Here is a 50,980-nt window from a genome sequence, read left to right on the forward strand (position 1 = left end):
CTCACGGCATCCACTGCCTCGCTGGCACCATCACGAATCTGCAAAATCACCGTCCCCGCCTGATTCGCCAGTTCGACCCCTTGCGCCGCGCGACCCTGGGTGCCTTCCATGCTCTTGATGGCCTGGCGGGTCTCGTTCTGGATCAGCCCGATCATGCTGGAAATCTCCGCAGTCGAGCCGCTGGTGCGAGCCGCCAATTGCCGCACTTCGTCCGCAACCACGGCAAACCCTCGGCCCTGTTCACCGGCGCGTGCGGCTTCAATCGCGGCGTTGAGCGCCAGCAGATTGGTCTGGTCGGCAATCGCGCGGATCGTGTTGACGATGGCGGTGATCTGCTCGGAGCGCTCGCCCAGTTGGGCAATCAGCGTCGAAGACTCGGCAATGTCTTCGGCGATTTCGCGCATTTCGCTGGCCGCTTGCTGAATCACCTGCGTACCTTGCTCGGCGACTTTTCGCGTCGCCACGGAGATGTGATACGCCGCACTGGCACTGCGCGCGTCCTGCTCGTGTCGCTCGACCCGGGCGGTGACGTCGGAGGCGAATTTCACCACTTTGCACAAGCGCCCGGCAGCGTCATAAACCGGGTTGTAATTGGCTTCGAGCCAGACGATTTGCCCGCGTTTATCCACGCGTTCGAACTGCCCCTGGAACAGCTCGCCTTGGTTCAAGCGTCGCCAGAAATCCTCATAGGCGCTGCTGTTGACCAGTGCCGGCGTGCAGAACAACCGGTGATGTTTGCCTTTCAGCTCCGCGAGGGTGTAACCCATGCGCGTCAGAAAATTCTGATTGGCTGTGAGAATACTGCCGTCGAGGTTGAACTCGATAATTGCCATTGCGCGGTCGATTGCCTGCAATTTGGCGTTGGCTTCGCTCTCCTGCTGCACCTTGGCGGTCACGTCCATGGCGTACTTGACCACTTTCACCACGCGTCCCGAAGCATCCTTGATCGGGTTGTAACTGGCCTCAAGCCAGATCGGCAGGCCCCTGCCGTCAACCCGTTCGAACGTACCGGACTGAAACTGGCCGTTTTTCAGGCGTGACCACAAATCGGTGTATTGAGCACTGCGCCCGAACTCCGGCGTGCAAAAGCGCCGATGGGGCTGGCCGACCACTTGTTCGGCGGTGTAACCCATGGTCTTGAGAAAGTTGTCATTGGCGCGGAGGACGACGCCATCGAGGTCGAACTCGATCACCGCCATCGAGCGATTGATCGCCTCAAGCAGGCCGGCTTGTTCGGTGAGGGTGCGTTGAAGATCGTCGACGACGGATTTGTGGCGATTGAAGAACATGTTCGCAGTACTCAGGAAGTGGGGAAGATCGAGGATTCAGTCCCTATTTCCGCGCCGGCAGACCGAATGCGCGGACGGCATTCGGCAATGACTGCTCAATGCCAGCATTCCGTAGCTGGCAGATGGCTACTTATACAAAACTTCATAAAGTTGTACAAGAAAGTATTTTTTTATAATTTTGTATAACTTTTTAGGCGTTGGCGTTGTCCGTCGCGGTCTTGCTCAAGGCCACGCTGATGGTGTTACGGCCCGTGTGTTTCGCGGTGTAGAGCGCTTTATCGGCATCGTCCAGCCAGTCGAGGGCATCCTTGTACAAAGGCTGATACCGCGCCAAACCGATACTCAGGCTCACTCGCAACGCTGTCACGTGCGGATGACGATAGTGCTGCAACGCCTCGCGCAATTGCTCCATCAGCGCTTCGGCCTTGTGCAGGGGCATTGTCGGCAGGATTACGCAGAACTCGTCACCGCCGTAGCGCCCGGCCAATTCGTATTGATCGAGCAGGCGTTTGAGCTCCTGACTCAAATGCCGCAGCACCTCATCGCCGACGATGTGCCCGAAGCTGTCGTTGATCTCCTTGAAATGGTCGATGTCGATCAACGCCAGCGTGGCTTGGGTGTTGTGTCGGCGGCACTGCTGGAATCTCAGGTGCAGCAGGTCCTTCCAGGCCCCGTGGTTGAGCAGGCCGGTGAGGCTGTCGGTACGGCTGAGGGCGCTCAGTGCGCGTTTGTGTTGGGACAGTTTGATCGCCAGGCGATAACAGACCATGCCCAGCGCCAACGGATACAGGGTGAGCATCGGCAGGCAGGCCCAGACTTGCACCTGCGTCATCGTCAGGCTGAATTTGACACCAAAAATCGCCCAGCCCAGCAGCATGCCAGCGAGTTGGGCGAGGGCGCCAAACACGAACAGACGTTGGCCGCCGGCGGCGACGTTGTTCATCGTCATCATCGACAGAATGGTCACGGTAGTCAGCGGGTTGAACTGAAAGCACGCCGTCCAGAAACCGCCGAACATCGAGTCGTACAACAAATTGCGGCGTTCAGCCTGATACGGGAACGTCGAGCGCGTGGAGATCCGGTAAGCCAAGTGTGGCCAGGCGAAGCCGTTGAACAACAACAGCGCCCACAGCCAGTCGGGCATGTTCAGCGGATACAACGCCGCAGCGACGCTGAAGAATCCCACGCCCAGACCAATGGCTCTGGGCAGATAAATACGTCTGGCGAATGACAAGCCTTTGCCGCGTTGGTTTTCCATGATGCCCTGCGCGAAATTCATCCTGAAATACTTTGCAGTATTTTCTCAGGCTAACCGTTCGTCGGTCGATTGTCGGACATTGTCATTTATTCCAACGGGAATAATCAGTGTCCTTCCGAGCCATTTAATCGTTGGTTCGCGCGGGAGAAGGGCGATTTAGAGCTGATAGCGGGACAGAAACATCTCCAGTGCCGATTCGGCGACGTTTTTCTGCATATCGACATCGAGGGCGGCACGGCCCATCGACATCTGCGGCCAGAAAGCAAAGGTCTTGAGCAAGCCTTGTACTTGATGTGCGGCGAATTCCGGATCGACCGGTTTCAGCCGACCGTCCGCCTGTGCGGCGCGTATCCACACGGTCAGACCTTCCTCGCGCTCGCCCATGCGCTCGATCATGTTCTGCGCACGCTCCGGCGAGTGAATGGTGGCGGCAATCGCCACGCGCGCCAGGGTCAGGAAATTCTCGTCAGCCATCAACTGCACCTTGGCCTGAAGCATCTGCCGTAATTGCTCACGCAGCGGCTGATCGCGGCTATAAACGACGGAAGGCTCGGCACTGATGCGTGCCCACAACTGGTTGAGAATTTCGGCGAACAACTCTTCTTTGCTGGGGAAATGGTTGTACACCGTACGTTTCGACACACCGGCGGTGGCGGCAATCTTGTCCATGCTGGTGATCTCGAAACCGTGGGCACGGAACTCGGCAATCGCCGCCTGGATAATGGCTTCGCGTTTACGGTCGGTGAGGCGCTGTGGAGCTGTCATAAGTACGCTTCGGCAGAGAAAGGGTGAAATTACACTTGGCAGTTTACTTGTCATCCGCTTTGATGCAACCTAGAAACTACACCGAGCAGTGTAATGTTGCGTTAATCCTCGCAACCTAAAAAACAGAAGTTCGGCCTATGCGTGCAGCTTTGGCCATTTATCGTCCCACCGTGGAAAAACCGCGAATTGCGCGGTTTTTCTGGAGTCATTCAGTCATGGCCAATCCAGTTTCGATCCCGGATAACACATCCACGCCTGAGGCCTCGCGGCAGCATCAGGGGCTGTTTCGCAATCATGCACCCGTGCAACGTGAAGGCGTACGCAAAATGCTGCGGATCATGTGGAACATGATTTTCCACAAGCCGCGCAACACCCGGCCCGCCGCGCCGATCCCGGTGCAGGCGTTGACTCGGGAAGAACTCTTGGCGGCGCCCAACCACAGCGTCTATCGATTCGGTCACTCGACCCTGTTGCTGAAGCTGCGCGACAAATTCTTCATCACCGACCCGGTCTTTGCCGAGCGCGCATCGCCGGTGCAGTGGGCCGGGCCGAAACGCTTCCACCAGCCACCGATCAGCATCGACCAGTTGCCGCCGATCGAAGCGGTGATCCTGTCGCACAACCATTACGACCACCTCGATTACCAGGCCGTGCTCAGACTGGCCGCCAAGACCAATCTGTTCCTGACCCCGCTGGGCGTCGGCGACACCCTGATCAAATGGGGCATCGAAGCCAGCAAGGTCCGCCAGTACGATTGGTGGCAGGGCGCCGAGATTGCCGACATCCAGTTCGTCGCTACACCGTCGCAGCACTTTTCCGGCCGTGGCTTGTTCGATGGCAACAGCTCCCTGTGGGCATCCTGGGTGATGATCGACGGTGACAAGCGGATCTTCTTCAGCGGCGACAGCGGCTACTTCGACGGCTTCAAACGCATCGGCGAACAGTACGGCCCGTTCGACCTGACCCTGATGGAAACCGGCGCCTACAACGTCGAATGGCCACACGTACACATGCAGCCTGAAGAAACTCTGCAAGCGCACATCGACCTCAAAGGCCGCTGGCTCTTCCCGATCCACAACGGCACCTTCGACCTGGCGATGCACGCCTGGCACGAACCGTTTGACCGGATTCTGGCACTGGCGTGGGAACGCAGTATTTCCATTACCACGCCGCAAATGGGTGAGGCGTTTAACATCGCTCAACCGCAACGCGGGGAGGCGTGGTGGTTGGCGGTTGAAGGGGGGAGTGAGGGTGTGGTGCAGAACGCCTGATCAGATGAAGACGGTTCGCGCCTAAGGGGGCGAACCGGTTGCTCCAGAAACAAGCCCTGAAATCTTACGGCTGTAATCAGCCATAGTAGTAACCGACACTTCTCGAAATTTTCCACGAAGTAATTGCTGCAGGTTCTCCAGAGGTATTCCCAGTCTTTGTGCGGCTTCAGATTCGCTTATGTCGGTGGACTCGATGAGCGAGATCAATTTGGTCGCGTACTCGGACTTGAGCAGCATCTCGCCTGCATGCTCAAGCTCTAAATCTTGATAAACATTGCCTGTGCTTTCTTCGATCTCGCTCATGTTTTTATCCTTACTCAGCCATCGCAAAATCCCCACGCCCCATCGCTTCCGACGACACGCCCTGAACACTCGCACTACGCCCCGGTGCAAACCCGGGAAAGAACACCAGCCCCTGCGCCTCAAACCGGTAAGCCAGCGCCAGTCGCACCGCATCCGCTACGTCCTGCTGCGCTTCAAAGCGTTGAATGTCTTCAACCGAAACCTCAGCCTCCCGCGAGAGCTGTTCCACGCTCCAGCCCAGCATCGCTCGGGCCTGGACGCAGTGCGTCGGGGTGAACTGGAAAAGGGCAATGCGTTCGAGGATGTGATTCATCGCAAGAGAGGCCATGGTGTGCTCCGGGCTCAAGAGTGCTGATTGAAAATGTACTGTGTTTTTGTACAGTTGTTTTCGGCCGGGATCAAACGCATTTTTTGATTTGCGCTAGTTAACCGCCTCCAACCAGACGGACGGTGCCTGCCCGAGAATGCGCCGGAACATCGTCGAGAACGCCGCCGGGCTCTCATAACCAAAATCCAGCGCGATGCGCGTCACCGCTTCACCCGAGGCCAGTCGTGACAGCGCCAGAACCACGCAGGCCTGCTGCCGCCATTGCCTGAAGCTCAATCCGGTCTGTTGCCGAAACAGTCTGTTGAAGGTGCGCAAGCTTATGTGTAACTGCTCGGCCCACTGCTGTGGAGATTGATGGGCGTACGGCTGATGCAGAAAGGTCTGACACAGGGAAAGTAGTTTTCCGTCAGTCGGCAGCGGAATGTGCAACGGCAGCGGCGCACTGCGCGTCAGTTCATGCAGCAACAGGTCGATCAACACGCCATCGCGTCCGCCCAAGTCATAGGCCAGTGGCAGTTCCACCGCCTCCATCAGCAACTGCCGCATCAACGGCGACACACTGATTACCTGGCAACGCTCGCCCAAATCCACTGCGCCCGGCTCGATGTACACGCTGCGAGTGCTGACCCCAAGCATCAACACCTCATGCGCCACCCCCGGCGGGATCCACACCGCGCGCTGCGGCGGCACCACCCAATTGCCGTCATGGGTACTGACCTGCATCACACCGGTCGCGCCGTACAACAACTGCGCCCGTCGATGCGTGTGAAAGGGCAGCAGGTGACCGTGGGAATAATCCGTACCGATCGCCACCACGTCACGCGGCGTGTCATCCAGCAGATTGATCGAAACATTGCGCATCAGGCGTTTCCCAGCGATTGGCGTAAACGCAAACATTATTGGCTGAGTTGCTGAAGCAGGCCAGGCGAAGCCGCATTATCGTCGATCGCTCTCCCTTCACGGACGCCCGCCATGTTCTATTTACTGCTGACCCTCTTCGGCTGCCTGACCGGCATCACCGCCGTGCTGTTCGGCTTCGGCGGCGGTTTTGTCGTAGTGCCGCTGCTGTATCGCATGCTCACCGCCAGCCACGGCACCGACGACCCGATCGGCGAATCGGCGATGCACATCGCTGTCGCCACTTCGACCTGCGTGATGATCGTCAACGCCCTGATCGCCACCGACAAACACCGCCGCGCCGGCAACCTGATCCGCCATTACCTGTGGCCGTTGGGCGGGTTTATCGCAATGGGAGCGATCGTGGGGGCAATAGCGGCGGTGTGGGTCAGTGGCGAGGTGATTCGCTATGCGTTCATCGGCTACCTCGGCGTGACCATTGTCGACTGCCTGCTCAGACGAGGATTTCTCACGCAAAACTCTGACGTCATCCCACGCCGACTTGGCGTTATGGAAAATTCCGCAGGTGGCGTAGGCATTGGCGTCATTGCGACGTTTCTTGGTGTAGGAGGAAGCGTCATGACCGTGCCGTTGCTGCGCCGTTGTGGGTTGAGCATGTCGCAAGCGACGTCCATGGCCAATCCGTTGAGCGTGCCGGTGGCAGTGGCGGGGACGCTGACGTACATGGCGTTGGCCGGGTTCAGTCAGGCTGACCTGGGCGCGTGGTTTGTCGGGTATGTGGATTTGCTGGCGTTTGCGCTGCTGACAGTGGGCTCGCTCATCGGGATTCGCTTGGCCGCGCCATGGATTGGGCGGATCCCGGATCGGGTGCATGCCTGGGTCTATATTGGGTTGCTGGTTATTGTGCTGTTGTGCATTTCGGTTAAATGAATCATTGCCAGGCTATAGCGGAAGAAACCAAAATCGATAACTTAACGCTGTGCTCAGCAACGACCAGAGAACCAGGATGTTGATCTTCAATTGCACCGAAGCCGCCAGTAAGTTTTTCAGCCGTGTTCACAAAGGCAAAAAGATCACGCCGGTGGATGCCAAACCGCCGTCCGCAATCATTGAAGATGATGAGCTGAGCGGCGCTGACGAGCAGTGGCTGGTGCACGCGATAACGGTACAACGCAAGCATGTGTTGCTGGTCATTCACGTCAAAACCCGCTATTGCCTGATCTTCGCTGATGCGAAAAAGGCTGACACAGAAGACTTTGTTGATCGATTTGTGGATCGTTGGGTCAAGGGGATAGTGATCAACGCACATCATCATGACCTCGGGCAGTGGCTAAACCCTGAGTTGATGTTGGCGCGGCTAAAACAGACTTGTGAGCATCAACGGTTCTATCGACGTAGCCATCGCAGCGCGCAAAAACACATTGATGAGATTGCATGGATGTTCCAGGACAAGGTCGCCCATACGGGGTCTTTGCCACCGGATGAAATCACCGCGATGGTATTTGACGAGCAAATGAATGACACGCCTAGGAACAGCAAGGGCGCCAAGTCTTACTACTTTCCGGATGAGGAAATGGCCCTTCACTGGCTGCGTCATTACTGCTTCCTTGATGACGTCCAGCTTCATGCTGCCAAGGAACGTCGCCAACAAATGGCCCGGGAAATTGCGGCCCTTGAGCACGAAGCCTGGCTTAAAAAGTACGAGCAAGAAAACTCGAATAGTTAAGCGGCCCCCGCCATAATCCGCAGCGTATTTTTCAGCGTCGGCGCCTATACGCCGACGCGACCTCCGATTCCTTCAAGGATTGATTCATGCTCAAGGGACTGATGCGCCTGGCACCGTGCGCCGCTGTGCTATTCACACTGATTTCCACTGCCCATGCTGAAGATGGCCGGCGCGTATTTACCGGTACGCTGGGTAAGACACCGATTGTCGTGGAGCTAAACACCACGCAGCCGGATGAAGTGACTGGGCGGTATTTCTACGAGAAATATCACCGTGACCTAGCCCTCAGCGGCTCGCTACAAGACAGCACGTTGAACCTTGTTGAAGGTAACAACCGCTACGGTGACGACAAACCGCTACCAACCTTGAAGCTGGAAGAAACCGGCAACGGCTGGCAGGGCGAATGGCAAAGTCCGCAGGGCAAAAAGCTGCCGGTGAAACTCTCCGAGGCCAGACTTCCCGCGCCCACCTCAGCAACTTTACCTTTCATTGCCGCACTGCCATATGGCGAGCCTTACGAGTATTTGCGCCTGCAGGGACTCAAGCTCAAACCGGCGAAGAAAGAAAACTTCATGGGCTACGACCTGCAATGGTGGACGGAGCCTGAGACAAAGATTTCGCTGTTCAGCGTGGAGTCCGGATTGTCGAAAGATGATCAGCAACGGGTTAACCAGCAGTTGCTCGGGCGCCTCTGGAGTGAAGTCATCAGCTATCACGGCTGCCAATTACAAGGCGGGGAGAACGTGGAGTTCATGCAGCAGGCAGAACCGAAAATGATCTCGCCAGCCGTGGTCAGCCTGAATATCTCGACCAGCTATTACTGCGGCGGCGCGCATCCGGACTTCGGTGATTCCCCGCTCAATATCGACGTGAAAACCGGCCACCCGCTGTCCCTCGAAGATGTGCTGTGGGTCGGAGAGGGCAAACCGCTGCTACATGCCGAGCGCGACAGCCTGGGCGACAAACCGCTGAGCGAGGCCGAAAGTAACGCGCGCTATCAGTACGTAAGCAAAGAGTTGGTACCTTGGGTGATCAAGCAATTCACCTCCCTGTACCCCACAGAAATGAAAACACCGACGGGAGATGACGACTGCAACTTCCAGGATGAGAGCATCTGGGGCACTTCACCTTGGTACTTCACCGAGAAGGGCTTGTACCTCGGCGCCTACTTCGCTCGCGTGCAACGCTCCTGCGACAGTCCTGACTGGTCGATCCTGCCGTACTCCCTCGTCAACCAACACCCCGGCGCCGTCAAACTACAACTGCCCCAGAGCTAACCAATCACTCCAGCCCCGGCGCTTCACGAATAATGAAGTGATCCAGGTTCTCGATATTGGCATTGAAGACCTCGAAAGGCTTTTCGGGGTTCTTCTTGCCCGGCACCTGCTTCAACTCCGGAGTCACCCCATAGAAGAAACAGAACAACGCCTTGTCGCTATCCACCGCGTGCTTGATCTCCTCCAGAAACGCCTTGCGCTTGCGGTAGTTGTCGATCAGCTTCTTGTTCAGATAAACACTGACCGGATACGGCTTCTTCTTACTGTCCTCGGACTTCTTGAACCAGACCTTGTCCTCGAAGTCGATGCGAAAACTGGCACTGTGGAAGTCCTCGATCTTCTTGATCCGCCCCCAGTAAATCAGCCCCTTGTTGTCCGTCAGATACTCGATCTTCTTGAAGAACGAACTGTACGGCGCCGTATGCTCGCCGACCTTCAACGGCATGCGCTTAAGCAATTCCTTGTCGGCGAAGTTCGAAACAAAACACTCCACCGGATGCGCAAACACACTGGTCTTGTCCGGGGCCGATTCACGACCCGCCGACTCTTTACCACCGTCCGCCGCCACCCGCACCGGATCATCGCGCAACACATCCGCCGCCCCCGCTGGCGCGACAGGCTTGCACACATACTCACGCCGGGTCAGCAACAACTCTGATGGGAAGTGTTCCTCACGGCCGTCATCTACTTCGCCATCCGCCGTCTCAACGCCAGACGCTGAAGCCTTCAAACTCACATACGGACAACCCGCCACATGCTGCGTCGTGGGCAGATTCTTGAAGTGCGGCGTACGCACATAATTCACGTTCTTGGCGTTGAACGTGCCCAACTCGTTGGAAGCTTCGAACGCCGAACGACAGGCATCGTTGGGGCACTGGAAGTGTTCCTTCGCAGAGTCAAACGCCACCGTCTCATCGAAATTGAGATCGCGAACATTATAGATCGACAACTTGTCGTCGAGGCTGAGGCAGTAGGCGAGATCGAATTTCATGGTGGGGCTCGGATCCTTGAGGAGAAGATGGCGCGTTAAGACGAGTAAACGAGTTAGGGGAGCACGCGGATATTAAAGGTAACGCCTAGAAATAGTGGCTCTTTGCTCTGTCATGTATTGAAACCCTTTTGGAGTTTGGCGACTATAGGAATTTTCCTACAGCCATTGACTACAAAGGGCGGCACTCGTGGTGATCAAAGCGGTCTCGAAGGAACGAATAGGTAGCGCGATGCTGGAGTTTGATCACAAATTTCGGAGTAGGTCTGAGTGGCAAGGCTGGGAAAAAAACCAATCGCATCGTTATGCCATTGACGCGGGCGGGATCTTTTATCCAGCGAAGAAAATTGTCTCTTTGGCGACTGGCATTGCGGTAGGCGATTTTTCGGGTGGGCATCCGACCAACAGTTACCTTAAGAAGCGAGGCTTCACTATTGTGGAGTTACCTCGTGAAGAAGGTGAGCTTGTGTTGCAGTTCACGCCGGGGGCTGTTTACGATCGAAAAACTGAAATCAATGGTGCGTTTGGCGGTAGTCGGCAAAGTGGCATTGCAGCGTCAGCTATCTATCCAGTGATTTTTTTGTTCACTGGCGATAGCGGTGAACAATACGGTTATGCAGATCGTTGGGACGACGGCGCCTACCTTTACACGGGTGAAGGACAGCGAGGTGCGATGACTTTGACTCGTGGCAACCGCGCCATTGCTGAGCATGCCGTGGATGGCCGAGCACTGCATTTGTTTAAGTCACTCGGCAAGGGTAAAGGCTGCGCTTATGTGGGTGAGTTTTCTTGTGCTGATATGTTCACGCGGACTCAACCGGATGTAACTGGCCAGGATCGTGCGGCTATTGTTTTTCGACTAGTCCCGGTCGGTATTTCTGGCGGAACGATTGAAGTTGGTGAAGAGGATGAGCATAAGGCTGACTTTCCCGAGTCTCTGGCTGCTGCACGGCTGGTGGCGCTCGCTGCTTGTAAGCTTGCCAGTGATGGAGTCGGGCAATCCGCCCCGCGTAAGATTTATCAGCGTAGCCAGAAGGTCTCGTACTACGTATTGATGCGTGCTCAGGGAATATGTGAAAGCTGTGAAATGCCAGCTCCGTTCTTGAAGAAGGATGGCACACCCTATTTAGAACCGCATCATGTGAATAGGCTCTCCGATGGCGGTTTAGACCACCCACGGTATGTGGCGGCTGTATGTCCAAGTTGTCACCGGGAAATTCACTCAGGGGTGCATGGCGCATTGGTGAATCAGAGATTGAAGCTTCGGTTGGAAGCAATTGAAGGTTGAGTATTCCAATTACGGTTGTTTTTTTCGCACCCATACGATCGCCGAGGGTGCAACCCTCGGTCGATATTGAATGGCCGTCATGAACTTTGTGAAGAGTCGTGGGGCTCGAAAGTGCTCCTATAAACACGTCACCTAGCCATATAGCGCCTCGAAGATTGGAGTGCCTGAGCAACTCGTCGCCACCAAGGTCGAATCGTAGTTGCTCTCCGCTGCGGCTGATCATTTAACAGGTGAGGCATATCCCGCAGCCGAATCCACCCCTCATCCTGCCAGTGCAGCAAACTCAAAGACATCTCCGGCCAATCCAACAAACTCAGCTTTGGCCGATTTGAATCTCCCGAGTCCGCAGCGTCGCGCAAGGTTGGCACTACCTCACTGGTTAACCACTCACGCAGCAACCGATTTCCCGGTACGTAGTGATACACCAACAGCGCATAAACCCCGGATTCACTGAGCATCAGATGCTGTTCTGGTTCTTGAAAGTACTCGATCCACATAACGCGGCGTTGATCGCTATCTAGCTTATTGACCACCCGATCATTGAGATGGAAACCCATCAAACGGCCAATATCCCGAGCGGAGAACCAAGGCTGGTTTTCTATTAGAAGGGCATGTAAAGAAAGGTTGTGGCGAGAGAAGACTGTTACCGAGCATGGATCAGACATATCTATGACCTCTACGTTTTAGATTTTTGAGGGCCTGACCCCAACGTAGAGCGGACTTAAGAAATCCCAACGAGCAGAGCAGTTGCCACCGACGAATTACACGTCTGTGTCACTGACCAAGCTTTCTACGTTGGGCGTTTCTTAGGCACCTGCGATAGAGCTTAGTAGCGCTCGCAGCACGCTTCAATGGGAAGCGACTGTAAGTGCTGTAGGAGATTGAGCGCTGTGGCGTAGGCGTAAAAAGGTTTACCCATCGCCCATAAAAAAGCCCCGATAAAATCGGGGCTTTTTGCTTTCTCGACTCGCCGACTCAAACCGCAATCGTCAAATCATGCCGAGCGAGACCATTAGTCCCAGCTCAACGCACCACCAGTTTGGTATTCGATCACGCGCGTCTCAAAGAAATTCTTCTCTTTCTTCAAGTCCATAATCTCGCTCATCCAAGGGAACGGGTTAGTCGTGCCTGGATATTCCTCTTTCAAACCAATCTGCGACAAACGACGGTTAGCGATGAACTTCAGGTAGTCCTCCATCATCGCCGCGTTCATGCCCAACACCCCGCGAGGCATGGTGTCACGCGCGTATTCGATCTCCAGCTGCGTACCCTGCAGAATCATCTGGGTCGCTTCTTCTTTCATCTCAGCATCCCACAAATGCGGGTTTTCGATTTTGATCTGGTTGATCACGTCGATGCCGAAGTTCAGGTGCATGGATTCGTCGCGCAGGATGTACTGGAACTGCTCGGCGACGCCGGTCATTTTGTTGCGGCGGCCCATGGAGAGGATTTGGGTGAAGCCGCAGTAGAAGAAGATGCCTTCCAGAACGCAGTAGTAGGCGATCAGGTTGCGCAGCAGTTCTTTGTCGGTTTCAGGGGTGCCGGTTTCGAACTTCGGATCGGAGATCGAGCGGGTGTACTTCAGGCCCCAGGCTGCCTTTTTAGCGACCGATGGGATCTCGTGGTACATGTTGAAGATTTCGCCTTCATCCATGGCCAGCGATTCGATGCAGTACTGGTAGGCGTGGGTGTGGATCGCCTCTTCGAAAGCCTGGCGCAGGATGTACTGGCGGCATTCCGGGTTGGTGATCAGGCGGTACACGGCCAGTACCAGGTTGTTGGCAACCAGGGAGTCGGCGGTGGAGAAGAAGCCGAGGTTGCGCATGACGATGCGGCGCTCGTCGTCGGTCAGGCCTTCCGGGTCTTTCCAGAGGGCGATGTCGGCGGTCATGTTGACTTCTTGCGGCATCCAGTGGTTTGCGCAACCGTCCAGGTACTTCTGCCAGGCCCAGTCGTACTTGAAAGGTACGAGCTGGTTGAGGTCGGCGCGGCAGTTGATCATGCGCTTTTCGTCAACGGCGACACGGGCGGAGGCGCCTTCGAGTTCGGCGAGGCCTTCGGCAACGTCGAGGGAGTTCAGTGCAGCCTTGGCGCGGGCGACAGCGGCGGAGTCGTCGGCGGTCACGGCGCGGGCTTCCAGCGCGGCGGCGCCGCCGGCGTTGTCGAGGCGGTCCATGTTGGCTTCGCTAGCGTGGCCGGCGTTGGCGCCTTTCACTGCTGCTACTTCACTGTCTTCTTTGTCGAATTCGTCCCAGCTCAGCATGACGTGTCGTCTCCTGCGTGAGGGCCTGTGCCCGTGTGAAACCTGATTGGTTGGTTTTTCACACGGTCGTACAGACCGCGTTGGATGTCGTTTTTTGCAGCGATGCACGCAGGCAAATAAACAGAAATTTTGACGGGTTCCGAGAGCCTCTGATGGGCGCAATCAGCGTTGAACGCTGCTGCGGGGCTTCAGAATGGCTTTTGATCCCTGTAAGGGAATATTGCTGACCCGTATGGGCCGGCATTATAGGGAAAAAAACACGGCTGTGCTGAGGCGAATCCGCGCATGGAGCGGTCGGGGAGGGTGGTTTTTCGACGAGAGTGAGGGTTTACAGGGCTTTGCCGGGGATAGATTTTTTTTCGTAAAAATCTCGCCATTGTGAATTTGCTCAAAAAACGAACAAAAAAACCGGTTTTTCACTACATCTAGTGTTTTGCAAGCATTTTTGACGACTTCAAACACAACTGAGCCCGACCGAAGTCGGGCTGGAATCGACCCTCAATGAAGCGCTGAGAGATCCAATTCGGTGCAGTCTCGAATCATCAATTGGTGCAGCCGTTGCCCATGATGCTGTAACGCAGGATGTGACGCTGACCTTTGGAGTCGTCGTATTCCATTTTGGCCGGAACCACTTCACAGACATTCGGAACTTCGCTCATCGACACAACTTTGGCGATGTCCAGGTGAGTCGAGTAAGTGTATTCCTCAACAACCGGTTGTTGCTGCGCGACATCAGTCGGAACCTCATCTGCCATGGCGGTTGCGCACAGACTGCTGAGGGCCAGAACCAATAAAGCTTTCATTCGGATTTACCTTTTTGAGGTCGAGTGGGGTCACGCAACCTTTTTAGGGTTGCGTGTGGAACTTCATCGTTTGCAGTTATTACTTGAGAGCTGGATTAACGGCCTTCGTGGGGGCTGTAACGTTGTTAATCGCGTTTGCCTTGTTGGCGAGGTGAATTTTAGGGAGATGGGGCGGGGGTAAACAGAGCGGGTTTTGATAAACACCTTTGGCGGATTTGGTAACAATCCCCGAAATCCCCCTGTAGGAGCTGCCGAAGGCTGCGATCGTTTGATCTGGATGTTTAGAAGCAAGATCAAAAAGATCGCAGCCTTCGGCAGCTCCTACAGGCGGCGTGGGGCTAGGGGTTGAGGGTTTTGGTTCGGTATCGCTACGACTTGTAGGGGCTTGTTACTACCATCGTCGAATGGTTCTATGGGGCCGGCCCGGATACAACGGGGTCATACAAAAACAACTATTACACCGAGGTAGGAAAGATGAGTGCGGCTTCTCTGTATCCCGTTCGTCCCGAGGTTCTGGCTAACACGCTGACTGACGAGGCGACCTACAAAGCCATGTACCAGCAGTCGGTCGTCAACCCTGACGGCTTCTGGCGCGAGCAAGCCAAGCGTCTCGACTGGATCAAGCCTTTCACCACGGTGAAACAGACGTCGTTCGACGATCACCATGTCGACATCAAGTGGTTTGCCGACGGTACCCTGAACGTTTCCTATAATTGCCTCGACCGTCACCTGGCCGAGCGCGGCGATCAAGTCGCGATCATCTGGGAAGGCGACGATCCTTCCGAGAGCCGCAACATCACCTACCGCGAACTGCACGAGCAAGTGTGCAAACTGGCCAACGCCCTGCGTGGTCAGGACGTGCACCGCGGCGACGTGGTGACCATTTATATGCCGATGATCCCCGAAGCCGTGGTCGCCATGCTGGCCTGCACCCGGATCGGCGCGATTCACTCGGTGGTGTTCGGCGGTTTCTCGCCGGAAGCCCTGGCCGGTCGCATCATCGACTGCAAATCGAAAGTGGTGATCACCGCTGACGAAGGCATTCGCGCTGGCAAGAAGATTTCCCTCAAGGCCAACGTCGACGACGCGCTGACCAATCCGGAAACCAGCAGCATCCAGAAAGTCATCGTGTGCAAGCGCACCGGTGGCGACATCAAGTGGAACCAGCATCGCGACATCTGGTACGAAGACCTGATGAAAGTGGCGGGCACCGTTTGCGCGCCGAAAGAGATGGGCGCCGAAGAAGCGCTGTTCATCCTTTATACCTCCGGCTCGACCGGCAAGCCGAAAGGCGTGCAGCACACCACTGGCGGTTACTTGCTGTATGCGGCGATGACCCACGAGCGCGTGTTCGACTACCGCCCGGGCGAAATCTACTGGTGCACCGCCGACGTCGGCTGGGTCACCGGCCACAGCTACATTGTCTACGGCCCGCTGGCCAATGGCGCGACCACGCTGCTGTTCGAAGGCGTGCCGAACTACCCGGACATCACCCGGGTGGCGAAGATTGTCGACAAGCACAAGGTCAACATCCTCTACACCGCGCCGACCGCGATCCGCGCGATGATGGCGTCGGGCACCGCCGCTGTTGAAGGCGCGGATGGCAGCAGTCTGCGTCTGCTCGGTTCGGTGGGCGAGCCGATCAACCCGGAAGCGTGGGACTGGTACTACAAGAATGTCGGCAAGTCGCGTTGCCCGATCGTCGATACCTGGTGGCAGACCGAAACCGGCGGCAACATGATGAGCCCGCTGCCGGGTGCGCACGCGCTGAAGCCGGGTTCGGCGGCACGTCCGTTCTTTGGTGTGGTGCCGGCGCTGGTCGACAACCTCGGTAACATCATCGAGGGCGAGGCTGAAGGCAACCTGGTGATTCTTGATTCGTGGCCAGGTCAGGCGCGTACGTTGTATGGCGATCACGATCGTTTCGTTGATACCTACTTCAAGACCTTCCGCGGCATGTACTTCACCGGTGACGGTGCGCGTCGTGACGCCGATGGTTACTACTGGATCACCGGGCGCGTGGACGACGTGCTGAACGTCTCCGGTCACCGCATGGGCACGGCAGAGATCGAGAGCGCGATGGTTGCGCATCCGAAGGTTGCCGAGGCGGCGGTGGTTGGGGTTCCGCATGACATCAAGGGGCAGGGTATCTATGTCTATGTCACCTTGAAGAATGGCGAGGAGCCGACCGAGCAGTTGCGCCTGGAGTTGAAGAACTGGGTGCGTAAAGAGATCGGGCCGATTGCTTCGCCGGATGTGATCCAGTGGGCACCGGGGCTGCCGAAGACCCGCTCGGGCAAGATCATGCGCCGGATTCTGCGCAAGATTGCCACGGCGGAATATGACGGGTTGGGGGATATCTCGACCTTGGCGGATCCGGGTGTGGTGCAGCATTTGATTGATACGCACAAGACTATGAATGTTGCTTAAGTAGCAGGTCTGAAAAGAGGAAAGCCCTGTCCGGTGTATGCCGGGCGGGGCTTTTTTGTGTCTGGAGGTTTTGTGCTGGCAGGGCTGACCTCATCGCTGGCAAGCCAGCTCCCACAGGTTTTGTGGTGTGTTGGAGATTTTGGTTCCAGCGCATATTGGGGGTGGCTGCTCTGGCCTAATCGCTGGCAAGCCAGCTCCCACAGAGTTTGTGGTGTGTCGGAAATTTCAGCTTCGCCGCATATCCCTGTGGGAGCTGGCTTGCCAGCGATAGCAATCTGTCAGGCAACTGTGTAGTCCACTGTCGGAACACAAGACCACCCAACCAATAATTATCGATCTCCCCCGTCAGACATTTCCCGCTGTTACCCGCCACTCTCCGCGTAACCGAATGTGTAACCGCCCGCCCCGGAGCGGGGCATAGGGAAACGCATCGCCCCGTTTTAGAGCCTCGAAACCCCCGGTGAAAAATAAGACACAACGCTGCGCTTGCCGGATTAGAAGGGTTTGCGAATAATAGGCCCGCAATTTGCAGCATAGATCGGTTCACTGTCTTTCGCTCTTGCATGAAATTGCAAGGCTGTCAATGCGCTCAAGTCGCTTTCTCTGTGCATCTGTAATTAGTTGTCGCATTGAAGAAATATCGGCTTCGGGCCTGTCGTTAGAATGCCGATCACTCGCTCATCGTGGCTGACGTTGAAACCTCTGACGGTTTCAATGGGAAATTTCCCACCGATGCAGCAACCGATTTCCCGATTCACCCATTCGCATATTGGGCTGTCGCTCACTCTGCCGTTTTTGCCCTTTACCGATGGAGTCCCAAGATGAAGAAACTTGTGCTGCTTGGCGCCCTGGCACTGTCCGTGCTGTCGATGAACGCCTTCGCTGACGAAAAACCTCTGAAGATCGGTATCGAAGCGGCTTACCCTCCGTTCGCTTCGAAAGCACCGGACGGCAGCATCGTCGGTTTCGACTACGACATCGGCAACGCTCTGTGCGAGCAGATGCAGGTCAAGTGTGTGTGGGTCGAGCAAGAGTTCGACGGTCTGATCCCGGCACTGAAAGTGCGCAAGATCGACGCGATCCTGTCGTCGATGTCGATCACTGAAGATCGCAAGAAGTCGGTCGACTTCACCAACAAGTACTACAACACCCCGGCCCGTCTGGTGATGAAGGCCGGTACTCAGGTCAGCGAAGGTCTGGCTGAGCTGAAGGGCAAGAACATCGGCGTACAACGTGGTTCGATCCATGAGCGTTTCGCCCGCGAAGTCCTGGCGCCACTGGGTGCCGAGATCAAGCCGTACGGCTCGCAGAACGAAATCTACCTCGACGTGGCCGCCGGTCGCCTCGACGGTACCGTGGCTGACGCTACTCTGCTGCAAGACGGCTTCCTGAACACCGACGCCGGCAAAGGCTTTGCGTTTGCAGGCCCGGCGTTCACCGACGTCAAATACTTCGGCGACGGCGTAGGCATCGCAGTGCGCAAGGGCGACGCCCTGAAAGACAAGATCAACGCTGCCATCGCGGCCATTCGCGAGAACGGCAAATACAAGGCAATCCAGGACAAGTACTTCGCCTTCGATATCTACGGCAAGTAACACGTCTCTGCGACAAGTCCGAAATGGCGCAAGCAACAGGATCTCTGCGGTTTGCGCCATTTTTTCATCCCAACTTTCGAGGACCTGAATCATGTTGAAAGGCTACGGGGCTGTCATCCTCGATGGCGCATGGCTGACGCTTCAGCTCGCCTTGTCGTCCATGGCTCTGGCCATCGTTCTCGGGCTGATCGGTGTCGCGTTGCGCCTGTCGCCGGTGCGCTGGCTGGCGTGGCTGGGCGATCTGTATTCCACGGTGATCCGCGGGATTCCCGACCTGGTGCTGATCCTGCTGATCTTCTACGGCGGTCAGGACTTGCTCAACCGCGTCGCACCGATGCTGGGCTATGACGACTACATCGATCTGAATCCGCTGGCCGCCGGTATCGGCACCCTCGGTTTCATCTTCGGTGCGTACCTGTCGGAAACCTTTCGGGGCGCGTTCATGGCCATTCCCAAAGGCCAGGCCGAAGCGGGCATGGCGTATGGCATGAGCAGTTTTCAGGTGTTCTTCCGGGTGATGGTGCCGCAGATGATTCGTCTGGCGATCCCGGGCTTCACCAACAACTGGCTGGTACTGACCAAAGCGACCGCGCTGATTTCCGTGGTCGGTCTGCAAGACATGATGTTCAAGGCCAAGCAGGCGGCAGATGCCACTCGCGAGCCTTTCACCTTCTTCCTCGCAGTGGCGGCGATGTACCTGGTGATCACCAGTGTTTCGTTGCTGATCCTGCGTCAACTTGAGAAGCGCTACTCGGTAGGCGTAAGGGCGGCTGATCTATGATCTTCGACTACAACGTCATTTGGGAGGCCATGCCGCTGTACCTCGGCGGCCTGGTGACCACCCTCAAATTGCTCGCGCTGTCGCTGTTTTTCGGTCTGCTCGCGGCCCTGCCGCTAGGGCTGATGCGCGTCTCGAAAAACCCGGTCGTCAACGGCGCCGCGTGGCTTTACACCTACGTGATCCGTGGCACGCCGATGCTGGTGCAACTGTTCCTGATCTACTACGGTCTGGCGCAGTTCGAAGCGGTCCGCGAAAGCTTCTTGTGGCCGTGGCTGTCCAGCGCAACGTTCTGTGCGTGCCTGGCGTTTGCGGTCAACACCAGCGCCTACACCGCGGAAATCATCGCCGGCAGCCTCAAGGCCACGCCGAACGGTGAAATCGAAGCGGCCAAGGCCATGGGCATGTCGCGCTTCAAACTGTACAAGCGCATCCTGCTGCCATCGGCCCTGCGCCGGGCACTGCCGCAGTACAGCAACGAAGTGATCATGATGCTGCAGACCACCAGTCTGGCGTCCATCGTGACCTTGATCGACATCACCGGCGCGGCGCGTACCGTCAATGCGCAGTTCTATCTGCCGTTCGAGGCGTACATCACCGCTGGCGTGTTCTACCTGTGCCTGACCTTCATTCTGGTCAAACTGTTCAAGCTGGCCGAGCGTCGCTGGTTGAGCTACCTGGCCCCGCGGAAGCACTGATATGGAACGCATCGACCACGTATTGCCGTGGAGCCATCTGGGCAGCGAGCGCACGATTTCGGTGTTCCGCTTCGGGCATGGCGAGCGCAAGGCCTACATTCAGGCCAGCCTCCATGCTGACGAATTGCCGGGCATGCGCACCGCCTGGGAGTTGAAAAAGCGTCTTGGTGAACTCGAAGCGAAAGGCTTGCTCAACGGTGTTATCGAACTGGTGCCGGTCGCCAACCCGTTGGGTCTTGGGCAGTTGCTGCAAGGCAATCACCAGGGCCGTTTCGAGGCCGGTAGCGGCAAGAATTTCAACCGCGACTTCGTCGAGCTGAGCGCGCCGGTTGCGGCCGCGCTGGCCGACAGTCTCGGCGATGATCTGCACGCCAATGTGCGCCTGATTCGTCAGGCGATGGCTGATCACCTCGCGGCATTGCCGCAGGCGAGCAGCCAGTTACAAGGCATGCAGCGTGTGTTGCTCAGCCATGCCTGCACCGCCGATATGGTGCTCGATTTGCACTGCGATGCCGAAGCCGCGCTGCACATGTATGCGTTGCCGCAACACTGGCCGCAGTGGCGTTCGCTGGCGGCGCACCTGAATGTGAAGGTCGGATTGCTGGCGGAAGATTCCGGCGGCAGTTCGTTCGATGAAGCCTGCTCGTTGCCGTGGCTGCGTCTGTCGCGGCAGTTCCCCGATGCGCAGATTCCGCTGGCGTGTCTGGCAACCACGATTGAGCTGGGTGGTCAGGCCGATACCGGTCGCGCCGAAGCCTGCGCGTATGCTGAAGGCATTCTGGCGTTCCTCGCTGAACAAGGCCTGATCACTGGCGAGTGGCCCAATCCGGCACACGAAGCGTGTGAAGGCATGCCATTCGAAGGCACCGAGTTGCTGTTCGCGCCGCATCCGGGCGTCGTGAGTTTTCTGCGCAAACCCGGCGAATGGGTCGAGGCGGGCGACGAGATTTTTGAAGTGATTGATCCTCTGTCCGATCGGGCCAGCACGGTGTGTGCTGGTACCTCCGGGGTGCTGTTTGCCATTGAACGGCTGCGTTATGCCCAACCCGGTTTCTGGCTGGCCAAGGTGGCGGGGCGCGAAGCGCTGCGTCACGGGCGCTTGCTCAACGACTGACTGACTGTTTTTGTGAGAACCGACCGCATGTACAAACTTGAAGTCCAAGACCTGCATAAACGCTATGGCAGTCACGAAGTGCTCAAGGGCGTGTCCCTGAAAGCGGCAGCCGGCGATGTGATCAGCATCATCGGCTCCAGTGGCTCCGGCAAAAGTACTTTCCTGCGCTGCATCAACCTGCTCGAGCAGCCGCACGCGGGCAAGATCCTGCTCAACAACGAAGAGCTGAAACTGGTGGCGAACAAGGACGGCGCGCTGAAAGCCGCTGATCCGAAACAGCTGCAGCGCATGCGTTCGCGCCTGTCGATGGTGTTCCAGCATTTCAACCTGTGGTCGCACATGACCGCGCTGGAAAACATCATGGAAGCACCGGTTCACGTCCTTGGCGTGTCCAAGGCCGAAGCGCGCGAAAAAGCCGAGCACTACCTGAACAAGGTTGGCGTGGCCCATCGTAAGGATGCTTTCCCAGGACATATGTCCGGCGGCGAGCAGCAGCGTGTGGCGATCGCCCGTGCGCTGGCAATGGAACCGGAAGTGATGCTGTTCGACGAGCCGACTTCGGCCCTCGACCCAGAGCTGGTGGGCGACGTGCTGAAAGTCATGCAAGCGCTGGCGCAGGAAGGTCGCACCATGGTCGTGGTGACCCACGAAATGGGCTTTGCCCGTGAAGTGTCGAACCAGTTGGTGTTCCTGCACAAAGGCGTGGTTGAAGAAAGCGGTAACCCGCGCGAAGTGCTGGTCAATCCGCAATCGGAACGTTTGCAGCAATTCCTCTCGGGCAGCTTGAAATAAATCAGGGCTGCCGTTGTGCACCGAGATAGTGCATGCTTCGCAGCCTGAAGGCTGGCTCCAATTTCCTGTAGGAGCTGCCGAAGGCTGCGATCTTTTGATCTTCAGCAACAAGATCAAAAGATCGCAGCCTCGTTTCACTCGTCAGCTCCTACAGGTGATCTGCGCCGGACTTATGATTTGTGTTCATTTACGGGCTAGCATTGGCCCTTGCCTTCATCACTGTTCTTCGTTTCGGATTGCCCGCCCATGACTGCCCATCGAATTGGTTTCCTGATTTGGCCCAGCACTAAAGCGTTGACGCTGGCGCTGGCGGAGGAAGCCTTGCGTGTTGCTCAGCGTGTGCACCCGGAGGTGGTTTACGAGTTGTCGTTCCTGCAGGCCGAGCCACCGGCCGAAGGCGCATGGCAATTGCCCGGTGAAGCCTGGACCGGCAAGCTCGAAAATTTCCAGAAACTGTTCCTCCTCGCTGATGAGCCTCCGACTACCCTGGCGCCTGCGCTCAGCAGTGCACTCAAGCAATTGGTGCGGGCCGGTTGCGTCATCGGCGGCCTCTCGGCCGGTGTCTATCCGTTGGCGCAACTCGGTTTGCTCGACGGTTATCGCGCTGCCGTGCACTGGCGCTGGCAGGACGATTTCGCCGAGCGTTTCCCGAAAGTCATTGCCACCAGTCACTTGTTCGACTGGGATCGCGATCGACTGACCGCGTGCGGCGGTATGTCCGTTCTCGATCTGCTGCTGGCGGTACTGGCCCGAGATCACGGTGCGGAACTGGCTGGTGCAGTTTCGGAAGAGCTGGTCGTTGAACGCATCCGCGAAGGTGGCGAGCGTCAGCGCATCCCGTTGCAGAACCGTCTCGGCTCCAGCCATCCGAAGCTCACCCAAGCGGTGTTGCTGATGGAAGCCAACATCGAAGAGCCGTTGACCACCGACGAAATCGCCCAGCATGTGTGCGTGTCCCGTCGGCAGTTGGAGCGGATCTTCAAGCAATACCTCAACCGTGTGCCGAGCCAGTACTACCTGGAACTGCGCCTGAACAAGGCCCGGCAGATGTTGATGCAGACCAGCAAGTCGATCATCCAGATCGGCCTCTCGTGTGGCTTTTCCTCGGGGCCGCATTTCTCCAGCGCCTATCGCAACTTCTTCGGTGCCACGCCGCGGGAAGATCGCAACCAGCGGCGCAGCAGCAGCCCGTTCGAATTGTCGTCAGTGCCGCCGGAACGCGGCTGATCGCGGGTCGACCCTCATTCGACTTCACTGCTGGCGGAGAAATCATGGAAATCCTCAATCGCCGGATACCCAGTGTCGTTGCCCGACCGTTGTTCCGATAGGCGCGTTTGATACGCCGCGTCATAGCGATCGAGGCGCTGCTGGCTTTCGGCAGTCAGTGGGTTGTCGTCGAAGTCGTATTCGATCATCACGTCGCCGGGCTGGGAAGGAAACTCGCCTGGCAACTCGGTAATCGCGTTCCCGGACAAGTCCGCGTACATCAATCGAGGCAGCTCGAACAGGCCGTCAGGCACCTTGGTCAAGGCGCAATTGCCGAAACGCACATCGGTTATCTGCGGGAAATGACTCAGGTCTGGGGCTCTGTTGAGCGGATTGTTGCTCAGGTCTACCGATCTCAGGTTTTTCAAGGCTGCGAAGGCCTCTGCGGTCGGCGCAGTCAGAGTGATTTGACAGTCGGGCAGATACAGGCTGCGCAGCCTGTCCATACCAAGTATCGAGGGAGGAAACTCGCCCAGCGGATAGTGGCGGATGTCGACGTCTTTGAGCTTCGGAAAGAGCGCCAGCAGACGATCAACCCGAGGCGGGGCCGACGCCTTGGTGGTGAGTTTCAATTGTTCGATGTGGTCAAAGCGCGCGGTCAGCGGCGGCAGTTCACCGGTAAACGACAACTCGCAGTTGACCTCTGGACCTGTCAGGTGCGTGGGCGCCCGGCGCAGCTCGTTTTCCAGGTTGTCCCTGAAGTGTTGGCGTTTGAGTTTTTCCCTCGCAGCAGCGTCGTTCCCAAGTGGCATCTGCGTCACAGGATCGCTGGGGATCTCATCGGCCCAGGTGCCCAGGCGTTCGAGCAGGTGGGTGAGGTCGGTTTTTCGGCGCATCAGCTCAAGACGTCCATCGGCCAGCGTCCCCGGAAGGCTGTAGAGCAGATCGTTGGCGTCGAAGCCGGACAGCGATGGATACAGGTTTTGAGCCAGTTCGATGTCGTCCTGTTGGGTCGAGATACCAAAGTTGTCGGCCTTGGCCTGGAAAGCGGCTTTGACTCGTTCTCTGGAAGCCACTGACAACGGGTTGCCGCCCAGTTCAAGACCGCGCCCGGAATAACGCGTCAGTTGCGCCGGTAGTTCGACGATGTTGTTGTCGCTCAGCAATGCAACTTCCAGATGCGGCAGCTGTTCCAGCCCGGCAGGCACACTATCGATCCCGGTGTTGATCAGATCGATGAACGTCAGGTTCTGCAGGGTCGATACATCGGGCGTGGCCTGCAACGTGTTTCTGTACAAGTCCAGCGATTTCAATCGGGTCAGGCTGGACAACGTCGCTTGTCCGCCAGGATCCAGAGTGATCCGGCACTTGCTCAACATCAACGTTTCGAGTGGCAGGTTGTGTAGCGCTTGAGGTATCCGGCCCAGGGAGAAGTCCTGCAGTTCCAGCCCCTGCAATCCGCTGAAGCTGGTGAGAAAGCCTTCGGAAACCTTCAGCCCTGGATTGCCGTGAAGACTCAGATGCGTGATGTGACTGAAGTCGGTGCTCAGCTCGGGTAACTCACCGGTAAACGTCGCACTGGCATCGAAGGTGTTGAACCGTAGTGCTGAATTGTCGTTACGCCTGCCGCGCCACAGTTGTTCGAGCTTGTCGCTGAAATTTTGTCTGTCGGCGAGTTCTGTGGCTCTTTCCTGCGCAGTCCATGGCCGTTCAGTCAACGGATTGTTGACCGGCAGACGCTCACGCCATGCGTTGAGATCGCCAATCATTCGGGTGATTTCCGCCTCCCATCTGAGCAGTTGAGCCGTGCCGGCCTGCAATGTCCCGGGCAGGCGATAAATCATGTTGATGGCAGCACTGTCGCCCAGTCGCGGGAACAGTTTGTGCGCCATGGCAATGTCAGCCGATGCCGGTTTGACCCGGAAGTTGCGGCCCTGTGTGGCGTAGAAGCGTTTGATGCGCTCGCGGGCAGTCAAGGACAGGGGGTTGTCGTTCAGATAGACGCCGTCGGCCTGGTCGGCACTCAAGCCGAAAATCGCGTCCGGTAGCTCTGTGATGTTGTTGTTATTGAGATAAAGGTTTTCCAGTGCCGGATGCTCGGCGATGCCCTCGGGCACGCGGGTGATATCCGTATGGCCGAGTGAAACGCTTGTCAGGCCCGGCAAGGCGTTCAGATCAGGCGCGATTGTGAGCGGGTTGTGGCTCAGATCGAGCAACTGCAGTTTGGGCATGGCACCGAGCAGTTGCTGCCCTTCAGGCGTGAGTGTCAGTGCGCAGTCAGTCAGTTTGAGCGCTTTGAGATCCTTGAGGCGCGCGACGAATGAGGGGATGTCATCGAGCGCAAAGGCTTTCAGTTCCAGTGCCTGAAGATTCGGGAACAACGCCGCAAACGAGTCGATGCCCGTGGTCGTGGCGTTGCCCACCAGCTTGAGGTTTGTGACGTGATCGAAATTCACAGACAGGCGGGGCAGTTCGCCGAAGAACGTCAGGTCTGTCGCAAAAGACGCGGTGCGCGTGCCGGTGCCCATTGACCTTTCGCGCCAGAAATCCTCCATGAACTGCTTGAAGGCGGAACGCTTGGATTGCTGCGCCAGACGCTCGCTTTCGCCCAACACCTGACCGGTAACCGGGTGCGCTGACGGCGTTTCCATGGCCCAGCGGCCCAAGTCCACGCGCATTTGTTGCAGCTCCGCTCTCCAGCGCACGAGTTGGGTCCGGCTGTCGGCCAGGTTGCCAGGCAAGTCGTAGATCATCTCGCTGGCCTCTTGGTCGTTCAGAGCGGGAAACAACTGCCGGGCGAGGGCAACGTCTTGCTCGGCAGCCATTACGTCAAAGTCGTTTCGATGGATGCGGTAGTAGTGCTTGATCTGGTCGCGGGTGGCTGCCGATAGCGGATTGTCGGCAAGGTCGATGCCGTTACTGCGTTCGGCGGGAAGGTCGAACAGCTCGTCAGGCAGGTGCGTGATGCGGTTCCCCGCCAGCACCGCGGTTCGTAACTCCGGATGGCTGGTCAGCCCTTCAGGCACGACGGTCAGCCCGCAGTTGGACAGGTCGAGATCGATCAGTTCGGGCAACAGGTTCAGGTCGGGGAACGTTCCCAGCGGATTGTTGCTCAAGTCCAGCGATTCGAGGGCGTCGAGTGAAAGCAGCGCCGCCTGATTTTCCGCGGTCATGACTACGCCACAATTTTTCAGCTCCAGGTCGGTCAGTCGAGGCAGTTTTACTTCGCCCAGCGCTAGCGGCTCCAGTTCGAAGCCGTTCATTTTCAGCTTGGCAAGGTTGGGGAAGCACTCCACGAAGCGCAGAGCGGAGGTGATGTTGGCGTTGCCGGTGAGGTTCAGCCGGGTAACGCGCTCGAAACCGGCGCTGAGCATCGGCATATCCCCAATGAACGTTGCCGTTGCCCTCAGTTCTTCGGGGCGGGGGTATTTGGGCGGGCTGCGCCAGAACTGCTCGATCTGTTGCGCAAAGGATCGCCGGGCCTCCAGTTCGCGGGTTTGTGCTTCCAGGGTGAGACGTTCGCCCGTTTCAGGGTCAAGGACGGCGGCCTGGTTGCTCCATTGATTGAGTTCGAGGTTCAGAGCGCGGAGCTCATCTTCCCAGCGCGACAACTGTGCACCGCACTCGGCCAATGACCCGGGCAGTCGGTACAGCACCTGTGTAGCGCCTTCAGCATCAAGGGTTGGGAACAAGGCCATCGTGCGCTGCAGGTCCTCCGGCGCAGGCCGGACACCAAAGTGCTTTCCGGTGTGCTCGTAGAACACTTTTACCCGTTCGCGAGAGGCCGCGCTCAACGGGTTGTCAGCAAAGGTGTAGCCGTCGCTGAGGGAGCTGGCCAGGTTGAAAAACCGTTCCGGTATCCGGGTAATGCGGTTGCGATCGAATTGCGCCGAGATCAGACGTGGATGATCCAGCAAGTCCTCGGGCACCGTGTAAATGCCGGTATTCGACAGGTTGACGTAACGCAATGCAGGCATTGTGTGCAGGTCCGGTGGCAAGCCCAGCGGGTTGCCTTGCAGATCGAGCAGAGTGAGTTGCGGCAAAGAGGCGAGCACCGACTCTGTGACCGTTGTCAGGCCGATCTGGCAATCGCGTACTCTCAATTCGCGCAGCGAGCGCATCGAGGTCAGCGCTTGCGGCAGGCTTGGCAGGTTGAGGTTGCGCGCATCCAGTTTCTGCAACTGACTGAAAGACTGCAAAAAGCTGTCGACCGAGGTGGTCATGGGGCTGCCATCAATGGCGAGCAAAGTGATATGACTGAGGTCGACCGACAGGACGGGCAAGTCGCCCATGACCGCGGGCGTCAGGAACATCGCGTACCCGGCAGCAAAGCCCTGCTGATCGTAGTACGTGACGTTCTCCCGGCGCCAGCCTCTGAGCAATTCTTCCCTGAGCAATCTGCGGTTCTGGATTTCGGCGCGCTTCTCCAGCGGCGTCAGCGCCATGCCGGTTTCGGGGTGAGTGGCGGGCGGGTTGTTGGCCCAGACATGCAGTTCGTTCTGCAATTGCAGGTAGTCATTTTGCAAGCGAAGCATCTCTGCGCGCGGGCCTGCGGGACTGCTTTGCATACGTTCGGCGAGAAAGTGCATCTCATTGTTCGACATCCGCGGATAGAGCACCCGGATATCTTCTTCGAGTGTGTGCGGTTGGGAAGCGGGGCGCAGCGGACGTGGAGCACGGAGATAACCATCGGTCCCCAGCAGCCGCAGCGTGTCGGCAGCCGGCGTTGGGGTCGGCGTATCGCCGATCACCTGACGCAACTCGCTGCGTTCAAGCGTACGTTCGCGAATGGCCGCCTTCAGCGCCTGACCCTGGCCGACCCGGATGTCGAGGTTCTGGCGCTCACCGTCGGGTAATGCATACAACAGGCTGGAATAGAAATCGCTGAACGAATGCAGTTGGTTCCCGCGCTCGTCGTAAGGTTGATATTGGCCATCGTCGCTGCGAACCAGCACCTTGTGTGCGGGTGCATCTTCACGGCCGATAGTGTCCAGTAACGGGCCCTCGTAGCGACTGTCACGGATCTCGATGCGGACATCGCCACTCCAGCCCGGCAACAATTTGAGGCTGTGCAGCGCCAGAGAGTCGGTATCGGAATTGCTCACCGAACCCAGCTCCAGGCCTTCATAGGCGCGGGTAACGCGCACCTCCTGACTGGCCATCTGCATGAGTGCCTGTTGGCGTGCGGGCAATTGTCCTTCGCTGATCTGCAACAGTTCGTTGCCGGTCGCGGTGTCGATCAGTTCGCGAGTGATGCTGGCAGGCAGTTCGGGAGGGTGGGACTGGAGTCGTGCCGCCAACGGATCGTCGAGGTGCTGAAGGGCCTGATAACGCGACTCGAACAGCGTGCGTCTGTTGCGTTGCGCGAGGGCCGCCACTTGCTTGCGCAGGTTCTGACTGCGTACTTCGATCGACAGCGTCGGTCCCGCGAAGGGTTCGTTCAACAAGGCTTTGATCTGCGTCTCGTCGAGGGTATAGAGCAGGGTTTTCAGCACGTCGCCACCGACCAGTCTGTCCTGGCGCAGTTCGGTCACGGGCAGGCTTGCGTCCGTAGACGATTGCCACAGCGGCTTCCCTTGTCGATCGAGCAGACGCAGGCACTTGTCGCCCGGCCAGCGCCCGTAGTCGCTGAGTACCTGCAGCTGTGTGACCGGATCGGCGCGCAAAAACTCTTCGGCGACATCGCTGTCGAGCTGATCGATGAAGCGTTGCAACTGCTGATCAATCTTGAAACGCTGGATGCTGTCGGCAAGCAGAGGCGGGACTTTTTCCTGATTGACATGCATTTTGCGCAACGCGTCTTCGCTGGTTCCGCTGATCCGCAAGACGGTTTCGCGCTCGTTCGGCGCCAGGCTCTCGACGGAAGGACCGATACGGCGCAGGACTGTCGCGCCATCCCATTCCAGCGGTTGCTCGAGTTCAGTGTGCCAGGCGCCGTCGCCATTGTGGCGCACCAGCGGTTGGTAGGCGTCGGGGCGGCTCGGGTGTTCGATGCGGAACTGCCCCGGCACCTGGCTTTCTTTTACGGCAAAGTGGGCGTCCTCCAAGGGCAACAAGCGCTTGTCCTGATGCGTGTGCAAACCCAGTGCATCGGGTTGCGAATCGGCAGTGGGGCCCTGCGGGTGCTTGTAGCGTTCGAGATCCGGTTCCCAATAGCGGGTCTCACCACTGGCCAGTTGTACCGGTTTGAAGCGGTCGATGAACGCTACGACTTCCTTGGGCAATACCTTGCGGAACTCGGCTGCGCCAATCGCACCGCCGATCGCGAACATGCCCAACTGGATCATCGATTCCACGGTACCCATCAGGTGTTCCATGGCTTCAGTCGTTCGCCCCTGCGCCCACTCGACGATGCCTTCGAACACCTCATCGAGCATTTGATAAGCCATGTACGCCATCATGGCTTCACCCAGCACCGGCACGAACGGCGCGACGATCAGCGCGGCGGTTTGCACGATGGTGGAGATGAGGTTGCTCACCGAGTCCCAGAAGGCCCAGCGCGCTTTTTGATCGACCACGGCGGTGGGCACGGCGATCACCCGGGCGTCATTGAAGATCTTGTTCAGTTTCGCGTGATAGAGGTGTTGCCACAGATCGTCGTGGAACGGTATCAGCGTGGTTTGCAGGTCCGGCCGTTCGACAGCGGTGTCGCGCCAGGCGGGCAGTGAACTGCCGGGCTCGGGCGGGTGCCACATGATCTGGCTCAAGCGACTGTTGAGGGCGCTGAAGAAAACGCCTCGGTGTTCGTGGTTCACGAATCGGCTGAAAAACTGCTGGTAGTCTTTCGAGCGCAACTGGCGGGTCAGTTCGGCGATCAGTTCATAGGTCGAGGCGTACTCCTTGAAGGGATGCTCGGGATCGTCGGGGACATAAGCCACCACCCGCGCGGGATCTCGCGAGGTGTAAAGATCGGGGGCAAAAACGACGATACCGGTCAGTGGCGCGCACAGCATCCCCATGTCATGGCACAACACTGCTGCCCCGCTGATATACAGGCCCTTCATGCCGTCGAGTACGGCATCGATCAAGCGAAAATAGCTTTCCGACACATCGCGGTTCATCCGCGCCCACTGCAGGGCGGCTTTCATCGCGGCCTTCTGGCTGACGTCGATTTTGCTGCGCAACACGGACGCGACCATCGGATCGGTATAGCCGAGGTTGTCTTCGAGATGGGCTTTGTATCGCGCGCCGATGTCCAGCCTTCGACACAGGTGGGTGAAAGCGGCAATGCTCAGCTTGGTCTTGATCGCCGGCAGTGTCGTGAACTGGCCGGTTTCAGTGGGGCGAGTGACGAAGGTCGAATCAGCTTCGAAGGCGTCGTGACGGGTTTCCGACTCCTCGAAGTTGTGCAGCGCGGCGTCCAGTAACGACACGGTCCAGGCGCGCGTGCCGGTGCGGATCGGAAACCACGGAGTGGTCGCGGGGATGTACAGGCGCACGAAGGTGTTGCGCACATCCAGATCCAGGCCGAAGCAGTTTTTCAGTTCCTGCCGGAGCAAGGGCTCGGCAAAGGCGCTGGCATCCTGCAAGTGTTCCAGGCTTTGGTCCACCGCGCTTTGCGCGGTCAAGTGCGCGGCGTTGAGGGCCATCATCTGTTGATGTTGCTCGGCGGATGCCGACTGGAGGGGGGCTGACAGGCGCGGCAGGGTGTTCGTCAGTGCCAGGCGCCGTGTCGACGAAACGTTACCGAGCCAATCGGGCAAGGCTTTTTTCAGTGGCAGGTAATGATCGTCTGGATGCTGTGTGTCGTCCGTGGTGTTCGAGGCTGTCGGAGGGTGTCGCTGTGTCAGGTGCATGGGCCATTCCTTGGCATTGAAAAGAATGCGCAGCAAATCAGGAACCGGCCACCCTTGTGCGGTACATATTTATATCTTTGTCGCGGGGATGAGTTGGTATTCTCTGCCGCCTGCCGCAAATCGACGGCGCCAGTTAAACTGCGCCTTTGCGACGCTATATGTCGCATTGCCGTAAACCCGGGAAAATCCGGGGTTTGCGCTATAAGAAGTTGTCGCTTGGCGACAAGGCCGGGCTGAAAACTGTCCTTACAATCCTCACCAAGCTCGCCAGTTTCAGGCGAGTGTTTCTCATCAGGAGACTCCGATGTCCGTTGAGCACGCTGCGGTACAACGCGCCGATTTCGACCAGGTAATGGTTCCCAACTACGCGCCTGCCGCTTTCATTCCTGTGCGTGGCGCCGGTTCCCGCGTCTGGGATCAGGCCGGCCGCGAGCTGATCGACTTCGCCGGCGGCATCGCCGTCAACGTATTGGGCCACGCGCACCCGGCGCTGGTCGGTGCACTGACCGAACAGGCGAACAAGCTGTGGCACGTGTCCAACGTGTTCACCAACGAACCAGCCCTGCGCCTGGCGCACAAGCTGATCGATGCCACGTTCGCCGAGCGTGTGTTCTTCTGCAACTCCGGCGCCGAAGCCAACGAGGCCGCGTTCAAGCTGGCCCGTCGCGTTGCGTTCGACCGTTTCGGCACCGAGAAGTATGAAATCATCGCCGCGCTGAACAGCTTCCACGGCCGTACCCTGTTCACCGTCAACGTCGGTGGCCAGTCGAAGTACTCCGACGGTTTCGGCCCGAAAATCACCGGCATCACCCACGTGCCTTATAACGATCTGGCAGCGCTGAAAGCCGCCGTTTCCGACAAGACCTGCGCGGTCGTGCTGGAGCCGATCCAGGGTGAAGGCGGCGTACTGCCGGCCGAACTGGCTTACCTGCAAGGTGCCCGCGAACTGTGCGACGCGAACAACGCGCTGCTGGTGTTCGACGAAGTGCAGACCGGCATGGGCCGCAGCGGCAAGCTGTTCGCCTACCAGCATTACGGCGTGACCCCGGACATCCTGACCAGCGCCAAGAGCCTGGGCGGCGGTTTCCCGATCGCAGCCATGCTGACCACCGAAGCGCTGGCCAAACATCTGGTCGTCGGCACTCACGGCACCACGTACGGCGGCAACCCGCTGGCGTGCGCGGTCGCTGAAGCGGTGATCGACGTGATCAACACCCCTGAAGTGCTGAACGGCGTGAACGCCAAGCACGACAAGTTCAAATCGCGTCTTGAGCAGATCGGCGAGAAGTACGGCCTGTTCACTCAGGTGCGTGGTCTCGGTCTGCTGATCGGTTGCGTGCTGAGCGAGGCCTGGAAAGGCAAGGCCAAAGACATCTTCAACGCCGCTGAAAAAGAAGGCCTGATGATTCTGCAGGCTGGCCCGGACGTGATCCGTTTCGCCCCGAGCCTGGTGGTGGAAGACGCCGATATCGATGCCGGTCTGGACCGCTTCGAACGTGCTGCCGCCGCTCTGACGCAAGCCTGATAGACCCTTCGACGCCTGGAGCTTTTCAGGCGTCGAACCCAATTTTTGATGCCGGTGAGATTCATTGTGGGAGCGAGCTTGCTCGTGAAGAGGGAGTTTCAGTCGCCATCTATGCTGACTGATACACCGCTTTCGCGAGCAAGCTCGCTCCCACAGTGTCCGGTGTTTTTTTCTGTGAATTGATAAGAGAAAGGAGTGACACCATGCTGGTGATGCGCCCCGCGCAAATGGCTGATCTGGGCGAGGTACAGCGTCTGGCTGCGGACAGCCCGATTGGTGTCACTTCCTTGCCGGATGACGTGGAACGTCTGAGCGACAAGATTGCGGCGAGCGAAGCCTCGTTTGCCGCCGAAGTGAGCTTCAACGGTGAGGAAAGCTATTTCTTCGTCCTCGAAGACACCGCCACCGGCAAGCTGGTCGGCTGTTCGGCCATCGTTGCTTCGGCCGGTTACTCGGAGCCGTTCTACAGCTTCCGCAACGAGACCTTCGTCCACGCTTCCCGCGAGCTGAAGATCCACAACAAGATCCACGTGCTTTCGCAGTGCCACGACCTGACCGGCAACAGCTTGCTGACCAGTTTCTACGTGCAGCGCGAGCTGGTCGGTTCGCCGTGGTCCGAGCTCAACTCCCGTGGCCGCCTGCTGTTTGTCGCCAGTCACCCGGAACGTTTCGCCGATTCGGTGGTGACCGAGATCGTCGGTTACAGCGATGAGAACGGTGACTCGCCATTCTGGGATGCCATTGGTCGCAACTTCTTCGACCTCAACTATGCCGAAGCCGAGCGTCTGTGCGGGCTGAAAAGCCGTACGTTCCTCGCCGAGCTGATGCCGCATTACCCGATCTACGTGCCGCTGCTGCCGGATTCCGCCCAAGAGGCGATGGGCCAGGTGCACCCGCGTGCGCAGATCACTTTCGACATCCTGATGCGCGAAGGCTTCGAGACCGATCACTACATCGACATCTTCGACGGTGGCCCGACCCTGCATGCACGTGTGTCGGGGATCCGTTCGATCGCCCAGAGCCGCGTGGTGCCGGTGAAGATCGGCGAGCCGGTCAAAGGTGCCGGGCGTCAATATCTGGTGGCCAACGCGCAGTTGCAGGATTACCGCGCGGTGTTGCTGGAGCTGGATTACGCGCCGGGCAAACCGGTGACTCTGGATCTGGAAGCGGCCGAAGCCCTGGGCGTCGGTGAAGGTGCCAGCGTGCGCCTGGTGGCGGTTTAACGCCTTAGCGAGTTTCACGGGTGGCGAAGGCGGCCCGTTTGAGGAGATAGCATGATTGTTCGTCCCGTACGCAGCAGCGATTTATCCGCGCTGATCGACCTGGCCCGCAGCACCGGCACCGGCCTGACCACATTGCCGGCCAACGAAGAACGTCTGGCCCACCGGGTCGGCTGGGCCGAGAAGACCTTTCGCGGCGAAGCTGGCCGTGGCGACGCGGACTACCTGTTCGTGCTCGAAGACGACGACGGTCGTGTGGTGGGGATTTCCGCCATTGCTGGCGCCGTCGGTCTGCGTGAGCCTTGGTACAACTTCCGTGTCGGACTGACCGTCAGCGCTTCGCAAGAGCTGAACATCTACCGCGAAATCCCGACGCTGTTTCTGGCCAACGACCTGACCGGCAATTCCGAGCTGTGCTCGCTGTTCCTGCACGCCGATTACCGCACCGGCCTCAACGGTCGCATGCTGTCCAAGGCGCGGATGCTGTTCATCGCCGAGTTCCCTGAGCTGTTCGGCAACAAGATCATTGCCGAGATGCGCGGCGTGTCCGATGACGCCGGCCGTTCGCCGTTCTGGGAAAGCCTCGGTCGGCACTTTTTCAAGATGGAATTCAGCCAGGCCGATTACCTGACCGGAGTTGGCAACAAGGCGTTTATCGCGGAGCTGATGCCGAAGTTTCCGCTGTACACCTGTTTCCTGTCGCCCGACGCACGCAGTGTGATCGGCCAGGTGCACCCGGACACCGAGCCGGCATTGGCGATGCTCAAGAGCGAAGGGTTCAGCTATCAGGGTTACGTCGACATCTTCGACGCAGGTCCGGCCATCGAATGCGAAACCGGCAAGATCCGCGCGGTGCGTGACAGTGAAGCGCTGGTGCTCGCCGTTGGCACACCAGGCGACGACGCCACGCCGTTCATCATCCATAACCGCAAGCGCGAAGACTGCCGCATCACCGCTGCGCCGGCGCGTCTCGCAGCCGGCACGCTGGTGGTCGATCCGCTGACCGCCAAACGTCTTCAACTCAACGCTGGCGATCAAGTGCGCGCCGTGGCGTTGTCCGCTGCACGGGAGTCGAAATAATGAATTCGCTATACATTGCAGGTGAGTGGCTGGCCGGTCAGGGCGAAGCCTTTCAATCGCTGAACCCGGTGACCCAGCAAGTGCTGTGGTCGGGGGAGGGCGCTACCACCGCTCAGGTCGAGTCCGCCGTGCAGGCTGCGCGTCAGGCATTCCCGGGTTGGGCACGTCGCACGCTGGAAGAGCGCATCAGCGTCCTCGAAGCCTTTGCTGCCGCCCTGAAAAACCACAGTGACGAACTGGCCCGCACCATCGGTGAGGAAACCGGCAAGCCGCTGTGGGAGGCCGCGACCGAAGTGACCAGTATGGTCAACAAGATCGCGATCTCGGTGCAGAGCTACCGCGAACGTACCGGCGAAAAGAGCGGCCCGTTGGGCGACGCCACTGCAGTGTTGCGCCATAAGCCGCACGGCGTGGTCGCGGTGTTCGGCCCTTACAACTTCCCCGGCCACCTGCCAAACGGCCATATCGTGCCGGCCCTGCTGGCCGGTAACAGCGTGCTGTTCAAACCCAGCGAACTGACCCCGAAAGTCGCCGAGCTGACGGTCAAGTGCTGGATCGAGGCCGGTCTGCCGGAGGGCGTGTTGAACCTGCTGCAAGGTGCGCGCGAAACCGGCATCGCGCTGGCGGCGAACCCGGGCATCGACGGTCTGTTCTTCACCGGTTCGAGCCGCACCGGCAACCATCTGCACCAGCAGTTCGCCGGGCGTCCGGACAAGATCCTCGCGCTGGAAATGGGCGGCAACAACCCGCTGGTGGTGGATCAGGTCGCGGATCTGGATGCGGCGGTTTACACGATCATTCAGTCGGCGTTCATCTCTGCCGGCCAGCGTTGCACTTGTGCTCGCCGTCTGCTGGTGCCGCAAGGCGCCTGGGGCGATAGCCTGCTCAAGCGTCTGGTGGAAGTCAGTGCGAGCATTGAAGTCGGTGCATTCGATCAGCAACCGGCGCCGTTCATGGGCTCGGTGATTTCCCTCGGCGCGGCGAAAGCGCTGATGGACGCTCAAGAACATCTGTTGGCCAACGGCGCTGTGTCGCTGCTGGCAATGACACAACCACAGGCGCAAGCCGCGCTGCTGACCCCGGGCATTGTCGATGTCACCGCGGTGGCTGAACGTCCGGATGAAGAACTGTTCGGCCCGTTGCTGCAAGTGATCCGCTACGCCGATTTCGAAGCGGCGATCGCTGAAGCCAACAACACCGCTTACGGTCTGGCCGCCGGTCTGCTGTCGGATTCCGAAGCGCGTTATCAGCAGTTCTGGCTGGAAAGCCGCGCCGGTATCGTCAACTGGAACAAACAGCTGACCGGCGCTGCGAGCAGCGCACCTTTTGGTGGTGTCGGCGCGTCGGGCAACCACCGCGCCAGCGCTTACTACGCGGCGGATTACTGCGCGTACCCGGTGGCGTCGCTGGAAACCCCAAGCCTGGTGTTGCCTGCTGCCCTGACGCCTGGCGTGAAAATGGCGTGATGCCAATCGCTGGCAAGCCAGCTCCCACAGGGATCGAGTCGTCCACACAATCTGTGAACACCGCCAAACCTGTGGGAGCTGGCTTGCCAGCGATGGCCGCGACGCGGTCGCACTGAACAGTTAGTTACTGAAGCCTATAACAACAGATTCTCGTGGAGCCTCGCTGATGAAATCCTATGAAGTCAATTTTGACGGTCTAGTGGGGCCGACCCATAACTACGGTGGTCTGTCCTACGGCAACGTTGCCTCCCAGAGCAACAGCCAGCAGTCTTCGAACCCGAAGGAAGCGGCGCTGCAGGGCCTGGCGAAGATGAAAGCGCTGATGGAAATGGGCTTTCAGCAAGGCGTGCTCGCACCGCAGGAACGTCCGGACGTGGCCGCTCTGCGCCGTCTGGGCTTCTGCGGCACCGACGCGCAAGTGATCGAGCGCGCCGCCAAAGAGGCGATGCCGCTGCTGGTCGCCAGTTGCTCGGCGTCGAGCATGTGGGTAGCGAACGCCGCCACGGTCAGTCCGAGTGCTGACACCGCAGACGGTCGCGTGCATTTCACCGCCGCCAACCTCAACTGCAAATACCACCGCAGCATCGAGCACCCGACCACCAGCCGCGTGCTCGGCGCGATGTTCGCCAATCAGCAACACTTCGCCCATCACGCCGCGCTGCCGGCAGTGGCGCAATTCGGCGACGAAGGTGCGGCCAACCACACACGTTTCTGCCGCGAGTATGGCGAAGCGGGCGTCGAGTTCTTCGTGTTCGGTCGCAGTGCCTTCGACAATCGTTATCCGGCGCCGCAGAAATACCCGGCGCGCCAGACCCTCGAAGCCTCGCAAGCCGTTGCGCGTCTGCACGGTCTGCGTGACGAAGGCGTGGTTTACGCGCAGCAGAACCCGAACGTGATCGATCAGGGCGTGTTCCATAACGACGTGATCGCCGTGGGTAACGGTGAAGTGCTGTTCTATCACGAGGACGCGTTCCTCGAGACCGATCAGATGCTGGCCGAGCTGCAAGGCAAACTCGCTAAAGTCGGCGGCAACTTCCAGTCCGTGTGTGTGCCGCGTTCGGCAGTCACCGTGGATGACGCAGTGCGCTCCTACCTGTTCAACAGCCAATTGCTCTCGCGTCCTGACGGTTCGATGCTGTTGATCGTGCCGCAAGAGTGCCAGGCCAACGAACGCGTGTGGGCTTACCTGCAGAGTCTGACCAGCTCCGGCGGTCTGATTCGCGAAGTGAAAGTCTTCGATCTCAAGCAAAGCATGCAGAACGGCGGTGGTCCGGCGTGCCTGCGACTGCGCGTCGCGCTTAACGAAACCGAACTGGCGGCGGTCAACCCAGGGGTTATCATGACGCCACCGTTGTACGGTTCGTTGACCGCATGGGTTGAAAAGCACTACCGCGACCGCCTGAGCGAAACCGATCTGGCGGATCCGCAATTGCTGCTTGAATGCCGGACGGCACTGGATGAACTGACGCAAATCCTTAAACTGGGCGCGGTTTATCCATTCCAGATCAATTGATGGCCGGCGCGTCGCCTGAACGCGGCGCGCGGCTTGTCTCCCCAAGAGAGTAAAAACATGAGCGATTCCCTGCAGCTGATCCTTGAAGACACCGACGGCACGCAACTGCAAACCTCGTGCACCCGCGTCGCGGTCATGTGGCAAGGCAAAGAGCTGTGGATCCAGCAGGACGGCCGTGGCCAACTGCTGATCGGCGTGGACGTGGAAGAAGGTGACGCCGAGTACGCCAACCTGCTGCTGCGCCCATTGGCGACTAATCTGGTAAGTCTGCAACTGGAAATGGAACCGGCTGACGTCGGCGACGACGAAGGCCACGTGCACGGCCCGGATTGCAACCACGACCACTAAGGAAACCGCTCTATGCTCGCCCTCGGCAAACTGCTTGAACTGACCCTCGCCGGCCGCGAACCGGCGGAGAAGACTCAACTGACTGTCGAAGGCGTGCGTATGCGCTGGTTGAGCGAAGGTGCGCTGGAAGTCCGGCCACCACAAGCGCGTGACAATGGCCTGGACCTGCTGCTGTCGGCAGGCATCCACGGCAACGAAACAGCGCCGATCGAGTTGCTTGACCGGCTGCTGCACGACATCGCCCGCGGTGATCTGAAGCCGCGCGCACGCATTCTGTTCCTGTTCGGCAACCCCGAAGCGATTCGCAAGGGCGAGCGTTTCGTCGAGCAGGACGTCAATCGGCTGTTCAACGGCCGTCATGAACAAAGCAGTGGCTCAGAAGCGCTGCGTGCCTGTGAGCTGGAGCGTCTGGCGGCGAGTTTCTTCAGCCTGCCGGATCGCCAGCGTCTGCACTATGACCTGCACACGGCGATTCGCGGTTCGAAGATCGAGCAGTTCGCCCTGTATCCGTGGAAGGAAGGTCGCCAGCATTCGCGTCTGGAGCTGGCGCGTCTGCGCGCTGCCGGGATGGAAGCGGTGCTGTTGCAGAACAAACCGTCGATCGTCTTCAGCTCGTACACCTACGACAAGCTCGGTGCCGAGGCTTTTACGCTGGAACTGGGCAAGGCGCGGCCGTTCGGGCAGAACGACGGGGTCAATGTCTCGCTGCTGGAAACCCGTCTGCAGCAGATCATTGAAGGCAACGAGCCGGAGATGGCAGAGCAGGGGCTGGACGGTTTGCAGCTGTTCAGCGTCGCGCGGGAAATCATCAAGCACAGCGATGCGTTCCGCCTGAACCTGCCGCAGGACATCGAAAACTTTTCAGAGTTGGAGATGGGGTATGTGTTGGCCGAAGATCTGGCCAATACCCGCTGGGTCATCGAGGAAGAGGGCGCGCGGATCATTTTCCCCAACCCGAAGGTCAAGAACGGCCTGCGCGCGGGCATTCTGATCGTGCCAAGCGGCGACGAAAATCTCGCCTGACGCAATTTTGGCCTGACACAAAATCCTGTAGGAGCTGCCGAAGGCTGCGATCTTTTGATCTTGTTTTTAGACGATCAAAAGATCGCAGCCTCGTTTCACTCGAAAGCTCCTACAGGGAAGCGTTTTGGTCAGACGGCGAGTGCACGCGGCTCACTACGGCGCAGCGCACGAACCTTTTGCAGCGTATCGGCGCAAGTTCTGGCCGCTTCCTGACCCTTGTGCACGAAGTGCTCGAAGAAGAACTTCTGGTGCTCTTCACCGGCGTGGAAGTGATGCGGCGTCAGCGACACCGAGAACACCGGCACTTCTGTTTCCAGTTGCACCTGCATCAGGCCGCTGACCACCGACTGGGCGACGAACTCATGACGATAGATGCCGCCGTCCACGACCAGGGCTGCGGCGACGATGCCGGCATAACGACCGGTCTTGGCCAGCAGCTTGGCGTGCAGGGGCATTTCAAAGGCGCCGCCGACTTCGAAAATGTCGATGTCCGATTCCTGATAACCCAAGGCAAGCATTTCGGCGACGAAGCCTTTACGGCTCTGGTCGACAATTTCCTTGTGCCAGCAGGCCTGGATGAACGCGACGCGATCGCCGTGGGGGTGTTTGCTTTTGCTGTCGATAGCGGTGGGTTGCATGTTCTGACTCCTGTTTGTGTGAAAAACAGGGCGTTATGAATCGAAAGGGATTCAAGGGTACGAGCGCACGCAAGAATGCACGCGGACGGCCCTTTGGCGTTAATCCCGTTCTCTCTTCATCCGGACTATGACCGTCGGCCCCGGAATCACACCGGGTCTGCTGACCTTGCCGCCGCGCACAACCCAAGCTGTGTTCGTCGCCAAGCGCTCGCGGGCTATGCGCATTGCGCGCAATTACCGCCGGTGGGGAATTGCACCCCGCCCTGAGAACGTTTTTGCCGCCCTTTCTCGGGCGGCGCAGCGTTTTTAACACAGATTGTGGCTCTGTGCATTGCGCCTTTCTGATGATTGCCATCGAGTTTTCTGGCGGTTCGAAACGACTTTTCCTTGTGCAAGGGTTGATTAATCCGCGCGATGACCGCAGTAATTCCACTTCGTAAAGGGATTTCCCCTGCTGACTTGAGGCCAGGTTCATGAGCGTTATCGATCTTCGCAGCGACACCGTCACCCAACCGACTCTCGCCATGCTCGACGCGATGACCGCAGCGGACACCGGTGATGATGTTTACGGCGAAGATCCGACGGTCAATCGTCTGGAAGCCGAACTGGCCAGCCGCTTGGGTTTTGCCGCCGCTTTGTTTGTGCCGACCGGCACCATGAGCAACCTGCTGGGGCTGATGGCGCATTGCGAGCGCGGTGACGAATACATCGTTGGTCAGCAGGCGCACACCTATAAATATGAAGGTGGTGGCGCAGCAGTACTCGGTTCGATCCAGCCGCAGCCGCTGGAAGTGCAGGCCGACGGTTCGCTGGATCTGGATCAGGTCGCGGCAGCAATCAAGCCGGACGACTTCCATTTCGCCCGTACTCGTTTGCTGGCGCTGGAAAACACCATGCAGGGCAAAGTGCTGCCGCTGGACTATCTGGCCCGCGCCCGCCGCTTCACTCAGGACAAAGGCCTGCAGTTGCACCTTGACGGCGCGCGCCTCTACAACGCCGCGGTCAAGCTGGGCGTGGATGCCCGGGAAATCACTCAGTACTTTGATTCGGTGTCGGTGTGCCTGTCCAAAGGCCTTGGCGCGCCTGTTGGCTCGGTGTTGTGTGGCTCTGAACAACTGATCGGCAAGGCCCGCCGTCTGCGCAAAATGGTCGGTGGCGGCATGCGTCAGGCTGGCCTGCTGGCGGCGGCGGGGCTGTATGCGCTGGATCACAATGTCGAACGTCTGGCGGACGACCACGCCAACGCGCAGTTGCTGGCCGATGGTTTGTGTGAAGCAGGTTTCATCGTTGAACCCGTGCAAACCAACATGGTTTATGTGCAAATGGGTGACAAAGCCAAAGCGATCAAGGCCTTTGCTGCCGAACGCGGGATCAAGTTGAGCGCCGCCGCGCGCCTGCGTATGGTCACGCACATGGACGTCAATCGCTCGCAAATCGAGCAAGTGATCGCGACATTCGTCGAGTTTTCGCGCAAGTGACAGCGTTAGCCGTCCAATTGACCGTTTCTATCGTATAAACACGCTGTACCCCGCGCGCAGGGCCGATATAATGCGGCCCTTTGCCGTCGCTTCGTCTGTTGACGTTTCGAACAGGCCTTTGGCCGCAGCCTCCGTGGAAGAACCTAATGAAAAGCGCAGAAATCCGTGAAGCCTTCCTTCGCTTCTTCGAAGAGCAAGGCCACACCCGTGTAGCCTCCAGCTCTTTGATTCCGGGCAACGACCCAACCCTGCTGTTCACTAACGCGGGGATGAACCAGTTCAAGGACTGCTTCCTGGGCCAGGAAAAACGTGCGTACACCCGTGCGACCAGCAGCCAGAAGTGCGTGCGTGCCGGTGGCAAGAACAGCGACCTGGAAAACGTCGGTTATACCGCTCGTCACCACACGTTCTTCGAAATGCTCGGTAACTTCAGCTTCGGCGACTACTTCAAGAAGGACGCGATTACCTACGCGTGGACTTTCCTGACCGGCGTTCTGCAACTGCCGAAGGAAAAACTCTGGGTCACCGTCTACGCCTCCGACGACGAAGCGTATGACATCTGGACCAAAGAAATCGGTGTGCCGGTCGAGCGCATGATTCGCATCGGCGACAACAAAGGCGCGCCATACGCCTCCGACAACTTCTGGACCATGGGCGATACCGGCCCGTGCGGCCCATGCACCGAGATTTTCTACGATCACGGCGACCACATCTGGGGCGGCCCTCCAGGTTCGCCGGAAGAAGACGGTGACCGTTACATCGAAATCTGGAACAACGTGTTCATGCAGTTCAACCGCACCGCCGATGGCGTGTTGCATCCGTTGCCAGCACCGTCGGTCGACACCGGCATGGGCCTGGAGCGGATCAGTGCGGTGATGCAGCACGTCAATTCCAACTACGACATTGACCTGTTCAAGAACCTGCTGAAGGCCTCGGCTGAAGCGATCGGTTGCGAAAACGGCGATCAGTCGTCGCTCAAGGTTGTCTCCGACCACATTCGTTCGTGCGGTTTCCTGATCGCTGACGGCGTGTTGCCGTCCAACGAGGGTCGCGGTTATGTGCTGCGCCGGATCATCCGTCGTGCTTGCCGTCACGGTAACAAGCTGGGCGCTACCGGCAGCTTCTTCTACAAGATCGTCGCGGCGCTGGTCGCCGAGATGGGCGAAGCCTTCCCGGAACTGAAGAAGCAGCAGAGCAACATCGAGCGCGTGCTCAAGGCCGAAGAAGAGCAGTTCTCCAAGACCCTGGAGCACGGCCTGAAGATCCTCGAGCAGGACCTGCTGGAACTCAAAGGCACCGTGGTGCCGGGCGACGTGGTGTTCAAACTCTACGACACCTACGGTTTCCCGATGGACCTGACCGCTGACATCGCACGTGAGCGTGGCCTGACCGTCGATGAAGTCGGTTTCGAGCGTGAGATGGAAGCCCAGCGTGTTCGCGCACGTTCGGCCAGTTCGTTCGGTCTGGACTACAACACCCTGGTCAAGGTTGATGTGGCCACCGAGTTCACCGGTTACAAAGACACCAGCGGTTCGGCAAAAATTGTCGCCATCTATAAAGATGGTCAGTCGGTCGACGTCTTGAATGAAGGCGAAGAGGCGGTGATCGTTCTGAATCAGACGCCGTTCTACGCTGAATCCGGCGGCCAGATCGGCGACTGCGGTTTCCTGCAGGCAGGCAACGCACGTTTCGACGTACGTGACACCACCAAGACCGGCGGCGCATTCCTGCACCACGGTGTGCTGGACTCGGGCAGCCTGACCATCGGCGCACCAGTGGAAACCCACGTCGACGCCGAAGTGCGTCACGCGACTTCGTTGAACCACTCGGCCACGCACTTGCTGCACGCTGCTTTGCGTCAGGTGCTGGGCGAGCACGTTCAGCAGAAAGGTTCGTTGGTGGATAGTCAGCGTCTGCGTTTCGATTTCAGCCACTTTGAAGCGATCAAACCGGAACAGATCAAAGCGCTGGAAGACATCGTCAACGCCGAGATCCGCAAAAACTCCGCGGTTGAAACCGAAGAAACCGACATCGAAACCGCGAAGAACAAAGGGGCGATGGCGCTGTTCGGCGAGAAGTACGGCGACAGCGTGCGCGTGCTGAGCATGGGCGGTGATTTCTCCGTCGAGCTGTGCGGCGGTATCCACGCCAACCGTACCGGTGACATTGGCCTGCTGAAAATCATCAGCGAAGGCGGTGTGGCATCGGGCGTACGTCGTATCGAGGCAGTCACCGGTGCTGCGGCACTGGCCTACTTGAACGCGGCAGAAGAACAACTCAAGGAAGCGGCCAGCCTGGTTAAGGGTAGCCGCGACAATCTGATCGACAAGCTGTCGGCTGTGCTGGAGCGCAACCGCCAACTGGAGAAGCAGTTGGAGCAGTTGCAGGCCAAGGCCGCCAGTGCCGCGGGCGACGATTTGTCGAACTCGGCAGTGGACGTCAAGGATGTGAAGGTTCTGGCTGCACGTCTGGATGGTCAGGACGGCAAGGCGCTGCTGGCGCTGGTCGATCAACTGAAAAACAAACTCGGCCGCGCAGTGATCCTGCTCGGCAGTGTCCATGAGGAAAAGGTCGTACTGGTTGCAGGCGTAACCAAGGACCTGACTGGCCAACTCAAAGCCGGTGATTTGATGAAGCAGGCTGCTGCGGCAGTGGGCGGGAAGGGCGGTGGTCGTCCGGACATGGCGCAGGGCGGCGGTATCGACGCCGGCGCACTGGATGGCGCACTGGCGCTGACCGTTCCATTCGTCGAGCAGGGTTTATAAGGCAGTCCGCCCGGCCCGCAGTCTAGTGGCGGGCCCGTCGGCTGTTCGAGTGATTATTGGGCGCCCTTCATGGGCAGAGGCGGCTTTGAAATGGCTTTGATCGTACAGAAATTTGGAGGCACCTCGGTCGGTACTGTCGAGAGAATCGAGCAGGTCGCCGACAAGGTTAAGAAATTCCGCGATGCCGGCGATGACCTGGTGGTTGTGCTGTCTGCAATGAGCGGCGAAACCAACCGTCTGATCGATCTGGCCAAGCAAATCAGTGGCGACACGCAACCGGTTCCGCGTGAGCTGGACGTGATCGTTTCCACCGGTGAGCAGGTGACGATTGCCCTGTTGGCCATGGCGCTGATCAAGCGCGGCGTGCCAGCGGTGTCGTACACCGGTAATCAGGTGCGGATCCTGACAGACAGTGCGCACAATAAAGCGCGTATCTTGCAGATTGATGACCAGAAGATTCGTGGTGATCTGAAAGCCGGTCGTGTTGTCGTTGTCGCCGGTTTCCAGGGCGTCGATGAGCACGGCAACATCACCACCCTCGGTCGTGGCGGTTCCGACACTACCGGCGTGGCACTGGCTGCCGCGTTGAAGGCTGACGAGTGCCAGATCTACACCGACGTTGATGGTGTCTACACCACCGACCCGCGTGTTGTGCCGGTCGCTCAGCGTCTGGACAAGATTACCTTTGAAGAGATGCTGGAAATGGCCAGCCTCGGTTCCAAGGTGCTGCAGATCCGTGCGGTGGAATTCGCCGGCAAGTACAACGTTCCGCTGCGCGTACTGCACAGCTTCAAGGAGGGTCCGGGCACCCTCATTACTATTGATGAAGAGGAAACCATGGAACAGCCGATCATTTCCGGCATCGCTTTCAACCGCGATGAAGCCAAGCTGACCATCCGTGGCGTGCCAGACACCCCGGGCGTGGCATTCAAGATTCTCGGCCCGATCAGTGCCGCGAACATCGAAGTCGACATGATTGTGCAGAACGTTGCGCACGATAACACCACCGACTTCACTTTCACCGTGCACCGCAACGACTATCAGTCCGCGCAGACCGTACTGGAAAACACCGCTCGCGAGATCGGTGCCCGTGAAGTGGTTGGCGACACCAAGATTGCCAAAGTCTCGATCGTCGGCGTCGGCATGCGTTCTCACGCAGGTGTGGCCAGCCGCATGTTCGAATCCCTGGCAAAAGAAAGCATCAACATCCAGATGATCTCGACCTCGGAAATCAAGGTTTCCGTGGTGATTGAAGAGAAGTACCTGGAACTGGCTGTGCGCGCCCTGCACACGGCTTTCGAACTGGATGCTCCGGCCCGTCAGGGCGAGTAATTCCGTTTCTTGAAGGGCGCGGTCTGACCGCGCCCTTTATTTTTTGAATGGCGCGAGTCCTGAACTGTTCTTTTGCTCGCGCTGGTCAATACTCAGGCATGTAGGGCTACGATCGCTCCGGTTGTAGGTCGGGTGCCTTTTTTTTGCAGACTGTTGTCCCTGAAGTGAATTGCGTGAGGAGAAAGGTATGCTGATTCTGACTCGTCGGTGCGCAGAAAGCCTGATTATCGGTGATGGCGAAATCACCGTGACCGTGCTCGGCGTTAAAGGAAACCAAGTGCGTATCGGCGTCAACGCCCCGAAAGAGGTTGCCGTGCACCGTGAGGAAATTTACCTGCGTATAAAGAAAGAGAAGGACGAAGAACCAAGCCATTAATTTTTATCGTTTTTTATGTTTGCAAACGGGGAAAAGGTTGGTTAAGATACGCCCCGTGTTGCGGAGAGCTGGCCGAGTGGCCGAAGGCGCTCCCCTGCTAAGGGAGTACACCTCAAAAGGGTGTCGGGGGTTCGAATCCCCCGTTCTCCGCCATTATTTGCTTAGTACGTTGTAATCTGGCTTTTTCTGTAAGTTGTTGAAATTAATAGAAAAAGTGGTTGGAATAGAGATTAGACGGGCTATAATGCGGCGCAACAAATGCACTCGTAGCTCAGCTGGATAGAGTACTCGGCTACGAACCGAGCGGTCACAGGTTCGAATCCTGTCGAGTGCACCATTTAAGAGTCAGTTGCAGCAATGTAAATGACTTGGCTTCAACCAGGTGTGATCTGGTCTAACAAACACAAATGCACTCGTAGCTCAGCTGGATAGAGTACTCGGCTACGAACCGAGCGGTCACAGGTTCGAATCCTGTCGAGTGCACCATTTAAGAGTTAGTTGCAGCAATGTGAATAACTTAGTTTCAGCCAGTTGTGGTCTGGTCTAAAAACACAAATGCACTCGTAGCTCAGCTGGATAGAGTACTCGGCTACGAACCGAGCGGTCACAGGTTCGAATCCTGTCGAGTGCACCATATACCAAAAAGCCCGCGTCTAACGCGGGCTTTTTGCTGTCCGGGATTTGGCTTTTGCCTTCACACATCCTCGCTCATCAAAATCAATCTGAGCCGAACGTCCTCGCTTGAGGTCGTATCGATAGCTCGTCGCCGATGTTCGGATATTTACCTTGTCTGGCTTGCCCAACGCGCTCTCGACATCTTGCTGGCTCATGCCGGCAATGACGCGGCGATTGATGATCGCTTCGCGCCGTTGCCTGGCATCGATCAGGTTTCCGCATCTGTCTTCAGCGTGACCGACAATCCCTGGTGCTCGAGTTTTGGTAGTCATGCCGGATATTTGCTCATGGTTGTGTTCTGGCATCACCGCCGCGACGGATCCGGGGGAGTAGGGGTGAACTTCCTGTTCTGAGCGCCGCTCGCCGTGCGCGCAACTCATCGAGGTGAAGGTGATGCTGCCATCATCGGCTTCGCAGCGATGCAGCGTGAGGGCGGCTCCGCTAGGCGGCAGACAGAGCAGGCTGGCGAGTGCAAGGTGAGAGGTTTTCAAGGGCATTCGACGTCCTCCATGACGATCTATGCTCAAGGGTAGTCGCTACATTTTTCGACGCCGGTGTGTTTTCTTTTCAGAATGAGTCGTCGCATAGCAAGGATCAGGACGGTGCTCAGGATTGTTTCGCAAGCGCTTGTTTCGACCGCGATTTTTTAACGTTTTAAACCGTCAGGCGGTGTATCATTGCGCCCGTCAGCCCCGCCGGGGCTTATGGAAAAATTCCATGGACTTACCCAGTAGTTACTCAGTACCCCGTTTCACCAATCATGAATTGACTGATTGATTCTTCCGGCGTGCCCCGCTGCTGGGAGTGGAGTTCGCCTATGTCTGAAATCGAAGTAAAGAAAACGCAAGAAAGCCTGCAGGATCGCCTGGCTCAGGTCGTTGAGCTGCTGCAGCGTCAGCGGGTCGTTGAAGACCTGACTCATCGCCAGGAGGGCGCGCATCACGATCGCGTCGAAAACCTGGTTCACCGGCAAAATCTCGTCGAGCTGCAACGCAAGCTTGATGATCTGCACTCCGCCGACGTTGCCTACATCCTTGAAGCCTTGCCGCTGGACGACCGTCTGACGCTTTGGCAATTGGTCAAGGCTGATCGCGACGGCGACATTCTCCTTGAAGTATCCGATTCCGTTCGTGAAACGCTGATCGCCGACATGGACGATCACGAGCTCCTGGCTGCCGCCAAGGACATGGACGCTGACGAACTTGCTGACCTGGCTTCCGAGCTGCCGCGAGACGTCGTCCATGAGCTGATGGAGAGCCTGGATAACCAGCAGCGTGAGCGCGTGCGTTCGGCCTTGTCTTACGACGAAGAGCAGGTCGGTGCACTGATGGACTTCGAGATGGTGACCATCCGTGAGGACGTCAGTCTCGAAGTGGTTCTGCGTTACCTGCGCCGGCTTAAAGAGCTGCCGGGCCATACCGATAAGCTGTTCGTGGTCGATTACGATGGTGTGCTCAAGGGCGTGCTGCCGATCAAGCGTTTGCTGGTCAACGATCCGGAAAAACAGGTTTCTGAAGTCATGGCCAGCGATCCGGTGAGTTTTCACCCGGACGAAGATGCCTATGACGCTGCTCAAGCGTTCGAGCGTTATGACTTGATCTCGGCTCCGGTGGTCGACAAGAACGGCAAGTTGATCGGTCGTCTGACCATCGACGAAATGGTCGACCTGATTCGTGAAGAAAGCGAGAGCGAAGTTCTCAACATGGCCGGTCTGCGTGAAGAGGAAGATATCTTCGCTTCGGTCTGGAAGTCTCTGCGCAACCGTTGGGCGTGGCTGGCGATCAACTTGATCACTGCGTTTGTTGCGTCGCGAGTGATCGGTCTGTTCGAGGGCTCGATCGAGAAGCTGGTAGCACTTGCAGCACTTATGCCGATCGTGGCGGGTATTGGCGGTAATTCCGGTAACCAGACGATCACCATGATCGTTCGTGCCATGGCGCTCGACCAGGTCAGCACCGGTAATACTTCGCGGCTAATGCGCAAAGAGTTGGCGGTAGGCTTGATCAATGGCTTGGTCTGGGGTGGTGTAATCGGCGTGGTTGCTTACCTTCTTTACGGAAGTTGGTCGTTGGGTGTGGTGATGACCGCGGCAATGACGCTCAATCTGTTGCTGGCCGCATTGATGGGGGTGTTGATCCCTATGACCTTGGCGAAGATGGGGCGAGATCCAGCGATGGGGGCTAGCGTGATGATCACTGCGATGACCGACAGCGGTGGTTTCTTCATCTTCCTCGGGTTGGCGACAATATTCCTGCTCTGATCAGCTACAGCGAAACAGCCCGCCTATCTGGCGGGCTTTTTTGTGCTTGGGAAAACTCAAAATCCGCGCAAAAAAAAGCCAGCAATTATGCTGGCTTGAGATGTTCGTTATGGCTCAGGACGCGTCTGCTGCCATTTCGGCGTCATGGGCAATCAAGGACACCAAGGCGTTCTGCTGGCGGTGAGACAGCTGGCGGAAACGTTGCAACAGCTCGCGCTCGTGCAACGACAGCTCCGGGCTGTCCAGGCGCATGCTCAGCTCTTCGCCCAGTGCACCTTCCTGAATAAGACTCTGCTCAAGGCGCGCAATGATCTCGGAGTTCATGCTGCGATGATGATTGCGAGCCACCTCGGCAATGCGTTCACGCATTCCGTCTGGCAGACGTACGACGAACTTGTCAGCCGTACGGCTGGAATAAATTGCCTGTTTCAATGGGCGCATATATTTAACCGGTTAGTTCAGGGGAGCGGTTCTCGGGATTGGCCGCAGGATGTGTGGTAGGACAAGCATCCGCGCCAAATGGTTCAACCTGAATTGTTAAGAGGCCCGCATCATGCCTCAAAATTGCCAGATCATTGGCGTCAATTCTGTGACAAATATTGAGCTGGGTAAAGGCGTAATGCCAGCACCAATTATCAGAAATGCGGACTGGTTTGAAATCTTCGCCTCTGTCCGCAACCTTGTCCGCTTCCTGCTGCATATCAATTGATGTCCGTACGCATCAGAACATGCATGCTATGCGGGTTCTGCATCCTTGTTCCTTACCTGTACAGGATAGTGGCAAATTGCCGATTTACTAGTGGCAGACACCCGTTGGAGGGCGTTTTCAGGATGGATGGCAAGCTAATTTATTTAATGGGACCGTCCGGTTCAGGCAAGGACAGTCTGATAGAGGCTGCGCGCGGGCCATTACAAGCACTGAACTGTGAAATCATGCGTCGGATCATCACGCGATCGGCTGAATCGTTAGGGGAAGATGCCATTGGTGTGACGCCGGAGGAGTTCGAGCGCCGCGAGCAAGTCGGCGACTTCTCACTGGCTTGGCGTGCCAATGGTCTTGCCTACGGAATTCCGGTGGAAATGAACCAATTGCTGAGGGCAGGACGGCATGTATTGGTCAATGGCTCACGGGCCAATCTGCGTCATGCAATGGAGTGCTATCCAAGGCTGTTACCGGTTTTGCTGACAGTTCGTGATGGGGTGTTGCGAGAACGTTTGCTCAAGCGCGGTCGAGAAACGCCTGAGCAAATTGACGCGAGACTGGCTCGCAATGCGTTTTTCAAAGACAGGAGATCAAGTGATGGGCCAGTACACCTTATCGACAACTCAGGTGATCTGACGGAAGCTGTTAATGCTCTCTTGTGTCTGATCAGGCTCAGCGTAAAACCGGATCAAATTTGATCTTTCGTCCTGCGGCCAGTGCCAGCACAAATAGCAGGCCAAAAACGGCGCAGCTAATCAGGGGCGGGGTGATTTCAGCTTCCTCGAACAGCGATAAATGCACGACGCCACTCAATAGGGCGAGGATCAGAAATCCCGCAGCTGACTTGGACATGTTGTACTCCTGAAGATGTTTCAAAAAACCAGATGTTCGGAGGTCAGTGCTGGTTGCACCTGCTCCGAGTTACTGACAGCGTGTCGTGTAGAGGTGTCCTGATCGCTCAGCACCGCCAGTTGGGGCGCTTTTTGTACCTGCAAGTAATGCGGTATGCGCTGCGCCAAAGGCTGCGGCGAGTCGCTTTCGGCCATAAAGTGGAAGCCCACCAAAACCGCCAAAGCAATTGCGTTTGCAAGCAAAAGGGTGCTGTTCATGGGCGTAGCTCCGAATCTTCTTCTATAGAACAGACACAGCAGCCGTCGTGCCAACAGTCTAGCCTCTGTTATGTCCTTTAAAAACAAGCAGTTGAGTGGATTTTTTGGATTGTTCAGGTTGCAATCTGCAATGATGACCTTTCAAGGGGAGTGCAAAATGCACGGTAATTCTTCCCGCATCATTGCTGGGCGCTTGCCTACACTTAAAAAGCCCAACGGACGACATGACAAATCGGGGTTCGGTGGTTAACATGCACGCCGTCCGTCATGCAGCGTCTGCTGCGACCAGCGTTTGTCTCAGTAGCTCAATTGGATAGAGCATCCCCCTCCTAAGGGGAAGGTTGGCAGTTCGAACCTGCCCTGGGACACCATCTATTGTTCTAACCTTTTCTTTAATACTCGTCTCCCCTCAACGAACGCTCCGTTCCTTTGTTGGGCTGCCTGTTTGTGTGGCTGCTTTACTCGCGCCAAATTCTGTGTGGCGCACTGTCCCGCTGTCCGGTTGATTTCGAATCGGGGGCGTGAGGCTTGCTTCTATATATAGGTAGGGGGGGGCAGGGATGGTATTTGGATAAAAGCGAAATTAACGGTTGACGGCAGATTCAGGATGTCTATAATTCGCCCCACTTCCGGCGCAGTCGAA

The 50,980-nt window shown here is 58.0% G+C and carries 42 protein-coding genes, 5 tRNA genes and 1 riboswitch; of the genes, 30 read left to right on the forward strand and 17 right to left on the reverse strand.

Features of this window, described 5'->3' with window-relative positions:
* From M9827_RS25830 to M9827_RS25840, 3 genes are all read right to left on the reverse strand, one after another.
* The coding region (locus tag M9827_RS25830; RefSeq protein WP_250607985.1) for a methyl-accepting chemotaxis protein at window positions 1-1,289 on the reverse strand (1,289 nt) is incomplete at its 3' end.
* Window positions 1,290-1,479: 190 nt separating this feature from the next.
* Complete coding sequence (locus M9827_RS25835) at window positions 1,480-2,547, reverse strand: diguanylate cyclase (RefSeq protein ID WP_250608038.1); 1,068 nt, start codon at window positions 2,545-2,547, stop codon at window positions 1,480-1,482.
* A 156-nt stretch (window positions 2,548-2,703) separates the two neighbouring features.
* On the reverse strand, window positions 2,704-3,312 hold the full coding sequence (locus M9827_RS25840; RefSeq protein ID WP_250607987.1) for a TetR/AcrR family transcriptional regulator: 609 nt from the start codon (window positions 3,310-3,312) through the stop codon (window positions 2,704-2,706).
* 215 nt (window positions 3,313-3,527) lie between these two features.
* On the opposite strand from M9827_RS25840, the gene M9827_RS25845 reads away from it, so the two are divergent.
* Window positions 3,528-4,583, forward strand: coding sequence for an MBL fold metallo-hydrolase (locus M9827_RS25845; protein WP_250607989.1), 1,056 nt, complete (start codon window positions 3,528-3,530; stop codon window positions 4,581-4,583).
* Window positions 4,584-4,604: 21 nt separating this feature from the next.
* Here the strand turns inward: M9827_RS25845 and M9827_RS25850 are convergent, their stop codons facing one another.
* The 3 genes from M9827_RS25850 to M9827_RS25860 all read right to left on the reverse strand — a co-directional run bounded on the left by M9827_RS25850 (window position 4,605) and on the right by M9827_RS25860 (window position 6,075).
* Window positions 4,605-4,886 (reverse strand): helix-turn-helix domain-containing protein, encoded by a 282-nt coding sequence (locus M9827_RS25850; RefSeq protein ID WP_064387601.1) that lies wholly within the window; start codon window positions 4,884-4,886, stop codon window positions 4,605-4,607.
* A 10-nt stretch (window positions 4,887-4,896) separates the two neighbouring features.
* On the reverse strand, window positions 4,897-5,214 hold the full coding sequence (locus M9827_RS25855; protein WP_250607991.1) for a helix-turn-helix domain-containing protein: 318 nt from the start codon (window positions 5,212-5,214) through the stop codon (window positions 4,897-4,899).
* Window positions 5,215-5,307: 93 nt separating this feature from the next.
* Window positions 5,308-6,075, reverse strand: coding sequence for an AraC family transcriptional regulator (locus tag M9827_RS25860; RefSeq protein ID WP_250607993.1), 768 nt, complete (start codon window positions 6,073-6,075; stop codon window positions 5,308-5,310).
* 111 nt (window positions 6,076-6,186) lie between these two features.
* Here M9827_RS25860 and M9827_RS25865 point away from each other — a divergent pair, with 111 nt between their 5' ends.
* From M9827_RS25865 to M9827_RS25875, 3 genes are all read left to right on the forward strand, one after another.
* Complete coding sequence (locus M9827_RS25865) at window positions 6,187-7,002, forward strand: sulfite exporter TauE/SafE family protein (protein WP_250607995.1); 816 nt, start codon at window positions 6,187-6,189, stop codon at window positions 7,000-7,002.
* Between the two features lie 76 nt (window positions 7,003-7,078).
* Entirely contained in the window at window positions 7,079-7,798 is a 720-nt protein-coding gene (locus M9827_RS25870) for a DUF6933 domain-containing protein (protein WP_250607997.1), read from the forward strand.
* Between the two features lie 86 nt (window positions 7,799-7,884).
* The gene (locus M9827_RS25875; protein ID WP_250607999.1) at window positions 7,885-9,075 is read left to right on the forward strand and encodes a hypothetical protein; all 1,191 of its coding nucleotides are present in this window, start codon (window positions 7,885-7,887) and stop codon (window positions 9,073-9,075) included.
* A 4-nt stretch (window positions 9,076-9,079) separates the two neighbouring features.
* On the opposite strand, the gene M9827_RS25880 is transcribed toward M9827_RS25875, so the two are convergent.
* A complete protein-coding gene (locus M9827_RS25880; RefSeq protein ID WP_250608001.1) occupies window positions 9,080-10,066 on the reverse strand; it encodes a hypothetical protein in 987 nt (328 codons plus the stop codon).
* Window positions 10,067-10,253: 187 nt separating this feature from the next.
* On the opposite strand from M9827_RS25880, the gene M9827_RS25885 reads away from it, so the two are divergent.
* Complete coding sequence (locus M9827_RS25885) at window positions 10,254-11,351, forward strand: HNH endonuclease (protein WP_250608003.1); 1,098 nt, start codon at window positions 10,254-10,256, stop codon at window positions 11,349-11,351.
* Window positions 11,352-11,479: 128 nt separating this feature from the next.
* On the opposite strand, the gene M9827_RS25890 is transcribed toward M9827_RS25885, so the two are convergent.
* From M9827_RS25890 to M9827_RS25900, 3 genes are all read right to left on the reverse strand, one after another.
* Window positions 11,480-12,016 carry a BRO-N domain-containing protein gene (locus M9827_RS25890; RefSeq protein WP_250608004.1) on the reverse strand — a complete coding sequence of 179 codons (537 nt, stop codon included), beginning with the start codon at window positions 12,014-12,016 and terminating at the stop codon, window positions 11,480-11,482.
* 347 nt (window positions 12,017-12,363) lie between these two features.
* Window positions 12,364-13,614: a ribonucleotide-diphosphate reductase subunit beta gene (locus M9827_RS25895; protein WP_250608006.1), complete on the reverse strand. Its 1,251-nt coding sequence runs from the start codon at window positions 13,612-13,614 to the stop codon at window positions 12,364-12,366.
* Window positions 13,615-14,156: 542 nt separating this feature from the next.
* Window positions 14,157-14,417, reverse strand: coding sequence for a DUF2790 domain-containing protein (locus tag M9827_RS25900; protein WP_093430405.1), 261 nt, complete (start codon window positions 14,415-14,417; stop codon window positions 14,157-14,159).
* Window positions 14,418-14,891: 474 nt separating this feature from the next.
* Between M9827_RS25900 and acs the strand changes: the two genes are divergently transcribed.
* From acs to argR, 7 genes are all read left to right on the forward strand, one after another.
* Complete coding sequence (gene acs / locus M9827_RS25905) at window positions 14,892-16,847, forward strand: acetate--CoA ligase (RefSeq protein WP_250608008.1); 1,956 nt, start codon at window positions 14,892-14,894, stop codon at window positions 16,845-16,847.
* Window positions 16,848-17,668: 821 nt separating this feature from the next.
* Entirely contained in the window at window positions 17,669-18,442 is a 774-nt protein-coding gene (aotJ, locus tag M9827_RS25910; RefSeq protein ID WP_038366516.1) for an L-arginine-binding protein AotJ, read from the forward strand.
* A 91-nt stretch (window positions 18,443-18,533) separates the two neighbouring features.
* Window positions 18,534-19,223 (forward strand): ABC transporter permease, encoded by a 690-nt coding sequence (locus tag M9827_RS25915; protein WP_007912702.1) that lies wholly within the window; start codon window positions 18,534-18,536, stop codon window positions 19,221-19,223.
* On the forward strand, window positions 19,220-19,918 hold the full coding sequence (locus tag M9827_RS25920) for an ABC transporter permease (RefSeq protein WP_123453435.1): 699 nt from the start codon (window positions 19,220-19,222) through the stop codon (window positions 19,916-19,918). The genes M9827_RS25915 and M9827_RS25920 overlap by 4 nt, the downstream gene beginning before the upstream one ends.
* Window position 19,919: 1 nt before the next feature.
* Window positions 19,920-21,032 carry a M14 family metallopeptidase gene (locus tag M9827_RS25925; protein WP_250608010.1) on the forward strand — a complete coding sequence of 371 codons (1,113 nt, stop codon included), beginning with the start codon at window positions 19,920-19,922 and terminating at the stop codon, window positions 21,030-21,032.
* Window positions 21,033-21,059: 27 nt separating this feature from the next.
* A complete protein-coding gene (locus M9827_RS25930) occupies window positions 21,060-21,824 on the forward strand; it encodes an ABC transporter ATP-binding protein (protein ID WP_003227281.1) in 765 nt (254 codons plus the stop codon).
* A gap of 246 nt (window positions 21,825-22,070) precedes the next feature.
* Window positions 22,071-23,051, forward strand: coding sequence for a transcriptional regulator ArgR (argR, locus tag M9827_RS25935; protein WP_250608012.1), 981 nt, complete (start codon window positions 22,071-22,073; stop codon window positions 23,049-23,051).
* A gap of 14 nt (window positions 23,052-23,065) precedes the next feature.
* Here argR and M9827_RS25940 read toward each other — a convergent pair whose 3' ends face one another.
* The gene (locus tag M9827_RS25940) at window positions 23,066-30,826 is read right to left on the reverse strand and encodes a dermonecrotic toxin domain-containing protein (protein WP_250608014.1); all 7,761 of its coding nucleotides are present in this window, start codon (window positions 30,824-30,826) and stop codon (window positions 23,066-23,068) included.
* A 304-nt stretch (window positions 30,827-31,130) separates the two neighbouring features.
* Between M9827_RS25940 and M9827_RS25945 the strand changes: the two genes are divergently transcribed.
* From M9827_RS25945 to astE, 7 genes are all read left to right on the forward strand, one after another.
* Entirely contained in the window at window positions 31,131-32,351 is a 1,221-nt protein-coding gene (locus tag M9827_RS25945) for an aspartate aminotransferase family protein (protein WP_250608016.1), read from the forward strand.
* Window positions 32,352-32,554: 203 nt separating this feature from the next.
* Window positions 32,555-33,574, forward strand: coding sequence for an arginine/ornithine succinyltransferase subunit alpha (gene aruF / locus M9827_RS25950; RefSeq protein ID WP_007951057.1), 1,020 nt, complete (start codon window positions 32,555-32,557; stop codon window positions 33,572-33,574).
* A gap of 51 nt (window positions 33,575-33,625) precedes the next feature.
* Window positions 33,626-34,651, forward strand: coding sequence for an arginine N-succinyltransferase (gene astA / locus M9827_RS25955; protein ID WP_250608018.1), 1,026 nt, complete (start codon window positions 33,626-33,628; stop codon window positions 34,649-34,651).
* Complete coding sequence (gene astD / locus M9827_RS25960) at window positions 34,648-36,117, forward strand: succinylglutamate-semialdehyde dehydrogenase (RefSeq protein ID WP_250608040.1); 1,470 nt, start codon at window positions 34,648-34,650, stop codon at window positions 36,115-36,117. The genes astA and astD overlap by 4 nt, the downstream gene beginning before the upstream one ends.
* 166 nt (window positions 36,118-36,283) lie before the next feature.
* Entirely contained in the window at window positions 36,284-37,630 is a 1,347-nt protein-coding gene (astB, locus tag M9827_RS25965) for an N-succinylarginine dihydrolase (protein WP_250608020.1), read from the forward strand.
* 57 nt (window positions 37,631-37,687) lie between these two features.
* Window positions 37,688-37,978, forward strand: coding sequence for a topoisomerase II (locus M9827_RS25970; protein WP_250608022.1), 291 nt, complete (start codon window positions 37,688-37,690; stop codon window positions 37,976-37,978).
* A 12-nt stretch (window positions 37,979-37,990) separates the two neighbouring features.
* A complete protein-coding gene (astE, locus tag M9827_RS25975) occupies window positions 37,991-39,001 on the forward strand; it encodes a succinylglutamate desuccinylase (RefSeq protein ID WP_250608024.1) in 1,011 nt (336 codons plus the stop codon).
* 128 nt (window positions 39,002-39,129) lie between these two features.
* On the opposite strand, the gene M9827_RS25980 is transcribed toward astE, so the two are convergent.
* Complete coding sequence (locus M9827_RS25980; RefSeq protein ID WP_250608026.1) at window positions 39,130-39,639, reverse strand: 6,7-dimethyl-8-ribityllumazine synthase; 510 nt, start codon at window positions 39,637-39,639, stop codon at window positions 39,130-39,132.
* Between the two features lie 103 nt (window positions 39,640-39,742).
* A riboswitch (FMN riboswitch) is annotated at window positions 39,743-39,914 on the reverse strand.
* A 198-nt stretch (window positions 39,915-40,112) separates the two neighbouring features.
* On the opposite strand from M9827_RS25980, the gene ltaE reads away from it, so the two are divergent.
* The 8 genes from ltaE to M9827_RS26020 all read left to right on the forward strand — a co-directional run bounded on the left by ltaE (window position 40,113) and on the right by M9827_RS26020 (window position 46,224).
* Window positions 40,113-41,117, forward strand: a complete 1,005-nt coding sequence (gene ltaE, locus M9827_RS25985; protein ID WP_250608027.1) for a low-specificity L-threonine aldolase — start codon at window positions 40,113-40,115, stop codon at window positions 41,115-41,117.
* Between the two features lie 146 nt (window positions 41,118-41,263).
* The gene (alaS, locus tag M9827_RS25990; protein WP_250608028.1) at window positions 41,264-43,882 is read left to right on the forward strand and encodes an alanine--tRNA ligase; all 2,619 of its coding nucleotides are present in this window, start codon (window positions 41,264-41,266) and stop codon (window positions 43,880-43,882) included.
* A gap of 90 nt (window positions 43,883-43,972) precedes the next feature.
* Window positions 43,973-45,214: an aspartate kinase gene (locus M9827_RS25995; RefSeq protein ID WP_250608029.1), complete on the forward strand. Its 1,242-nt coding sequence runs from the start codon at window positions 43,973-43,975 to the stop codon at window positions 45,212-45,214.
* 187 nt (window positions 45,215-45,401) lie between these two features.
* Complete coding sequence (gene csrA, locus M9827_RS26000; protein WP_002554426.1) at window positions 45,402-45,590, forward strand: carbon storage regulator CsrA; 189 nt, start codon at window positions 45,402-45,404, stop codon at window positions 45,588-45,590.
* A 62-nt stretch (window positions 45,591-45,652) separates the two neighbouring features.
* A tRNA-Ser gene (locus tag M9827_RS26005) sits at window positions 45,653-45,743 on the forward strand.
* A gap of 107 nt (window positions 45,744-45,850) precedes the next feature.
* A tRNA-Arg gene (locus M9827_RS26010) sits at window positions 45,851-45,927 on the forward strand.
* Between the two features lie 72 nt (window positions 45,928-45,999).
* A tRNA-Arg gene (locus M9827_RS26015) sits at window positions 46,000-46,076 on the forward strand.
* A 71-nt stretch (window positions 46,077-46,147) separates the two neighbouring features.
* Window positions 46,148-46,224: transfer RNA gene (locus M9827_RS26020), tRNA-Arg, on the forward strand.
* A 19-nt stretch (window positions 46,225-46,243) separates the two neighbouring features.
* Here M9827_RS26020 and M9827_RS26025 read toward each other — a convergent pair.
* Window positions 46,244-46,762, reverse strand: coding sequence for a cell envelope protein SmpA (locus tag M9827_RS26025; RefSeq protein WP_250608030.1), 519 nt, complete (start codon window positions 46,760-46,762; stop codon window positions 46,244-46,246).
* Between the two features lie 320 nt (window positions 46,763-47,082).
* Between M9827_RS26025 and mgtE the strand changes: the two genes are divergently transcribed.
* Window positions 47,083-48,525, forward strand: coding sequence for a magnesium transporter (mgtE, locus tag M9827_RS26030; protein ID WP_250608031.1), 1,443 nt, complete (start codon window positions 47,083-47,085; stop codon window positions 48,523-48,525).
* Between the two features lie 114 nt (window positions 48,526-48,639).
* On the opposite strand, the gene M9827_RS26035 is transcribed toward mgtE, so the two are convergent.
* Together M9827_RS26035 and M9827_RS26040 are read right to left on the reverse strand one after the other, a co-directional pair.
* A complete protein-coding gene (locus M9827_RS26035; protein WP_003178899.1) occupies window positions 48,640-48,966 on the reverse strand; it encodes an Arc family DNA-binding protein in 327 nt (108 codons plus the stop codon).
* 4 nt (window positions 48,967-48,970) lie between these two features.
* Window positions 48,971-49,225, reverse strand: a complete 255-nt coding sequence (locus tag M9827_RS26040) for a hypothetical protein (protein ID WP_250608042.1) — start codon at window positions 49,223-49,225, stop codon at window positions 48,971-48,973.
* A gap of 131 nt (window positions 49,226-49,356) precedes the next feature.
* On the opposite strand from M9827_RS26040, the gene phnN reads away from it, so the two are divergent.
* Complete coding sequence (gene phnN / locus M9827_RS26045) at window positions 49,357-49,926, forward strand: phosphonate metabolism protein/1,5-bisphosphokinase (PRPP-forming) PhnN (protein WP_250608032.1); 570 nt, start codon at window positions 49,357-49,359, stop codon at window positions 49,924-49,926.
* Here phnN and M9827_RS26050 read toward each other — a convergent pair.
* Window positions 49,901-50,080: a PA3371 family protein gene (locus M9827_RS26050; protein ID WP_250608034.1), complete on the reverse strand. Its 180-nt coding sequence runs from the start codon at window positions 50,078-50,080 to the stop codon at window positions 49,901-49,903. The genes phnN and M9827_RS26050 overlap by 26 nt on opposite strands.
* Window positions 50,081-50,100: 20 nt before the next feature.
* A complete protein-coding gene (locus M9827_RS26055) occupies window positions 50,101-50,337 on the reverse strand; it encodes a hypothetical protein (RefSeq protein ID WP_250608036.1) in 237 nt (78 codons plus the stop codon).
* A 294-nt stretch (window positions 50,338-50,631) separates the two neighbouring features.
* Here M9827_RS26055 and M9827_RS26060 point away from each other — a divergent pair.
* A tRNA-Arg gene (locus tag M9827_RS26060) sits at window positions 50,632-50,708 on the forward strand.
* Window positions 50,709-50,980 lie beyond the last annotated feature (272 nt).

Source organism: Pseudomonas sp. AKS31, from assembly GCF_023634765.1.
In the GTDB taxonomy this organism is placed as follows: Bacteria; Pseudomonadota; Gammaproteobacteria; order Pseudomonadales; family Pseudomonadaceae; genus Aquipseudomonas.

Bases quoted from the DNA above. Each gene is read 5' to 3' on its own strand.
- M9827_RS25835 (WP_250608038.1), bottom strand. From the start codon at position 2,547: ATGGAAAACCAACGCGGCAAAGGCTTGTCATTCGCCAGACGTATTTAT.
- M9827_RS25840 (WP_250607987.1), bottom strand. From the start codon at position 3,312: ATGACAGCTCCACAGCGCCTCACCGACCGTAAACGCGAAGCCATTATC.
- M9827_RS25845 (WP_250607989.1), top strand. From the start codon at position 3,528: ATGGCCAATCCAGTTTCGATCCCGGATAACACATCCACGCCTGAGGCC.
- M9827_RS25850 (WP_064387601.1), bottom strand. From the start codon at position 4,886: ATGAGCGAGATCGAAGAAAGCACAGGCAATGTTTATCAAGATTTAGAG.
- M9827_RS25855 (WP_250607991.1), bottom strand. From the start codon at position 5,214: ATGGCCTCTCTTGCGATGAATCACATCCTCGAACGCATTGCCCTTTTC.
- M9827_RS25860 (WP_250607993.1), bottom strand. From the start codon at position 6,075: ATGCGCAATGTTTCGATCAATCTGCTGGATGACACGCCGCGTGACGTG.
- M9827_RS25865 (WP_250607995.1), top strand. From the start codon at position 6,187: ATGTTCTATTTACTGCTGACCCTCTTCGGCTGCCTGACCGGCATCACC.
- M9827_RS25870 (WP_250607997.1), top strand. From the start codon at position 7,079: ATGTTGATCTTCAATTGCACCGAAGCCGCCAGTAAGTTTTTCAGCCGT.
- M9827_RS25875 (WP_250607999.1), top strand. From the start codon at position 7,885: ATGCTCAAGGGACTGATGCGCCTGGCACCGTGCGCCGCTGTGCTATTC.
- M9827_RS25880 (WP_250608001.1), bottom strand. From the start codon at position 10,066: ATGAAATTCGATCTCGCCTACTGCCTCAGCCTCGACGACAAGTTGTCG.
- M9827_RS25890 (WP_250608004.1), bottom strand. From the start codon at position 12,016: ATGTCTGATCCATGCTCGGTAACAGTCTTCTCTCGCCACAACCTTTCT.
- M9827_RS25895 (WP_250608006.1), bottom strand. From the start codon at position 13,614: ATGCTGAGCTGGGACGAATTCGACAAAGAAGACAGTGAAGTAGCAGCA.
- M9827_RS25900 (WP_093430405.1), bottom strand. From the start codon at position 14,417: ATGAAAGCTTTATTGGTTCTGGCCCTCAGCAGTCTGTGCGCAACCGCC.
- acs (WP_250608008.1), top strand. From the start codon at position 14,892: ATGAGTGCGGCTTCTCTGTATCCCGTTCGTCCCGAGGTTCTGGCTAAC.
- aotJ (WP_038366516.1), top strand. From the start codon at position 17,669: ATGAAGAAACTTGTGCTGCTTGGCGCCCTGGCACTGTCCGTGCTGTCG.
- M9827_RS25915 (WP_007912702.1), top strand. From the start codon at position 18,534: ATGTTGAAAGGCTACGGGGCTGTCATCCTCGATGGCGCATGGCTGACG.
- M9827_RS25920 (WP_123453435.1), top strand. From the start codon at position 19,220: ATGATCTTCGACTACAACGTCATTTGGGAGGCCATGCCGCTGTACCTC.
- M9827_RS25925 (WP_250608010.1), top strand. From the start codon at position 19,920: ATGGAACGCATCGACCACGTATTGCCGTGGAGCCATCTGGGCAGCGAG.
- M9827_RS25930 (WP_003227281.1), top strand. From the start codon at position 21,060: ATGTACAAACTTGAAGTCCAAGACCTGCATAAACGCTATGGCAGTCAC.
- argR (WP_250608012.1), top strand. From the start codon at position 22,071: ATGACTGCCCATCGAATTGGTTTCCTGATTTGGCCCAGCACTAAAGCG.
- M9827_RS25940 (WP_250608014.1), bottom strand. From the start codon at position 30,826: ATGCACCTGACACAGCGACACCCTCCGACAGCCTCGAACACCACGGAC.
- M9827_RS25945 (WP_250608016.1), top strand. From the start codon at position 31,131: ATGTCCGTTGAGCACGCTGCGGTACAACGCGCCGATTTCGACCAGGTA.
- aruF (WP_007951057.1), top strand. From the start codon at position 32,555: ATGCTGGTGATGCGCCCCGCGCAAATGGCTGATCTGGGCGAGGTACAG.
- astA (WP_250608018.1), top strand. From the start codon at position 33,626: ATGATTGTTCGTCCCGTACGCAGCAGCGATTTATCCGCGCTGATCGAC.
- astB (WP_250608020.1), top strand. From the start codon at position 36,284: ATGAAATCCTATGAAGTCAATTTTGACGGTCTAGTGGGGCCGACCCAT.
- M9827_RS25970 (WP_250608022.1), top strand. From the start codon at position 37,688: ATGAGCGATTCCCTGCAGCTGATCCTTGAAGACACCGACGGCACGCAA.
- astE (WP_250608024.1), top strand. From the start codon at position 37,991: ATGCTCGCCCTCGGCAAACTGCTTGAACTGACCCTCGCCGGCCGCGAA.
- M9827_RS25980 (WP_250608026.1), bottom strand. From the start codon at position 39,639: ATGCAACCCACCGCTATCGACAGCAAAAGCAAACACCCCCACGGCGAT.
- ltaE (WP_250608027.1), top strand. From the start codon at position 40,113: ATGAGCGTTATCGATCTTCGCAGCGACACCGTCACCCAACCGACTCTC.
- alaS (WP_250608028.1), top strand. From the start codon at position 41,264: ATGAAAAGCGCAGAAATCCGTGAAGCCTTCCTTCGCTTCTTCGAAGAG.
- M9827_RS25995 (WP_250608029.1), top strand. From the start codon at position 43,973: ATGGCTTTGATCGTACAGAAATTTGGAGGCACCTCGGTCGGTACTGTC.
- csrA (WP_002554426.1), top strand. From the start codon at position 45,402: ATGCTGATTCTGACTCGTCGGTGCGCAGAAAGCCTGATTATCGGTGAT.
- M9827_RS26025 (WP_250608030.1), bottom strand. From the start codon at position 46,762: ATGCCCTTGAAAACCTCTCACCTTGCACTCGCCAGCCTGCTCTGTCTG.
- mgtE (WP_250608031.1), top strand. From the start codon at position 47,083: ATGTCTGAAATCGAAGTAAAGAAAACGCAAGAAAGCCTGCAGGATCGC.
- M9827_RS26035 (WP_003178899.1), bottom strand. From the start codon at position 48,966: ATGCGCCCATTGAAACAGGCAATTTATTCCAGCCGTACGGCTGACAAG.
- M9827_RS26040 (WP_250608042.1), bottom strand. From the start codon at position 49,225: ATGCAGCAGGAAGCGGACAAGGTTGCGGACAGAGGCGAAGATTTCAAA.
- phnN (WP_250608032.1), top strand. From the start codon at position 49,357: ATGGATGGCAAGCTAATTTATTTAATGGGACCGTCCGGTTCAGGCAAG.
- M9827_RS26050 (WP_250608034.1), bottom strand. From the start codon at position 50,080: ATGTCCAAGTCAGCTGCGGGATTTCTGATCCTCGCCCTATTGAGTGGC.
- M9827_RS26055 (WP_250608036.1), bottom strand. From the start codon at position 50,337: ATGAACAGCACCCTTTTGCTTGCAAACGCAATTGCTTTGGCGGTTTTG.